This window comes from Ruegeria sp. C10, assembly GCF_056537805.1.
On record NZ_JBQFSC010000007.1, the window covers coordinates 1 to 55987 of the forward strand.

At 52.7% G+C, this 55987-nt stretch carries 58 protein-coding genes and 1 pseudogene (1 of these 59 cut by a window edge); 30 read left to right on the plus strand and 29 right to left on the minus strand.

The genetic code is table 11. The features are described from left to right. From ACR0DE_RS20130 to ACR0DE_RS20155, 6 genes and pseudogenes are all read left to right on the plus strand, one after another. A pseudogene (locus ACR0DE_RS20130) lies at window positions 1–1195 on the plus strand (ParB/RepB/Spo0J family partition protein); the annotation flags it as partial. Window positions 1196–1372: 177 nt separating this feature from the next. Continuing rightward, window positions 1373–1909 carry a hypothetical protein gene (locus tag ACR0DE_RS20135; protein WP_480437290.1) on the plus strand — a complete coding sequence of 179 codons (537 nt, stop codon included), beginning with the start codon at window positions 1373–1375 and terminating at the stop codon, window positions 1907–1909. Window positions 1910–2592: 683 nt separating this feature from the next. Then, on the plus strand, window positions 2593–2793 hold the full coding sequence (locus ACR0DE_RS20140) for a hypothetical protein (protein WP_480437288.1): 201 nt from the start codon (window positions 2593–2595) through the stop codon (window positions 2791–2793). 472 nt (window positions 2794–3265) lie between these two features. Then, a complete protein-coding gene (locus tag ACR0DE_RS20145; RefSeq protein ID WP_170684007.1) occupies window positions 3266–3685 on the plus strand; it encodes a ribbon-helix-helix protein, CopG family in 420 nt (139 codons plus the stop codon). Continuing rightward, window positions 3682–5517, plus strand: coding sequence for a relaxase/mobilization nuclease domain-containing protein (locus tag ACR0DE_RS20150; protein ID WP_480755020.1), 1836 nt, complete (start codon window positions 3682–3684; stop codon window positions 5515–5517). The genes ACR0DE_RS20145 and ACR0DE_RS20150 overlap by 4 nt, the downstream gene beginning before the upstream one ends. An 87-nt stretch (window positions 5518–5604) precedes the next feature. Next, a complete protein-coding gene (locus tag ACR0DE_RS20155; protein ID WP_480437283.1) occupies window positions 5605–6642 on the plus strand; it encodes a hypothetical protein in 1038 nt (345 codons plus the stop codon). A gap of 308 nt (window positions 6643–6950) precedes the next feature. Here ACR0DE_RS20155 and ACR0DE_RS20160 read toward each other — a convergent pair whose 3' ends face one another. Beyond that, entirely contained in the window at window positions 6951–7244 is a 294-nt protein-coding gene (locus ACR0DE_RS20160) for an antibiotic biosynthesis monooxygenase family protein (protein ID WP_480437280.1), read from the minus strand. A gap of 398 nt (window positions 7245–7642) precedes the next feature. Between ACR0DE_RS20160 and ACR0DE_RS20165 the strand changes: the two genes are divergently transcribed. Next, window positions 7643–9358: an adenylate/guanylate cyclase domain-containing protein gene (locus ACR0DE_RS20165; RefSeq protein ID WP_480755024.1), complete on the plus strand. Its 1716-nt coding sequence runs from the start codon at window positions 7643–7645 to the stop codon at window positions 9356–9358. Between the two features lie 110 nt (window positions 9359–9468). Then, window positions 9469–10269 (plus strand): class I SAM-dependent methyltransferase, encoded by an 801-nt coding sequence (locus tag ACR0DE_RS20170; RefSeq protein WP_480755026.1) that lies wholly within the window; start codon window positions 9469–9471, stop codon window positions 10267–10269. Window positions 10270–10376: 107 nt separating this feature from the next. Here ACR0DE_RS20170 and ACR0DE_RS20175 read toward each other — a convergent pair whose 3' ends face one another. From ACR0DE_RS20175 to ACR0DE_RS20185, 3 genes are all read right to left on the minus strand, one after another. After that, complete coding sequence (locus ACR0DE_RS20175) at window positions 10377–11156, minus strand: methyltransferase domain-containing protein (RefSeq protein WP_480437271.1); 780 nt, start codon at window positions 11154–11156, stop codon at window positions 10377–10379. 221 nt (window positions 11157–11377) lie between these two features. Then, window positions 11378–11950, minus strand: coding sequence for a carboxymuconolactone decarboxylase family protein (locus ACR0DE_RS20180; protein ID WP_480437268.1), 573 nt, complete (start codon window positions 11948–11950; stop codon window positions 11378–11380). 406 nt (window positions 11951–12356) lie between these two features. Then, a complete protein-coding gene (locus ACR0DE_RS20185; RefSeq protein ID WP_480437266.1) occupies window positions 12357–13223 on the minus strand; it encodes an NAD(P)-dependent oxidoreductase in 867 nt (288 codons plus the stop codon). 102 nt (window positions 13224–13325) lie between these two features. Here ACR0DE_RS20185 and ACR0DE_RS20190 point away from each other — a divergent pair, with 102 nt between their 5' ends. Both ACR0DE_RS20190 and ACR0DE_RS20195 read left to right on the plus strand, forming a co-directional pair. Continuing rightward, entirely contained in the window at window positions 13326–14243 is a 918-nt protein-coding gene (locus ACR0DE_RS20190; protein ID WP_480437264.1) for a LysR family transcriptional regulator, read from the plus strand. A gap of 227 nt (window positions 14244–14470) precedes the next feature. After that, window positions 14471–16213 (plus strand): adenylate/guanylate cyclase domain-containing protein, encoded by a 1743-nt coding sequence (locus ACR0DE_RS20195; protein ID WP_480437261.1) that lies wholly within the window; start codon window positions 14471–14473, stop codon window positions 16211–16213. A 199-nt stretch (window positions 16214–16412) separates the two neighbouring features. Here the strand turns inward: ACR0DE_RS20195 and ACR0DE_RS20200 are convergent, their stop codons facing one another. Both ACR0DE_RS20200 and ACR0DE_RS20205 read right to left on the minus strand, forming a co-directional pair. Next, complete coding sequence (locus tag ACR0DE_RS20200; protein WP_480755029.1) at window positions 16413–16856, minus strand: hypothetical protein; 444 nt, start codon at window positions 16854–16856, stop codon at window positions 16413–16415. 37 nt (window positions 16857–16893) lie between these two features. Next, a complete protein-coding gene (locus tag ACR0DE_RS20205; protein ID WP_170816173.1) occupies window positions 16894–17262 on the minus strand; it encodes an antibiotic biosynthesis monooxygenase family protein in 369 nt (122 codons plus the stop codon). A 139-nt stretch (window positions 17263–17401) separates the two neighbouring features. On the opposite strand from ACR0DE_RS20205, the gene ACR0DE_RS20210 reads away from it, so the two are divergent. From ACR0DE_RS20210 to ACR0DE_RS20225, 4 genes are all read left to right on the plus strand, one after another. Continuing rightward, a complete protein-coding gene (locus ACR0DE_RS20210) occupies window positions 17402–17854 on the plus strand; it encodes a MarR family winged helix-turn-helix transcriptional regulator (RefSeq protein WP_480755031.1) in 453 nt (150 codons plus the stop codon). A gap of 343 nt (window positions 17855–18197) precedes the next feature. Then, window positions 18198–19457 carry a TAXI family TRAP transporter solute-binding subunit gene (locus ACR0DE_RS20215; RefSeq protein WP_480437252.1) on the plus strand — a complete coding sequence of 420 codons (1260 nt, stop codon included), beginning with the start codon at window positions 18198–18200 and terminating at the stop codon, window positions 19455–19457. Between the two features lie 232 nt (window positions 19458–19689). Further along, entirely contained in the window at window positions 19690–21564 is a 1875-nt protein-coding gene (locus tag ACR0DE_RS20220; protein ID WP_480437250.1) for a DUF3604 domain-containing protein, read from the plus strand. Window positions 21565–21871: 307 nt separating this feature from the next. Next, window positions 21872–23749, plus strand: a complete 1878-nt coding sequence (locus ACR0DE_RS20225; protein ID WP_480755034.1) for an adenylate/guanylate cyclase domain-containing protein — start codon at window positions 21872–21874, stop codon at window positions 23747–23749. Between the two features lie 194 nt (window positions 23750–23943). On the opposite strand, the gene ACR0DE_RS20230 is transcribed toward ACR0DE_RS20225, so the two are convergent. From ACR0DE_RS20230 to ACR0DE_RS20250, 5 genes are all read right to left on the minus strand, one after another. Beyond that, on the minus strand, window positions 23944–24429 hold the full coding sequence (locus tag ACR0DE_RS20230; protein ID WP_480755036.1) for a GFA family protein: 486 nt from the start codon (window positions 24427–24429) through the stop codon (window positions 23944–23946). A 13-nt stretch (window positions 24430–24442) separates the two neighbouring features. Beyond that, window positions 24443–24736 carry a putative quinol monooxygenase gene (locus tag ACR0DE_RS20235; RefSeq protein WP_480437246.1) on the minus strand — a complete coding sequence of 98 codons (294 nt, stop codon included), beginning with the start codon at window positions 24734–24736 and terminating at the stop codon, window positions 24443–24445. Between the two features lie 340 nt (window positions 24737–25076). Beyond that, entirely contained in the window at window positions 25077–25427 is a 351-nt protein-coding gene (locus ACR0DE_RS20240) for an antibiotic biosynthesis monooxygenase family protein (protein ID WP_480437243.1), read from the minus strand. 12 nt (window positions 25428–25439) lie between these two features. Further along, window positions 25440–26210, minus strand: a complete 771-nt coding sequence (locus ACR0DE_RS20245; protein ID WP_480755039.1) for a nuclear transport factor 2 family protein — start codon at window positions 26208–26210, stop codon at window positions 25440–25442. A gap of 38 nt (window positions 26211–26248) precedes the next feature. After that, on the minus strand, window positions 26249–27043 hold the full coding sequence (locus ACR0DE_RS20250; RefSeq protein ID WP_480755041.1) for a VOC family protein: 795 nt from the start codon (window positions 27041–27043) through the stop codon (window positions 26249–26251). A 104-nt stretch (window positions 27044–27147) separates the two neighbouring features. Between ACR0DE_RS20250 and ACR0DE_RS20255 the strand changes: the two genes are divergently transcribed. Then, entirely contained in the window at window positions 27148–28029 is an 882-nt protein-coding gene (locus ACR0DE_RS20255) for a LysR family transcriptional regulator (RefSeq protein ID WP_480755043.1), read from the plus strand. 304 nt (window positions 28030–28333) lie between these two features. On the opposite strand, the gene ACR0DE_RS20260 is transcribed toward ACR0DE_RS20255, so the two are convergent. Continuing rightward, window positions 28334–29491, minus strand: a complete 1158-nt coding sequence (locus ACR0DE_RS20260; RefSeq protein WP_480755045.1) for an AraC family transcriptional regulator — start codon at window positions 29489–29491, stop codon at window positions 28334–28336. On the opposite strand from ACR0DE_RS20260, the gene ACR0DE_RS20265 reads away from it, so the two are divergent. Beyond that, complete coding sequence (locus ACR0DE_RS20265) at window positions 29455–30876, plus strand: DUF1254 domain-containing protein (protein WP_480755047.1); 1422 nt, start codon at window positions 29455–29457, stop codon at window positions 30874–30876. The genes ACR0DE_RS20260 and ACR0DE_RS20265 overlap by 37 nt on opposite strands. 32 nt (window positions 30877–30908) lie before the next feature. Next, window positions 30909–32402, plus strand: a complete 1494-nt coding sequence (locus ACR0DE_RS20270) for a DUF1254 domain-containing protein (protein ID WP_480755050.1) — start codon at window positions 30909–30911, stop codon at window positions 32400–32402. A gap of 460 nt (window positions 32403–32862) precedes the next feature. Here the strand turns inward: ACR0DE_RS20270 and ACR0DE_RS20275 are convergent, their stop codons facing one another. The 3 genes from ACR0DE_RS20275 to ACR0DE_RS20285 all read right to left on the minus strand — a co-directional run bounded on the left by ACR0DE_RS20275 (window position 32863) and on the right by ACR0DE_RS20285 (window position 34611). Further along, window positions 32863–33528 (minus strand): type IV secretory system conjugative DNA transfer family protein, encoded by a 666-nt coding sequence (locus ACR0DE_RS20275; RefSeq protein ID WP_480755053.1) that lies wholly within the window; start codon window positions 33526–33528, stop codon window positions 32863–32865. 40 nt (window positions 33529–33568) lie between these two features. Further along, entirely contained in the window at window positions 33569–34279 is a 711-nt protein-coding gene (locus tag ACR0DE_RS20280) for an IS6 family transposase (RefSeq protein ID WP_480437241.1), read from the minus strand. Between the two features lie 167 nt (window positions 34280–34446). Continuing rightward, window positions 34447–34611 (minus strand): hypothetical protein, encoded by a 165-nt coding sequence (locus ACR0DE_RS20285; protein WP_480437239.1) that lies wholly within the window; start codon window positions 34609–34611, stop codon window positions 34447–34449. A gap of 751 nt (window positions 34612–35362) precedes the next feature. Here ACR0DE_RS20285 and ACR0DE_RS20290 point away from each other — a divergent pair. After that, window positions 35363–36337 (plus strand): ABC transporter transmembrane domain-containing protein, encoded by a 975-nt coding sequence (locus tag ACR0DE_RS20290; protein WP_480437237.1) that lies wholly within the window; start codon window positions 35363–35365, stop codon window positions 36335–36337. 14 nt (window positions 36338–36351) lie between these two features. Here the strand turns inward: ACR0DE_RS20290 and ACR0DE_RS20295 are convergent, their stop codons facing one another. The 5 genes from ACR0DE_RS20295 to ACR0DE_RS20315 all read right to left on the minus strand — a co-directional run bounded on the left by ACR0DE_RS20295 (window position 36352) and on the right by ACR0DE_RS20315 (window position 40664). After that, a complete protein-coding gene (locus ACR0DE_RS20295) occupies window positions 36352–37629 on the minus strand; it encodes a DUF2254 domain-containing protein (protein ID WP_480755058.1) in 1278 nt (425 codons plus the stop codon). Window positions 37630–37721: 92 nt separating this feature from the next. After that, window positions 37722–38084 (minus strand): YidH family protein, encoded by a 363-nt coding sequence (locus ACR0DE_RS20300; RefSeq protein WP_480437232.1) that lies wholly within the window; start codon window positions 38082–38084, stop codon window positions 37722–37724. Window positions 38085–38228: 144 nt separating this feature from the next. Next, window positions 38229–38729 (minus strand): Dps family protein, encoded by a 501-nt coding sequence (locus tag ACR0DE_RS20305; RefSeq protein ID WP_171331894.1) that lies wholly within the window; start codon window positions 38727–38729, stop codon window positions 38229–38231. Between the two features lie 66 nt (window positions 38730–38795). Next, entirely contained in the window at window positions 38796–40424 is a 1629-nt protein-coding gene (locus tag ACR0DE_RS20310; RefSeq protein ID WP_480755061.1) for an acetolactate synthase large subunit, read from the minus strand. A gap of 78 nt (window positions 40425–40502) precedes the next feature. Then, window positions 40503–40664, minus strand: coding sequence for a DUF1328 domain-containing protein (locus ACR0DE_RS20315; RefSeq protein ID WP_171331892.1), 162 nt, complete (start codon window positions 40662–40664; stop codon window positions 40503–40505). 25 nt (window positions 40665–40689) lie between these two features. Here ACR0DE_RS20315 and ACR0DE_RS20320 point away from each other — a divergent pair, with 25 nt between their 5' ends. Further along, on the plus strand, window positions 40690–41073 hold the full coding sequence (locus ACR0DE_RS20320; protein WP_480437227.1) for a hypothetical protein: 384 nt from the start codon (window positions 40690–40692) through the stop codon (window positions 41071–41073). A gap of 157 nt (window positions 41074–41230) precedes the next feature. On the opposite strand, the gene ACR0DE_RS20325 is transcribed toward ACR0DE_RS20320, so the two are convergent. Continuing rightward, a complete protein-coding gene (locus ACR0DE_RS20325; protein ID WP_480437225.1) occupies window positions 41231–42082 on the minus strand; it encodes a formate/nitrite transporter family protein in 852 nt (283 codons plus the stop codon). 220 nt (window positions 42083–42302) lie between these two features. Here ACR0DE_RS20325 and ACR0DE_RS20330 point away from each other — a divergent pair, with 220 nt between their 5' ends. Continuing rightward, a complete protein-coding gene (locus tag ACR0DE_RS20330; protein WP_480437222.1) occupies window positions 42303–42494 on the plus strand; it encodes a PLDc N-terminal domain-containing protein in 192 nt (63 codons plus the stop codon). A 209-nt stretch (window positions 42495–42703) separates the two neighbouring features. Here ACR0DE_RS20330 and ACR0DE_RS20335 read toward each other — a convergent pair whose 3' ends face one another. Then, complete coding sequence (locus tag ACR0DE_RS20335) at window positions 42704–43060, minus strand: hypothetical protein (RefSeq protein WP_480437220.1); 357 nt, start codon at window positions 43058–43060, stop codon at window positions 42704–42706. 65 nt (window positions 43061–43125) lie between these two features. On the opposite strand from ACR0DE_RS20335, the gene ACR0DE_RS20340 reads away from it, so the two are divergent. Continuing rightward, entirely contained in the window at window positions 43126–43875 is a 750-nt protein-coding gene (locus ACR0DE_RS20340; RefSeq protein ID WP_480437217.1) for a Crp/Fnr family transcriptional regulator, read from the plus strand. Window positions 43876–43985: 110 nt separating this feature from the next. On the opposite strand, the gene ACR0DE_RS20345 is transcribed toward ACR0DE_RS20340, so the two are convergent. The 3 genes from ACR0DE_RS20345 to ACR0DE_RS20355 all read right to left on the minus strand — a co-directional run bounded on the left by ACR0DE_RS20345 (window position 43986) and on the right by ACR0DE_RS20355 (window position 45649). Beyond that, window positions 43986–44555: a PRC-barrel domain-containing protein gene (locus ACR0DE_RS20345; RefSeq protein WP_480755063.1), complete on the minus strand. Its 570-nt coding sequence runs from the start codon at window positions 44553–44555 to the stop codon at window positions 43986–43988. Between the two features lie 157 nt (window positions 44556–44712). After that, entirely contained in the window at window positions 44713–45330 is a 618-nt protein-coding gene (locus ACR0DE_RS20350; RefSeq protein ID WP_480437214.1) for a hypothetical protein, read from the minus strand. 121 nt (window positions 45331–45451) lie between these two features. Continuing rightward, the gene (locus ACR0DE_RS20355; RefSeq protein WP_171331887.1) at window positions 45452–45649 is read right to left on the minus strand and encodes a CsbD family protein; all 198 of its coding nucleotides are present in this window, start codon (window positions 45647–45649) and stop codon (window positions 45452–45454) included. Between the two features lie 310 nt (window positions 45650–45959). Here ACR0DE_RS20355 and ACR0DE_RS20360 point away from each other — a divergent pair, with 310 nt between their 5' ends. Genes ACR0DE_RS20360 through ACR0DE_RS20375 form a run of 4 tightly spaced genes read left to right on the plus strand, consistent with a single transcriptional unit; the run spans window position 45960 to window position 48649 of the window. After that, complete coding sequence (locus ACR0DE_RS20360) at window positions 45960–46469, plus strand: hypothetical protein (RefSeq protein ID WP_480437212.1); 510 nt, start codon at window positions 45960–45962, stop codon at window positions 46467–46469. Further along, a complete protein-coding gene (locus ACR0DE_RS20365; protein WP_170753605.1) occupies window positions 46462–46860 on the plus strand; it encodes a phage holin family protein in 399 nt (132 codons plus the stop codon). The genes ACR0DE_RS20360 and ACR0DE_RS20365 overlap by 8 nt, the downstream gene beginning before the upstream one ends. Then, window positions 46853–47611, plus strand: a complete 759-nt coding sequence (locus ACR0DE_RS20370; protein ID WP_480437208.1) for a hypothetical protein — start codon at window positions 46853–46855, stop codon at window positions 47609–47611. Before ACR0DE_RS20365 ends, ACR0DE_RS20370 begins: the two co-directional genes overlap by 8 nt. 54 nt (window positions 47612–47665) lie before the next feature. Next, a complete protein-coding gene (locus ACR0DE_RS20375) occupies window positions 47666–48649 on the plus strand; it encodes an AI-2E family transporter (RefSeq protein ID WP_480755068.1) in 984 nt (327 codons plus the stop codon). Here the strand turns inward: ACR0DE_RS20375 and ACR0DE_RS20380 are convergent. From ACR0DE_RS20380 to ACR0DE_RS20395, 4 genes are read right to left on the minus strand one after another with little or no spacing between them, the layout of a single operon-like run. Further along, window positions 48646–50142 (minus strand): phospholipase D family protein, encoded by a 1497-nt coding sequence (locus ACR0DE_RS20380; protein WP_480437204.1) that lies wholly within the window; start codon window positions 50140–50142, stop codon window positions 48646–48648. The two genes, ACR0DE_RS20375 and ACR0DE_RS20380, sit on opposite strands and share 4 nt — an antisense overlap. After that, window positions 50120–51880: a sensor histidine kinase gene (locus ACR0DE_RS20385; RefSeq protein WP_480755073.1), complete on the minus strand. Its 1761-nt coding sequence runs from the start codon at window positions 51878–51880 to the stop codon at window positions 50120–50122. Before ACR0DE_RS20385 ends, ACR0DE_RS20380 begins: the two co-directional genes overlap by 23 nt. A 6-nt stretch (window positions 51881–51886) precedes the next feature. Next, window positions 51887–52432, minus strand: coding sequence for an RNA polymerase sigma factor (locus ACR0DE_RS20390; RefSeq protein ID WP_480437199.1), 546 nt, complete (start codon window positions 52430–52432; stop codon window positions 51887–51889). After that, window positions 52425–52613 (minus strand): NepR family anti-sigma factor, encoded by a 189-nt coding sequence (locus ACR0DE_RS20395; RefSeq protein WP_480437197.1) that lies wholly within the window; start codon window positions 52611–52613, stop codon window positions 52425–52427. Before ACR0DE_RS20395 ends, ACR0DE_RS20390 begins: the two co-directional genes overlap by 8 nt. 94 nt (window positions 52614–52707) lie before the next feature. On the opposite strand from ACR0DE_RS20395, the gene ACR0DE_RS20400 reads away from it, so the two are divergent. The 5 genes from ACR0DE_RS20400 to ACR0DE_RS20420 form a co-directional block, all read left to right on the plus strand. Continuing rightward, window positions 52708–53523: a response regulator gene (locus ACR0DE_RS20400; protein ID WP_480437194.1), complete on the plus strand. Its 816-nt coding sequence runs from the start codon at window positions 52708–52710 to the stop codon at window positions 53521–53523. A gap of 58 nt (window positions 53524–53581) precedes the next feature. Then, window positions 53582–54517, plus strand: coding sequence for a mechanosensitive ion channel family protein (locus ACR0DE_RS20405; protein WP_480437191.1), 936 nt, complete (start codon window positions 53582–53584; stop codon window positions 54515–54517). 122 nt (window positions 54518–54639) lie between these two features. After that, the gene (locus ACR0DE_RS20410; protein WP_480437189.1) at window positions 54640–54924 is read left to right on the plus strand and encodes a sll1863 family stress response protein; all 285 of its coding nucleotides are present in this window, start codon (window positions 54640–54642) and stop codon (window positions 54922–54924) included. A gap of 238 nt (window positions 54925–55162) precedes the next feature. Continuing rightward, a complete protein-coding gene (locus tag ACR0DE_RS20415; protein WP_480437187.1) occupies window positions 55163–55360 on the plus strand; it encodes a CsbD family protein in 198 nt (65 codons plus the stop codon). 339 nt (window positions 55361–55699) lie between these two features. Then, on the plus strand, window positions 55700–55987 hold the 5' portion of the coding sequence (locus tag ACR0DE_RS20420; RefSeq protein WP_480755077.1) for a hypothetical protein. 159 nt of this gene lie beyond the right edge of the window; only the first 288 of its 447 coding nucleotides appear in the window; the start codon lies at window positions 55700–55702; its stop codon lies off the right edge, out of view.

Here is a 55987-nt window from a genome sequence, read left to right on the forward strand (position 1 = left end):
GGGTGCTTATGTTGAGGCGGGTGGCACCGTCACCGCTGATCTCTTTTCCGATGAAACTCTGTTCGACGAAGGCGATTTACTGGATCATCTGTTTGCCGAGAAGCTGGCGGCAGAGGCAGCAAAGCTGCGCGAAGCAGAGGGGTGGGAGTGGGTAGACACCCATGATGAAAGCTACATTCCCTATGGGTTTTCGGGCATCGAAGGTATGCATCGTCTGGACATGGTGAGCCGGGAGTTCACCGAAGAACAGGCCGAACGGTATGACGAACTTGCCGAACTCCATGAGGCTGAGGCCATCGATGAGGCTGGCGAAAAGGAATTAGCCGCGCTCGAAGACTATGCAGCACCCTTCTATTCCGACGCGCAGCGCAAGCTGTCCGGCGTGTTTGTCTATGTCGGCAACAGTGGCGAGATCAAAGCATCCTCGGCCTATGTCGCGGCAGAACATGTGCAGGCCGCCATTGAGGCCGGTATTCTGGCCCCGGTCGAAGAGCCAGAGATCAAGGAAGCACCAAAACCGGCCTATTCGCAGAAGTTCATCGACGACATGGTGGCAATCCGGCTCGCAGCAGTTCAAACGGCTCTGCTGGATAAGCCGGATTATGTGCTGAGCCTGTTTGCCTTCTCCACCACTCCGGCATCCGGTCTGAACAGCAACCTGTTTGGGTTTAGCTATGGCGGTGCTGAGCGGAACACGCCTGAGATTGACGACCAGTTCATCCTCGACCCGCGCCTTGGCGGGGAACGGGATGAGGCGGCAGAAGCAGCCTATGACCAGTTCCATGAGATGGCCGCACTAGGCAGTGTGGAGGCGTTCAAAGCGTTTCGCGATATGGGCAAGAAGGTCCGGAATGGAGAGATCACAGCTTTTCTGGCCCGGCGGTTCCTGACCCAACGCCAGGGATTCATGGCGGAGATCGAGGCTGAGATTGGTGCTGACATGCGCGCGATCTGGACGCCGTCGGTTGAGAACTGCTTCAAACGGTTGAAAGGCTGGCAGCTGGATGATCTCTACAAAGACCTACTGGACCTGAATGGCGACACCGACATGTTCAAAGCCTTCGCGAAATCCAAGAAAGGCGCGAAGAACAAGGCGATGCACAAGCTCTTCAACGATAAAGAGCATCAGGCGGCACTAGGTGTGACCGAGGCACAGAAAGCGAAGATCGATGCCTGGGTGCCGGATTGCTTTTGAACCTAACGGGGCAGGGCGCTTTGCGCCCTGCCTTTCAATCTCTGGCTGTGTTAACCTCAATGATGAAAACTCAAAGTGGCATTGCGCGTACACCCCGTCGCGCATAGCTATCAGAGGTCGGCCACCCGGCCTACTTTTAAAGCTGGTACTTTCGCCAAAATGGATTTGGATAGACCCATGGACACCTCATCGAACAAGCTCGAGAAAGCCGCTCGTCGCGTCTGGAAATCCGCGCAGATGTTTGTCGGGTTTCATACGGATCAGACAGGCAAGCCGCGCGAACAGCCAAAGCTCTGGCCGCCAAAGAACGGGAGTGCATCGATCCACAACGACCCCAGCGCACAGGAGGCGATTGTTGTGGTCAAAGCCGTTGATCCGGAAGCAACGCAGGACGTGCAGATCAAGCTGCATCCAAACCGTATCGTTGTGCGCCGAGACGCGGATATGTGGTGGCAGGGTATGGCCGCGGATGAGCATTCCGTGACGGTCCGCATGGCTGACAACACGATCATCGAAATCCGCCATGACGGGTCGGTGAAACGGCGCTCGACGGAAGATGAAACCCATGTTGAAGCCGATGGCAGCATCTTCAAGTTCACGGAATTTGCCGAGGCACATATGACAGGTGACGGGGTGGAAATGACCCGGCGCACAGAGGACCGGATTGCCACAATCACAGCTGACGGTGTTGTCGATCGCGCGCGCAAGCGTTAGCGTGGTTTCAATACCTCCGGACTTTCCTTTGGTTCAACTTGTGGCCCGCTTCGGTAGTCCTCTTTCTTGGGGCGGCATCGCGCGGCCTTTGTATATGCGCGGGTCCTGCCGCCAGGCGCGCGTTAGAAAGGTCGCTCGGGTCGTGGTGATGTCACTGCGAAGTCCACGCCGCCAAATTGAGTCCGGCTGATGACCTGATCCGCGCAAGCGCGGCCCAGGGCCGGACCGTCCGGCTCTTTGGCCTCCGCCAGATGGAAAGGGCGGCTTGCACGGTCAGTCCCCTCCATTCATTGCCATGACGCTCAATCCGATCCAGAAAGTCCACCCGCACCCGGAACTGAGTATTACGTTTGCGTCGGATCGAGGTGATGTTGCTGCCACTTGTCTCATCGCTTTGTTCAGATGACCCGTGCGCAGCGATCCCAAGAAGTCTTGCCTTTCACCTGGCCTGTCAGTTTCAAACCCGTTGCCGGAGATAATCCTCAGCTGCCGTGTTTCTGAAGGGATGAACATAAGCTGGCAGTCGGGGAAGACGCGCGGCGCCCGGGCCGGGCGCCGCGCTTCAACAAGGAATTTCCCCTGCGCCTGCGGCGCATTCCGCGCGGACCAAATTCCCTGCTGACGTCCCCTTGATGCCCGCTTTTCCCATGTTCATCGAAACGCGCCACAGCGAGGATCAAACAATGGCAACTCAAACTCTGAAACTGAACGTCAAGACCGGCGAAAAAGAAGGCAAGACTTTTTGGGATCGTTGCGGGGTTCTCTTCGTCAACACCGATGAGACCGGCAACATCACCTCGATCCAGGTCCGGCACAGCATGTTCCCCGGCGTCGAGATGGTGGCCTTCCCGAAGCGGAGCGATGACGAGCCGGTCACCGAATGACGAAAGGGCAGGGCGGCGCAAGCCGCCCTTTGCCTTGCTCCGGCCAAAGAGCCGGATCACACATGCGCCACACGTGACGCGCGGACCAACGGCCGGGCAGGGGCACCGTCCGGCCGCAACGCGGCAGTTCGCACCCCTGCCACACCCGCCGCGCAGGCGGCGGGAAATCGAGCGCGCTGAGGCGCGCGGAAAATGCCATACTGAACTTGAACGTACCGGAAAGTGACGGGCGCTGTTCGGGCAGCCCACGCTTTGCGTGATTGCCCTGCGCCAGTCCACCGGCACCCACGCCTGTTGGTTGGAAAAGGGGCGGAACCCTTTTCCCGGCGTGGAAATAGCCTCCAAGAGCAAAGTTGCTCCGATCATGATTGGAGAAAATACGGATTTCTCAAATCACATCGGTTTACTCTTGGAGATTGTGACAGGATAAGGTAGTTGTGTTACAAACACAAAATACAACCTTAGGTATACATTGAGCAAACCCGCTGACACCACCGTCTTTTCCGTACGTTTGCCGGTGGATGCCCTGGAGCGTTTGGAAGACGCTGTGGAGGCGCTGGGGTCTAAAAGCCGGAACCAGGTCATCCAGCGTCTGATCTATCGACTGGTTGGGTATCTCGATCCTGACCCCGCTTTAGTGGATCTCTGGCAGAAGCACTTGCGGCAGGTTCAGGGTGGATACACCAACCTCAACCAGCTCGCGAAATCGGCCAAGCGCGGCTCGGTGATCTGGACGGATGATGACCGCCGCGACGTCGAACATCTCCATCGCGCGATCATCCAGCACCGGCAAGACTTGAAAGCGATGATCACAGCAGCCCGCCGAAACCGAGAACCAGAATCCGCCATTCGCCGGATTTTGCGCGACGACGATTGGACACCTGAAGAATGAACGCCGCTGCCCACGATCTGACAGCAGGAGACTTCCTAGAGCTTGCCTTCCGCGAGGCTCAGAAGGGCGTTGATCGTTCTAAGCAGATCACTCAGCAGTTGCAGATCGCTAAGCGTATGAAGTTCATGATCTCGCGGGCCTCATCCATCAAGGCGCGGCTTGGTGCCGTGGTTGGCAAGCCTGAGGCAGTTGTGAAACACGTCCGCAAAGGTGGGGTGAAAAACGCGCATGAGCTGCGCCGCCAGATCAACTATCTGACCGTCCGCGCAGAGGGTGTGTTAGACATCCGCGACAACGGCGTGACCCCGCTTGATGCGGATCAGGTCAGTGATTTGATCGAGACTTGGGCCGAGGATTTCAACGGGAAAACCAACTACGGTTACACCCGTCACATGATCGTTTCTTTTCCCGAAGGCACCTATCCGGACGCCGCTCATGAGGCCGGTTTGGAGTTCGCAGATCGCCTATTTGGCAGCGGTGATTTTGGCGATACCTGGGACTACCTGACAGTGTTCCATAACGACACTGACAACCCCCATGTCCACATCGTTGTGAACAACCGAGGTGTCGAACATGGGCAGTGGTTGGCTATGGGTATGAGCAGCGAAATGAACATCGACGTTCAGCGCGCTATCCAGGTCGAGGTTGCTGAGGAATACGGAATTGAGCTGACCGCAACGACCCGCCTTGAGCGCGGTTTGCGGCAGGAAGTTGAGACCGACACGTGGAAAGTTCAGGCCGGAATGTCGGTTGTTGAAACCACTCCGGACGTCGAAGTTACAGCCCGCGACATGGCCGCCGATGTGATGACTCTCTCCATCGCAAGAATGTCGGATCTGTTTGATGAGCGCGCCAACGCCGTCAAAGACCGGATCGAAGAGTTTGCCATCAAGCTCGTTGAAGGAGAGGAACCTATGGTATCGAGAATGGAACACCTACTGGATCAAGCCCATCATTTTGATGATTACGGCGAGCCGGGAGACCCGTCTTATGTGTCGCCCGAAGTCATGAGCAACGTGCGGCGACACATCGAATTAGGCGGTTCTGAGGAAACAATAACGCCGGAGCTGAAGGCTCAGGTTGTTGCCCATATCAGCGAAATTCGGGACATCGAACAGAGCCATCCGTATCTGTCGGCCCTTGCTGATATTGTCGATGACAAGGAGTTCCAGGCGTCCGCTGATTATGCCCGGGCAGCACGCCGCTACGAGGTCTATATGCAGGACACTTTGGGCGAGGGGGCCTATGAGGACTTCCAGTCTCAGACCAAAGAATTGCTGCAATCAATCGACAAGATGGAAGGTCTCGCTCGTGAGGTTGACGATCCAAATCTGCGTGTCGCTATGGACCTTCAGATTGGCGAGCTGAAGGGCGACGTTGCGGATCTGCGCACTAACGATCCAGACCTTCAAGCCTTCATCATCGAGGACCGCCGCTATTCAACGATGATGGGAATGGGCACCACTGAAATGGATGTCTTGGACTATCCAGAGGCCGAACAGTGGGCGGCGATCCGCAAGGAAGTCACCGACACGGCCAGCAGCTACGGCCTCGATGGCGAGGCGTTCGTTGCCCGCTTTGGCGATCATCAGAACGTCACTTTGGGCACAACAATGGGATGGCGCAGCGACGATATTTTGACCGCAGCGGCCCACTTCCAGGCTCAAGGATTGTCGGACAGCCACGACCGGGCAGAGGCCGTTGTTGACGAGCTGCACCAGCTTGCTTCTTCCAGGATCATCGCAATCTCAGAAGAACTTTCAGACGTTCATGCCCACGCAACGCACCCGCTTTTGCAAGGGCGGGGCGACGATGACGGACACAGCCTATAAGGAGTTCACCCGGTCTGCCTGATGAGCGCGCCAACGCCGTAGGTAGATCCATCAAAGAGTTTTCCATCAACTCGCAAAGGAAAAACTATGGTTTCGCGTACAGACTATCTTTTGAACGAAGTCGAACACTTCGCACCCTATTCCCAATTCGATCAATCCGCCCCGCGCGAGGATCGCGTTTCAGAGCAGATCGACATCATCATGAAAGAGCAACGGAACCTGGGGTATGACAATGCCGCAATCGGTGGCCGACTGGATGACATCGAGGACCAGGCCAACCGCCGTGTTGACGAACATACGGCGCAACAAGATCTGGTCGAAGAATTGAAAATCGAATTGGAGGCCGCGGAGCGGTCAGGGGAGCCGGTTGATCTGAACGATATGCAGGCTTTGGTTTCTCAGCACATGACTGATGCTCGGGAATACGATCTGTATCACCCCTACTATTCGTCCCTTGCGGATCTGTCCGGCGACAAAGGTTTTCAGGATTCCGACGATTACCAGTCGCCCGGTGATCGCTATGTTCAGTATATGCAATCCGCTCTGGGGCAGGCCGGTTTCGAGAACTACGAACAGCAGACCAAGGACATTGTGAACTCCATCGAGAGCATGGAGGCTCTGGCACGAGAGGTCGAAGATCCGCATCTGCGTGCTGCAATGGACGTGCAGATCGGAGAGCTGAAGGGCGATGTTGCCGAGCTACGCCCATACGACACCGACCTGCAGGCGTACACTGTTGCTGACGACAGTTACACCACATCCATGAATGCGGCCGAGATGGACAACCTGGACCCGTCCGAGGCCGAAAAATGGCTGGCAGTGCGTGACGACATAGTTGCAACCGCCAACAGCTTCGGACTCGATGGAAACATGTTCCTGGCCCGCTACAACGATCATGACGGCATTTCAGTTGGCACCTCGGCGACCTGGCGAGACGCGGACATTTGCACCGCTGCCGCCCATTTTAACAGCCAAGGTGTTCCGGACAGCTACGAGCGCGCCGAGGCCGTTGTCGGTGAGCTGCACCAGGTTTCATCCAGCAAGATTGCCGCCGTGGTGCAAGAGATTGCCCATACCCGCGAACAGGCCACCCACGTCCATGAAGATGACGGTCACAGCCTTTGACCACGTGAGCAGCCCTTTATGACGGGTCCAACGTGATTGTTAGTGCATGATCGGCCTGTGTTCCATCGGGATGACGGAATTGAATCAATAAAGCGAATTGCGCCATGCGCGGTTGTCGAAGACCTAACTTGATCGGACAAAGACTAAGCTTCGGCTGAGCAACATGCTCGCCGAAGCACTGTACTGGTGGTGAAGAATTGCATTATCATATAAACAGTCGGAGATTCTGATACTGGTGTCATTCAGATGGCTTTCTAATCACCCGGTCGTAACAAGGGCGTCCGGACCTCTGATATCTTCGAGTGTCATTATTCTACCAGATCATAGTGTTTTATCGTCCTGGATTGGACCAATTCAGCCTCTGCCGGATCGATGTGTGGGTTGTTGTAGTCCTCGCCTACAAACGCCTTAAGCGCATCTAAGCTTTCCCAAACCATTACGAAACTGAACTCTCTGGGTGAGTCGGCTCTTGCGGCACCAGGGAGCACCTGCACGATACCTTTTGTACCTTTCATCAATGGGATCGTCGTTTTATAAAAAAATCGTCCAAACTCTTCCTCTTTACCTGGTTGGGTCACTACTTGAAAAATTCGCATGATCATTCATCCATCCTCCTTAATAAACGGCTCTTGGATGTATGACTGCCTCTTTTCCCAAGGTTATAACACGTTTTGGCACATACTCAGTTTCAGCTCAGAGACCGTGCAGAGTTATATTACCAAGCTCGTCTAAGTTCTGACGTGCCTTGGTCGTCCAAAAAACGTCGTTTCAGGCGCATTAGTAAACCTGACATGTGTAAGACATGCAGCGTAGGTCTGTTTGCGCCATTTTTGACCTTCACTGCGGTCTGGATGCTTGGCTGGTCTAACTCTGAAACACAGCTCCAAAATCAGGTTTCGTAGTTTTCAGATGCTGAGACAACCATGGACTGAAAGATGAGCGAATTACCCAAAAAGCATGCTGCCTTTTCCACGCACGGAATTTTGCGTTACCAATAGACATGAACGGAGATCGCAGACTTTCCGCAGTGCTCTCGGCCGATGTAGTCAACTACTCAGGCCAGATGAAGGCAGATGAAAATCGGACTCTCAGTGAACTTCGTGTTCTACGTCGAGAGTTATTTGATCCTTTAGTTAGCGATCATCGCGGTAATGTCGTTAAGAAGATGGGTGATGGATGGATAGTCGAGTTTAACTCGGTATCTGATGCAGTGCGATGCGCCCTTGATCTTCAAAGCCAGGTGTCAACTCAGTCCTCACTGAAACTACGAGTGGGCGTGCATCTTGGAGATGTAGTATTCGACGAAGATGACATTTTCGGCGATGGCATCAATCTATCCGCAAGGTTACAAGAGGCTTCCAACGAAGGGGCTGTGTTAATTTCAGATGTCGTCCATCGTAGCCTTGACGAGCGCCTCGCTGAGCAATTTCATCGCGCTGGAGAGCGACAGTTTAAGAACGCGCCGTCACCAATAGAAGTTTTCCAATGGTCGCCACCAGGTTCTGCCCCACCTCGAGTAACTCCGGCTAGCCATGCAAAATCTCTGCTAATCGGCGTCCTACCTTTTGATAATCTTTCTTCTGACCCCGATCAGGAGTTTTTTGCTGATGGCATTACCGAAGAGATCATCACCACTCTGTCAAAACTCCCTGACTTACTGGTCGTCGCGCGGAACTCTACATTCGTCTACAAGGGTCGCTCCGTTGACGTGAAACAGGTCGGTCTGGAACAGGGTGTCGATCTTGTCCTCGAGGGAAGTGTTCGCCAAAGCGGGAACCGGGTGAGGATCACAGCACAGCTGATAGACGCGAAATCCGGAATGCACATTTGGGCAGACCGCTATGATCGCCTAATTGAAGATGTCTTCGAGGTTCAGGATGAAATCGCTCTTAGAATAGCAACCGAGCTACAAGTCGAACTACTGGCGGGTGAAATGGCCCGTTTCAGAGGCTCTGGGACTACAAACCTGAGTGCTTGGACTGCTCAGTTACAAGCCGTAGAGGCATCGCGCAAAATAACAAAGGAAGCACAGGCCGACGCTCGTCGATTTGCACATCAGGCTATTGCGCTCGATCCGGGTTACTCGGCTCCTCATTGTACTTTGGGGTTCATTTGCACTGTCGAAGCAAGACATGGTTTTGTTGCTGACCGGCGTGCCGCGCTAGCAGAGGCTCGTGACTGCGCACAGCGGGCTCTGGAAATAGACAGCTACAACCCGGAGGCTCACGCTATTGCCGGTTTTGCTGATGCAATCGATGGCAAGCTGGTTTCGGCTATCGAGAAGTTCAACGAGGCACTAGTGCTAAATCCAAACCACGCTGATGTGGCAGCAAGATTGTCACTCACATTGGGGTTCAATGGGCAGGCAAAGGAAGCCATCCGCGTCGCACAACAGGCCATTACCCTCAACCCACACTATCCAGGTTGGTACGCTGGCGTTCTGGGTTTTGCCCTTCGGCTCGACGGTCAATACGAAGAAGCCAAGAAGGCATTCACCGAGTATGGTCAAAAGGTTGAAGGCTTCGGACACCTCGACCTTGTAATCGTCCATGTAGAGACGGAAAACCTTGATGCCGCTCGCGATGAAGCAGGGAATGTGATGAAGTTCCGTCCTCAGTTTTCGATATCGGAGTGGGCGAAAACTCAACTTTTTTCTGATCGAGAAAGACTGGAGAAAGACTGCGCATCGTTGCGTTTGGCCGGTTTACCCGAATGAACTCAACGTTTCACTGCGGGAGCTTTGTTTTTTGGTAGAAACCGCTCTTTGTTCAGGTGATGCTAGGGTTTTTAGTAGAGAATACTGAGCGTTATTGAAGGGTGGTTGGGATGGCTGATCCGTTTCAAGATGTAGATGCTGCGGGTGCGGAGTTCATTTCCGCATTTGCCGACTCGATGGACGCGCGTCAGGCCGACCCCACAATGGAAAAGATCGTTTCAAACTATCTGGCCAAACTTGAGTTTGCCAAAGATAGCCTGACGGTTGAAGTCGGGTGCGGTGCGGGAGCTGTCACGCGCCGCATTGCGGAGAAAGCCAAACCCGCGCGTGTTATTGGTTTCGAGCCGTCAGTCGGCTTTGTGACCGAAGCAAGAGCGCGGGTCGAGGGCTACGACAATTTGGAGTTTGAGGTCGCAGGTGGAGCGTCGCTGCCCCTGGATGATGGCTCAGTTGATAATTTGATAATGCACACAGTGCTTACCCATGTGGAAGATCCGGCACCCCTTTTAGCCGAAGCAGCGCGCGTCCTACGGTCGGGAGGGTGTCTCGTGGTGTGTGACGCTGACTTTTCGAAAGCGTCACTAGGAAACCTGCCAAACGATCCTCTGGACGCCTGCGCCAAGATATTTGTGAACGAGTTTGTCACCGACCCATTTGTTGTCGCCAAGCTGCGCGGCCTGGCTTCAAATGCGGGATTCACAGTTGAAGACTTCAGTCTTCAAAGCAGAAGTATTCTGGACAATGACCAAATGCTCCCCTGGGTCGAAGAAACGGGAAAAGTGCTGATGAAACGCGGTGAAATTGGAGAGGATCTGCACAATGGATTGGTCGCCGAGTATCGCCGTCGAGCAAGAGAGCGTACACTTTTTGGCTATCAGGTATTTGCAACACTGATTGCGAGGCGGCCTTAAACTCTTGGCATTCGAGTTGCGACGGTAGACAACAGCCAGCCACCAGCTTTGCTCCATAAGATGGTTTAGCGCGCACGGCCGAGGTCAAGTGGCGCATTGTAGAACGATCACCCCTTTTTTCGCGCCACGATGATAAATTGGGTCATCGAAAAGAAGAAGCGTCCAACTTTCGCAAGGCCGAGCTGCTCGTCAAACCACGATTGCGCAACTGCGGGATCAACATGGTCATTCGCGACAGCGTATTGCTTCATGAGGTGCATCATCATGATTGCGAGGCCATCAGGCTTTAGTTGGTGATCTGTCATTGTGAACGACAAGACATCTTCCACATGGTCGCCGCGAGCATTTATCAGTGCGGGCAGTCTTTCCGGGACGGAACCACTCACAAAGTGCTGGTTCCAGGATGTCAGCATCTTTTGCATTCTGTCGGGCTCGCCGCTGAACCAAATCAAGCTGCCAAAGTGTAGATCGCTGATGACAAGGCGCCCGCCGGGTTTGACGCACCGTAGCGTGTCAGCAAGCGCGCCGTCTACATCGTCGATGTATTCAAAGACCTGCACCGAGACGGCCTTGTCAGCACTCTCATCCTCAATGGGCAAGCTATTTGCGGCACCAGCACGAAACTTCACGTTTGCGTAGTCGCTGCATCGTTCTTTAGCGGCCGCTGTCATATCCTCGCTTGGGTCGATCCCGATGACATAGCCATCCGAGCCAACTGCGCGGGCCAACTCCGCTGTTAACATCCCGTTGCCACAACCGATGTCCAAAATAGTCTCACCGGGAGCAGGGCGCAGCGCATCAAATGAAGCCTGTCTTCGCCGCGTCAATTCAGCTCCCTGATAGGCGGTTTCTAGTAATCTCGTTGTTTCAGCGTCAAATTTAAGCAACTCTCCACCCTTACAAAGCCCACAAGTCTCCAAACCTTATCAGAAATTGGGTTATCTACGAAAAGCAGGATGGATCGTTGAGGCTTGAACATGGATCTACCAAAATAACTGAAGGTGCCGACTGGTATCGACAAATTGGTTAACCTCGGGAGATAAGGCCGCTTCTGCTGCGATATCGGGCCAGCTTTTTGTCGTCGTTCGAAAGTTTAAACAACATCAATTCAAGGGATGTCGATGCCGTTCTCTCGTCCGAAATCGGTATAGAAGCTGTCACTGCGGTATCGGTTCAATGTGGCTTCGTCTGCTTGTCTTGGGTCGTTGCCAGGGCTTTGAACACCTGTACCTTCTATGAAGCGGTTCACGAGATTGAAGACACCGCACACTTGGATAGCATCGAACAACGCGCTCTCTGACCAGCCTGCCGCGTAGACCGCATTTGCGTCGGCTTCTGTCATTCGGGATGGCGAGACAGTGAGCTTTTCAATGTATGCCAGCAATGGTTTGAGACGATCTTCGACTGGCGCCGTATCGCGGTCTTCCATCAGTGCCTCGATTGTCTCGACCTCAATGCCGTAGGCTTTGGCGAAAACGATGTGCGCCCCATGGCAATACGCACAAGCATTCAAGCCAGAGACATAGGCTGCAATCAATTCACGTTCAGCAACCGAGAGGTCGCTCTCGCCCCTCATCACAAGGCTTTCGTACGCACAAAGCGGAGAAAGCTTGTCTGGAAAGGCTTGATAGACACTTCCCAGTGTTGCGTTCTCGGGCAGAGATGGAAACAGGCGTTTCATTCATTTCTCTTTCAATCTTGCTTTGGATTACATCGTCTCACGTGAGGAACCAAAGGTGTTTAAGCAACCTTAACGCAATTCCGGGTTCCGCACAGAGATTCTGTGGGAATATTGCGAACGGCAGGTTTGCCTGATGCAAGGCGGCGGGTTCGGCAGTTCGTCAAAGGTGTTTTCCTGCGGTTCTCGTAAATCTCAAAGTCCGGTCAGCACCAAAGAAGACCTTCAAATCTAAGCGTAGAAACTTCCGAGATGCGGGACTTTGCAGACATCCGCAGTATTGCTCCAAAAGGACCGCAGTCAGCCCCAAACTAGACATTGGCGCCGAAACTTCGCAATCCCGTGTATGCAGCTTTGCAGCCGTTTTTTGTCCAAGTCGAACTACCATTCTGACAGAAATCGCCCGACGTTATCCGGCGTCCGCCATGTGCTCGACCAACGAGGTCAATTGTTTGTCCCCATATCCATCCGCCCACGCCGCTTTTGTGCGGTCATGCATCATTCGGATAAAGTCAGCCGGTGCATTAAGAGAAACGCAGGTCTTTAGCGCGTCCTCTTGGGCCAATGCGTAGACTTTCAACGAGGCTTCGGCGTCGTCATAGTCCTCGGTTGGAACGGTACGGACAAAGAGATCGTAGTAGTCATTTACCAGCTTGATCGTCGCAGGAAGTTGATCGGCATAGACCTGCATAGGAACACCAGCTTTCTGGCAAACCAGTGCGCCGTATATCATCCCAAACATGAACCCTTGCCGGACGGTGAAGAGACCAGCAAAAAGTGCCGCAAGAGCTGCGGGTTTCTCACCGACTTGAGCGGACTTTCCCCCAAGAGACCTTATCACTTCGCCGTAGCGATCCCAAGTTCCGGCACTGCCCACGGTAAGGATGGTGGTGTCGCTGCAACCGATGCCGGAAGGGTATGCATTGATCATGCCCAGCATGTAGTCTGCGTTTTTTTCGCTGAGAAATGAGACCAGTGAATCAGCATCGGACGTGTCGCCGGTGCTCATGTCGCAGATTGTTTTCCCCTTCAACGATACACTTAGACCGCTGATCAAATCGACGGTTTCCTTGTGGCTTTTGATACAGACGATGACGAAATCGGACGCGGCAACAGCATCTTCCGGCGATACGCAAATAACTGCACCTACCTTTGCAAACGGCTTTGTCTTTTCAGGTGTCCGATTCCAGACGCAGACGCTGTAACCTAATTTGAGCAGGCAATGCGCCAGCGCAGAACCCATGTTGCCCAATCCGAGTACCGCAAGCGTTGCCATGGTTCCCTCCTGTTCTGGTCATTGGTGTTTCACGTCAACATGCGTGAGAATTGAGAAATCGCGTAGTTGTAAATTTTTCTGTATTGTAAGATTTTCTGACTTATGGATTGGCACACGTTACCTTCGTTGACGTCTCTCAGAGCCTTTGCCGCCGCCGCAGAGTTTAGAAACTTGACCCGCGCAGCAGGGGCGCTGAATGTGACCCATTCCGCGGTCAGCCAACAAATCCGAGGACTGGAGCAGCATCTGGGAACCCAGCTTGTTACTCGGACGCGACACGGTATCGCACTGACCGCACAGGGAGAATTCTTAGCGGCAGGTCTACATGAAGCATTCGCCTCAATGGCGTCCCTGACTGAGAGCATATCAAGTGCAGAAGCGGTTCGCCCGCTGGTGGTCAGTGCGACACCGATGTTTTCAAGCGCATTCCTCATGCCGCGCCTATCGGCGTTTGTTCAGGAGTTCCCGGATATCGAGCTTCGCATCGACTCAACAATCCAGGCTGTCGACCTCAAACCAGGGGGCATTGACATAGCCATTCGATACGGCACCGGGCGCTGGTCGGGACTGGCCTCGCAAATGTTGCTACCTGGCTGTCTGACTGTGGTCGCTGCAAAAGAATTGATTGGGGAACGAGTGCTCAAAGACCCAATTGAATTGCTCGACTTTACTCTTCTTCAGGAGCAGGCTTCGGTCGAATTTGACCTGTGGTTGGAAAAGGTTGGAGTACCACCCGACGCCGATAGGAGAGTTGTTCGCCTGCCGGGCAACATGCTGCTTGATGGAATCCGCCGGGGTGATGGTGTTGGGGCGACGGTTCCGGCATTCATCTCTGATGAATTGAAGTCTGGAGATCTCGTGGCGCTATTCGATGATCCAATCCCGCAGATCGGATATCACCTCGTCACGCTGCCTGGACCAGTTCGCCCAGCGGCAAAGGTGTTTCAGAAGTGGCTTTCGAACTCAATTACCGAATATGAGAAAAGCCTTTTCAGATGGACGCCTGCTCACTTGATATAACTGTAATAGGTGTTCAACTCGAATGGATAGCAACAACCCAAACCGGCCATGACCTTTTGCAAGATGAGGTTAAAAATGCCGTTTGCGGTGTGAGCTCTTCAAGCAGACGTATCGCAGCGCTTCCCAACGCTGAAGCCGACTTCAAGCAAAGTCAGAAGTCAGTCCTGTGCACTTTGGCATGGTCTAAACACGTAGCGACCAGTATGAAAAAGAAAGGAGGAGAACACGTGGAGCGAAAGCTAGCGGCCATCCTGATTGCTGACCTTGTCGGCTTTACCGCTCGGATGGAGCGGGACGAGAAAGGCACGCTCGAAGTCCTTTCAGCGCACATTGACGATATTGCTGCTCCGCTTGTCGGTCGGTATTACGGTCGCATCGTCAAGCAGATGGGTGACGGTCTGCTCGCCAGCTTCGACAGCGCAGTTGACGCCGTTTCCTGCGCGGTTGAATGGCAAAACGCATCAGCGGCAGGTAAGGACCCTCTCCAATTTCGTATTGGCGTTACTCTTGGGGACATAATCATGCGCGACGGAGATGTTTTTGGTTCCGGTGTGAACCTTGCGTCTAGGTTGGAGCAGCTTGCCCCACCCGGCGGTGTGTTGGTGTCTGACGCTGTATATCGTGTGGTCGGGAACCGTATACCGGTCGCCTGGGAGGATGCTGGTCAGCACACGGTAAAGAACGTTGCCGAACCGGTACATGCTTGGCGCATTGGCGGGTTAAACGCAGTATGTGCTGAACCGCCTCGGCCTGAATCATCAGGGAAAGCCACTATTGCGGTCCTGCCTCTACACAACATGAGCGATGACCCCGAGCAGGCCTTTTTTAGCGACGGGATTGCGGAAGACATTATTGTGGGCTTATCGCGTTTTCGGACGCTTAAGGTTGTTTCCAGAAACGCGTCATTCAGGTTCCGAACAAAGGACACAGATCCGGCCAAAATCGCGGAGGCTCTTGGCGCAGATTACCTGGTTGAAGGCAGCGTGCGGAAGGCTGGCAGCCGCGTGAGGATCTCGGTACAGCTCGCTGACGCGGGTACGGGCACTCAACTCTGGTCGGATCGATATGACCACGAACTGGAGGACGTTCTGGCGGTACAAGACGAGGTGGCCCGAAGTATCGTCGCAGTGTTGCCAGGCAGGGTCCAGCACGATGTTGTCGACCGTTCGACACAGAAACCAACGGATCAGATGAAGGCTTATGAACTGATGCTCAAGGGCAAGGCACTACGCGACGGCTTGAACGCACGAGATACGGCCAAAGCGAGAGCGTTGTTGGAACGCGCGGTCGCGCTCGATCCGACCATCGCGCGATCTTACATGTATCTTTCGGACACATATGTCATAGACTTGTGGCTTGGTCTGGCAGACGCTGACGCACCGGCCCACACTTTGAAAATTGCCCGAAAGGGCGTGGCACTGGATAACCGGGACGTCTACATTCAAGACCAGCTTGGGTTTGCTTATCTCTGTGCCGGGCTGTGGAGCGAGGCCGAAGCGCAATTCAACAAGACACTTTCCATGATAGAAAGCGAGGCGGAGTCGATGGCTTGGTGTGGCTATGCTTTCCTACTGCTCGGCCAGCACGAAAAGGCGCGCGACGTAGTTTCGGAAGCTATGGCGCTGGACCCGCTACATCCGCCTGCCATCGACTGGATTATGGGGCAGGTCGAATTTTTCAACGGTAGCTATGAAGCAGTGCTTGGTTTTCTAATGGGAGCAGCGCGGCTTAACTCGTTGGCCACTGCATTTGTTGCCGCGTCTTACGCGCAGCTCGGACGAGAGCGAGACGCCTCCGACGCATTGCAAGAATTTGTTTCTGAACGTCACGATGAGTTCACAAGCCGAGGAATTGTGGATGAGGATGACACAGTAGATAGCCTTGCCCGCGGGTTCAGGTCTATGTGGCGGCGACCAGATGATTTTGAACGTCTTGTGGATGGGCTACGAGAGGCAGGTTTGACCGGCTGACACCGACATTAACTCGTTTGTCCAAACAGCGCGGCCTCAATGACGCGTTTCTCTGCGCTTTGTTTTTTCGGCCGATGGCAGCCCAGAACGGACATTCCAAACTGAACTTTGCAAATCCCGACAAGCGGACATAGCACTGGTTCGCTGCGTTTGCTCGATTGTCGGCAATTTCGCCAGTGGTTGGACTAGAATCGAGCTTTCAGCGTGGGCGCCGAATTTTGCCGGTCATTCGCAAGCCATCACGAATGTTCAGTCCCATCATCGTGAGATTGGTTGCCCCAGCAATCAATTCAATCACCTGTACCGTGTAAAATGTGCTGTCGAATTCGCCAGCAGCGGCTTTGCCAGCCAGAAACCAAGCGGCAGGTACGAGGATCAACAAGCCGTTCAGCGCGATGACAGGCATTCGGTTTTTCTTGGCTTTCGTAAGCGCGTCCTTGCGTTTCCGACCCATTGCCATGCCCGATCCGCCAGCAATCGCCATTGCCGGGATGAGGATGAACATGCCTTTTAGGATCAATGCCTTGACGGTCGCGACTGTTTCTTGGCTCGCAAAGAGTTCGCTGGTGGCCGTTGACGTCCAGAAGAAGAGGATCATCACAAAGCCGATGCCGCCCGCGATGGCGTGAATCTTTGTTTTCATAGTGGTTCTCTAAAATTGCCTTCTGGAAAGGATTTCGTCAGGCCGTGCAGCAATTCGGCACCGCAACCTTTTCGAACAGGTGGGGTGCTGTCACAGCGCTTGAGGGATAGTGGCTGAGCTGCTGCTGAAACTCGGGGTTGGAAAACGCAGCGCGAAAATCCGCGACAGTCTCCCAGACCGCGTAGTTCAGGTACATACTGCCGTCACCAAGGGCTTTATGCAGCTGGGTGCTGATGTAACCCGCCTGCTTTTTCATCCATTGGGCATCGCTCTTCCAAGCTTCTACTAAGGCGACTTGGTCAACGGGATCAACTGTGAAGAGATTGACGAGAACAACGGGCCCCGCGTCAATGCCCAATTGCCGATCAATGGGAAACTCTGGGTCGAGGGGTTTGAAACTGACCATTTCGGTACTCCTTGCAAGCAACTTCATTTTGGTGTCATGTTGTCATATTTAGGAAGCACCAAACACAATGACAACACGTTGTCAAATAAAATGAGGAATCGACATGCCGGATGCGCGAAGGACCGAAGAAGGAGAGGCCGTGACAGCGCTGATACTGGATGTGTTTCGGCTGAACGGTCGATTGCAGCTTGCCGGTGATCGCCTCGTATCAGAACTCGGTCTGACAAGTGCCCGATGGCAGATTCTTGGTGCCATCGCCTATTCTGATCGGCCGGAATCCGTTGCCTGGCATGCACGGACGATGGGCGTTCACCGGCAGGGCGTACAACGGATCATCAATGAATTAAGCAAAGAAGGAATAGTGGAGTTTCAGTCGAACCCACACCACAAGCGGGCGCACTTGGTTGTCATGACACGAAGGGGGCAGGAATTATATGAAGCCGCGATTGCGAAGCAAATCCCATGGGTGAATGAACTCTCGGAAGGCCTGTCGCCAGATGATATTGCGTCAGCGCAAAATGTTGTTGACCATCTCAAAACACGCCTTGAAGAAACCTCAACGCGACAAGATCAGAGTTCGACCCAAAGCTAACACTCGTACAGAGTGCAGCATCGAACGTTCTGGGTTCGGAGCAGACATTCGAAGTTCACAATAAGGAGCCAACGTCTGCCTTGCGGACATTGCCGACAAAAAAGACAAAACTAATACTCTGGTTTGCGATAGGATAAATCGTTGCGTAGACGGCCAGTTTTTGATTTCAACCTCGTTCAAGCGTTCTTGGTTTTTTGCGCTACCAACTTAATCTTCAGGGATACTTGAACCGAAGAACTCGAACTTTCGAGTGCTACCCACTGTGATCGGTTTCTCGTTGGCAAAAAGATTGCTATCAAATGAGAACGAATTATCGGTTCCGATCATCTGAATGTGAGAATAAATGCGCTTAGCTCTTTTCATTCTCTTTCCGATTATATTTATCGGTTTGCTTGTTTTTCTGATCTTTGGCTTGAAGCCGCCCAACAGTATTAAGCTGGCTGCTGGAATAAACGGCGGGGGATATTGGCAAGTTGGACAACTCTACAAAGCAGAACTTGCACGTGACGGCATTCAGGTAATTTTAGTAGAAACCGAGGGGTCCGTTGAGAACATTCAGAAACTTGTTTCTGGCGAAGTGGATGCCGCATTTATTCAAGGCGGCCTCGAACTACCTCGGGACGAAAACTTACAGTCTCTGGGCGCCATTTTTCTTGAACCCATGGTGGTGTTCCGCGGAAAGTCTAGTCCAGTCGAGGCTAACGCAGGAGAATGGGGAGACATACGCTTAGCTGCAGGATCTAAGGCGTCTGGTACTCGCGCCGCCGCTATAGCGCTAATTGAGGCCGCTGGGTTGCAAAATGTCGGCATAGACCTCGTCGATTTCGGGGGCAATGACGCGATAGAGGCGTTGTATGCCAACGAAGCGGATGCAGCGTTGTTTGTCGCTCCACTCGATGCACCTTACCTTATGGATGCGATCTTTGATCCAGAAATTATTTTTGTCCCTATGGCTTTGGTCGACGCACTTGCATTGAAACTTTCCGGAGCGAATTCGGTAACCGTACCGGCAGGATCAATCACACTCGACCCTCCGAGACCACCGCAGGACGTTAAGATCTTAGCATTACGAGCTTCACTTATCGCCGCATCCGATCTGCACCCTGCTGTAACCGATAGGTTAGTGACTGCAGCAAAGAACATTCATAGCGAACCAAATATTTTGCAAAGTGCGCGCGAGTATCCAAACACGGCTTTGCCACCTGTACCATTAAACAAAATTGCCACAGAACTCATAAACTCTGGGCCAAACTTTTTGCATGGCGTCTTGCCATATTGGATCGCAGCGCAGTTCGGCAGCGTACTGTTATTGCTGTTGCCGTTGTTGTTCTTATTGCCGTTTCTGCGGATCGTCCCATCCGGTTACGTGTGGTTTCAAAAGCGTCGCGTCTGGCGTTTTTATCAGCGCATCGCTGCGCTTGAGGAGGAACTCAGCAACGCACAGACCTCAACTGAGGTAGAAGCGGTCGCCAAAAATATCGAAGAAGTGGACACCGCTCTTGCAAATCTGAATTTGCCTCTCGCATACCGCCAGGGAGCATATGATGCACGTTTGCACATAGATCTAATTCGACAGGAGATTGCGCGTCGTCGAACTGCCTAAATTGATGGAACCACAACGTTCTCAAGCAAACCAAGGTAGAAAACCATTTTGATTTGAGACTTCGTTACAGTCGTGTGCTTTATTTATTACGTGAACAGTGCTTTGGGCTCGCAGCCATCGTTAGTAGAGTTTTCTTTAGCGGCAGCTATGCTAGGCGAATATAGTTCAAATTATGCGTCATAGTTACTTGTATTGAGCGTTGTAAGCTCTGAACAAAATATGAGGTTAGGAAATGTTCCGTTTAGCATCTATTCTGACCCTCGCGCTTACCGCTGGTGCACACGCCGAGGACATCCCAAACACTCAACCCGGCGACAGAGAATACTCCCCCTACCCACAACAAAACTTCCCTAATCAGGTCTTTTTCGGCGACACCCATTTGCATACCTCTTACTCTGCCGATGCTGGGATGATCGGGAATGTACTCGGCCCTGATGAGGCGTACAGGTTTGCCAAAGGAGAAGTCGTTACATCCAGCACCGGTGTCGAAGCGAGGTTGCGCCGACCATTGGATTTTCTGGTTATTGCCGATCACGCCGAAAACCTTGGTCTTGCGCCACTGCTCTCAGCCAAAGATGCCACGCTGCTCTCCACGGAGTTTGGCCAGCAACTGAACGCGGCTGTCGAGGCCGGTGATCCCGTTGGCGCATGGTCGATTTGGAGCCAAGCCAAGTCCACTGGCACAGACCCATTGGCGGATTATCAGGAGATTTACCAAACAGCGTGGAGCAACATTACCTCTGCCGCTGAGACACACAATCAACCGGGTTTGTTTACTGCGCTCATCGGGTTCGAGTGGACCTCAAACCCACAGCGGAACAACCTGCACAGGAATGTCATATTCAACGGTGGCAAAGAGGGCGCTGACAAGATCATCCCGTTCTCGAACTTTGATAGCTTCGACCCCGAAGACCTTTGGGCATGGATGGAACAAGCCGAAGAGACAACAGGCCAAAAGCTGCTCGCGATCCCGCACAATGGCAATTTGTCTAACGGGTTGATGTTTGACGAAGTGCGCTTGTCCGGCGAACCGTTCGATGTTGAGTATTTCAAAAAGCGTGCCAAGTGGGAACCGATCTACGAAATCACACAAATGAAAGGTGACGGCGAAGCGCATCCCATGCTGTCACCAGACGATGAATTTGCTGACTTCGAAACGTGGGACAAAGGACAACTTGGACCAGAGCCCAAGACACCGAAGATGCTTCCGCGCGAGTATGCGCGGGCAGCGTTGCGGCGGGGGCTTGGATACGAGGCGCAAACTGGGACAAACCCGTTCAAGTTTGGCGTGATCGGCTCAACTGATGCTCATACATCGCTGTCCACGGTCGGCGAGGACAATTTCTTCGGGAAAGTCGCGGCTGTTGAACCTACTGCTGACCCGATCCGAATTGAAGAGGTCGTCGGCGGTATTGGTGGTGACGAGAGTGTTGCCCAATATGCATGGCAGACTTCGGCGTCGGGTTTGGCGGCCGTTTGGGCAAGGGAAAACACCCGCGAGGCCATTTGGGATGCTTTTGCTCGGAAAGAAGTCTATGCAACCACAGGGCCGCGCATGCGTGTTCGCGTTTTTGCGGGGTACGAGTTTGATGAAACAGACCTGCCGCGCGCTGACTTTGCTGAGTATGGATATGAAAATGGCGTCCCGATGGGGGCGGAGTTGAAAGCGGACAGTGATGATCGGTCTCCGCGATTTCTCATCCGTGCGCTCCGTGACCCCGATGGAGCCAACCTCGACCGCATTCAAATCGTCAAAGGCTGGCTGAACAGTGACGGCTCAACGTCGGAACGTGTTTATGATGTTGCTTGTGGCGGGCGTGAAATTACCAGCGCTGGATGCGATGGCCCGGTTGGCAATACGGTGGATGTAGAGAACGCGTCTTGGACAAATGACATCGGCCAGGCAATTCTCGTCGGATATTGGGAAGACCCGGACTACGACCCGACGCAAAGCGCGTTCTACTACGTGAGAGTGCTTGCAATACCAACGCCGCGTTGGACGACATACGATGCAAAGGTGTTCGGAACGGAGATCCCAGACGAAGCACCGCGCTCAATACAGGAGCGGGCCTACACATCTCCAATTTGGTACACACCTCAGGGATGAGTAGTATTAGGTTAAGACTAAAAATCACTTAGTCTGCTCTGTGCTCCGAGCGGTCGTTCGCTGCGTTCCGTCTGAATGACCGCTCTGCGGACTTTGCGGACATCCGCATTTTTACCCCAAAGGACCGCAGTCAGCCCCGAAGCGGACATTTAATGAAGTACTGCACTTCGCAGTCAGGCACAGCTTCAAGGCTGATACCTTATCAAGACTTAACAATCGCTCTTTTTGGAGATGTGTGTTCGGCTAGCGCATCTGGCCTAGAAGCAATTTTGCGTTTAGCGTGGTGCCCACTGTGGGAGTTCAGTCTTTGGAAAGACGTCTAGCAGCGATACTTGCCGCCGATGTGGTTGGCTATAGCCGTCTTATTCGAAATGACGAGGCCGGCACGCTTGCAAGGGTCAAAGCCCATCGCGAGCAGTTTTTTGAACCAATTGTCGCTTCACGACATGGGCGCATCGTCAAATTGATGGGCGACAGCTTGCTTCTTGAGTTTGCAAGTGCAGTTGAGGCCGTTCGGTGTGCGTTGGACATGCAGCACTATGTAGGCGTCGCTAATGCGGACCTGCCGCAAGATTCGCAGGTGCGATACCGGATCGGTCTCAATGTTGGCGACATTATCGTCGATCAGGATGACATTCACGGGGATGGTGTAAATGTCGCCGCACGCATTGAAAGCCTGGCTGTCCCGGATGGCATTTACATGTCGGCCAGCGTTTTCGAACAGGTCCATACCAAGCTCGATCTCACCATAGAAGATTTGGGGATGCGAGAGGTCAAGAATATCTCCGACCCCGTTCACATCTACAGCCTAAAAATAGATGAAAAGGCAAAAGCCATCGTTTCTCCTATCGCGCCACTTACGAACAAGCCTACGAAAAATCGCCTGATCATGGTAAGTTGCACCGCAGCTGTCCTGGCGCTAGTAGCCGCCGCATGGCTGCAACCTTGGTCCGTGGTGCGATCCCCGGACACGGATGAACAAGCCGCGGTCCTGTCTGGCAAACCCTCCATCGCTGTCATGGCGTTCGACAATCTCAACAACGACCCGAGCCAAGACTACCTCAGCGACGGACTGAGTGAGAACATACTGACCGCCTTGTCCCGTTTTTCAGACTTCTTCGTAGTCGCTCGGAACTCCACGTTTTCATATAAGGACACTCCGGCAGATATACAGAAAGTATCAGAGGAATTGGGTGTTCGCTACATCGTTGAGGGAAGCGTTCAAATTGCCGGTGAGCGTTTGCGCGTGACGTCCCAACTCATTGATGCGACGACGGGCCAGAACATCTGGGCAGACAGCTATGACCGAGACCTACAGGAAATATTTTCAGTACAGGATGAGATAACGCGAACGATAGCTTCGCTTCTCTCCACGAATATCGATCTGGCGGAGTATAGCCGCCTCAAGCATCAGCCTACTGATAGTCTTGGCGCTTACGAATTGCGCAAACGCGCGCAGGAGGAGTGGTTTACCTTCACAAAAGAAGGAAACATCAGGGCGGAAGAGCTTAGCGCAAAAGCCATTGCTCTCGATCCGAACTATGCCGGGGCGTATGTCGAAAACGCTTGGGCACATATTAACGGATATCGTTGGGGGTGGACGAACTCTTTAACGCGCGAGGAATCACTGGAGCGCGCATTTGAGACGGCGCGGAAAGCCATTGAACTGGAACCCTTCAATTTCAAAGGTCATTGGGTCTTAGCCAATGCAACCACTCAAAGCGGTAACCTTGAGCGGGCTGCTTCGCGTTACGACAAAGCAATTGCTCTGAATCCAAATTCGGCATCCGTTCTGGCAGATTCCATCGACCCTCTCGTCTATAGCGGCAAGGCGCCCGAAGCCGTTGAGCGCATGAAACTGGCGATCCGGCTGAACCCACATCACCAAGACTGGTATCTTTGGAATCTGGGTTGGGCTCAGTACTTCGCCGAGGAGTATGAAGATGCAAAGGCTTCAGTTGAACAAATGAACGAAATACCCGATGGCTTGAAACGCACCTACGCGCCAATTCTTTTACGCCTTGGTCTTCCCAGTGATGCGCAGACTATTATCGATGAGTTTCTAGCGGCCAATCCCGAATTCACTATCCAAGAAGCGATGAATGCGCCATTCGAGAGTGAGGCGTATCTCAATCGGTGGGTAGAGGATCTGCAAAAATTGGGTGTGCCTGATACCAAAGAATGAACCATTTTTCGAGTTTCGCTTTGCGGGTGTCGCCACCAGACTCAGACACCCACAACTATCGCGACAAACTTTAATCCTGCGATTTGCGGCTGTGGCTTTGTAGTGATTTCAGCCCAAAACGGACCTCGCTCGTCGGGCTTTGCAAACGCCTATTTGCGGACAAACGCCGCCATTCAGCTTCAACGACTGATCCGTCAGGATAGAGCAGTCTCCAAACGTTCCAACGAATTCTGCGGCCACACCTCATCGAATTTGTAAAATTCCTCGAAGATAGGAATTTCCTCGCTGAGTGGCACCCAGGCCTGTTTGCTGCTCGTGAAAATCTGTGCATCCGGAGGACATTGATCCGGGTTGTCCAGTGTTCCGACGCGCACGTACCTTAGCTTTCCAAGGCGTATCATGTAGCTGCTAAAAACGGCGACGCCGCAATCCCTACAGCGCGTAATAATCTGACCTTTCCCGCTTGGAGTGGAGAGCTCATTTTCGGTGATTGGCCCTTTGCACGTCACGCGATCAGCCTCAATGATGGCGTTCAAGACGTAGGCTGCCCCGGTTTGTCGCTGACATTCGCTACAGTGGCAGCAATGCACGAACATAGGTTGTGATGTCATCTGATACGTTACGGCTCCGCAGCCGCATTTCCCTTTGATCATTATTTCCCCCGAGTTGTTTCCTAGCATTCAGCCATGGCCCTTATTGGACCAGCTCATAATGCTTGATAGAACGCGACTCGACCAATTCGGCCTCCGCCGGATCGATATGCGAGCTTTGGTAGTTTTCGCCGACAAAAGCCTTTAGTGACTCTAGGTTTTCCCACACCATGACAAAGCTGAATTCTCTTGGTGTGTCAGCACGTGCGGCACCAGGAAACACTTGAACGATGCCCTTAGTACCTCTCATCAAGGGTATAGCTGTTTCATGGAAGAACTTGCTGAACTCTTCCTCTTTGCCTGGCCTAGTCACGACCTGAAAGATGCGCATGATCATTCGTCCGACCTCCGTAAAGTACGGTTCCTGAATGTATGAGCGCCTCTGGTTCTATGACCATATCATTTTGCTACGGGTGTGTCTGCTTTGGCCTCCGACGTGGCCATTCTCCGCGGCCTGCATGAATAGCTGGTCGCAGCCCGAAGCGGACATTCACAACTAGACTTTGCAAGCTCCCAGACACATAATATGGCTGTCTTTTGTAGCGACAGCGGGCGTGTCCGGATGCGTTACTTTCTGACTATACAATGTGTTGCTGCAAACGTTTGCATTTGAACAGGTCATGATAACAAAGTGTACAGCACCCGTATTTCCTTCGGATGCTGTGGAGGTTTATTCGCTATCGCGCCAATTCATAGCGTGTCATCGACATTGAGGTTGCGTCGATCATACTCATGAACTTCTCGGCTGCTTGGGCGGAAGCAAAACTGTCCATCGACGCTTGCGCGGCCTCTGCGCTTTCCCAGTTCACCACGACAGCCCATTTGCCGTCCGCGAAGGCCGCTTGGCGTGAGATGAAGCCGGGCTGCTGGCTGACATGCTCTTCTTCGATGGCCTTATCGACCGGTTCGAATTCTTGAGCCGTGACACCTTCTGCGAGGTTCATAGTCACGATCTCAATTACACCAGCATCTTGCGCCATGGCTATACTTCCCAGCATCATCGTTAGAGTGATCAAGAACGTTTTCATGTTGCCGTCCGATCAGAACTTGCCGTTGTCATGGGCCATCTCGGATGGGATGTCTGCGATCACATCCCAGTGCTCGACGATCTTGCCGTCCTCAACGCGGAACAGGTCATAGAACGCGGTCGGTACGCCGCCCAATGTGCCCTCGGATGCGGTGAAGACAAAATTACCCTCGGCCACAACCATGTGCACATCGGAATAGATCATCTGGATGCCCTGATCCGCCATCGCCATCAAAGCGGCGCCCAGACCGTCCAGACCATCAGCGATCTGGCTGTTGTGCTGAATGTAGGTTTCGGAGGACAGGAAGTCGGTGATCCGATCAGTTTCACCACCTTTCAGGATGGTTTCAACGAAATCCGCGACCAGTGCTTTGTTCTCTGCTGTCCTGTCCAGATCAGTGATGTCGGTCGGGCCATCTGTTTGCGTGTGACCGGAAGGGTTTGGCGGGGCGAGCGGAGTCAGATTGTCCCAATGCTCTGCAACCTTTCCATCTTCCACGCGGAAGACGTCGAAGCCAACCAACATATCTGCGCCAAAAGCCTGCGCATTGTTGTAGGTCGTGTGCAAAACAACCATGTCCCCTTCGGCGATCACGCGGTGAATGTTCACTTCGATCCCACTGTCCTTCAAGCTTGGAATGAAGCCAAGTATGGGGGCTGCACCTGTCGGCACGGCGGGGTTGTGCTGGATGTAGTCCGACGCCAGCAGTTGCTGCGCTGCGGATGGGTCGAAATTTATAAAAATGGCTGCAACAGCCTCCAGTACGAGTTCTTTGGGGGTCATTGATTTTCTCCTTATTTTGAAGCGGTAGTGATAGGAATTCACGCGGCGCGGGCTTGCGTCGCGGTGATTTTGAATTCAGTTCCCCACGGGTCGATCAGGCGACCAGGGTTTAGGCTTTCAGATTCCGCCAGAAGTTCGACACTCGCGAGACCTGTGCTCCATTCTGTACGCTTCTTTGCCCCTTTGGATTGCCATTCGTTGACAGCAAGGTGATGGTGGTAGCCGCCTGACCCGAACCAACGCGCCGAGGGCAGTTGTAACGTCTGCACCATTCCAATGGCCTGAGTAACAAATCGCGCGGCCTCATCCACGTCGCCAACACGCAGATGGACATGTCCGATTACAGTGCCGCTAGGCGCGCCGTGCCACGGCGTGGCATTTTGCTTCAGCGAGTTCAGGTCAAGCGGTTGCGTTGTCATTTGCACTTGCTCGCCGTTGTGCTTCCAGGTCTCGCGCGGCAGGTCCCGGTAGATTTCGATGCCATTCCCCTCCGGATCACTCAAATAGAGAGCTTCGCTAACGCCGTGATGTGATGCGCCATCAAGTCGGAGCTCGCGTTCCTCGGCATGGATCAACCAAGCGGCGAGATCATGCTGGGTTGGCAGCAAGAACGCCGTATGAAATAGTCCGGCCTCGCGCGGGAAAGGCCTGGCATTGCGGTCCTGGCGAAGCTCGACCAGTGACCCAGCGTCGGTCCCCAGACAGGCGGTTCCGCCGTTGCGTTTGATCAGTCCAAGGCCAATAACTTCTTCATAAAACGCGGCCATGCCATCAAGGTCGCGCACAGTCAGGGCAACCTGACCAATCGAGATGGGGGCATGTGAATTTGCCATGTTCTTGTCTCCTGCGATTGAGCTTGAGAAGAACTTAGATGTGGCTTTTGCTCGCTAAAATGGCGATAATTGTGAGTATGTATCGCCATTCTGGAGATAAATGATTGGACCGGATTGATGGAATGCGAAGCTTTGTGGCAGTCGTGGAAACCGGTTCCTTCGCTGCTGCTGGACACCGCTTGGGGATTTCGAACAAATTGGTGAGCAAGCGTGTCGCCGGGCTCGAAAACCTGATTGGTATGACGCTCATTCACCGTACCACGCGCTCAATGTCTCTGTCTCACGAAGGAGAAAAGTACCTGGAAGGGGCGCGACGTGTTCTTGCCGAGCTTGAACAGCTGGAAGCCGAATTCGATACTTCAGGTGGTTTGAAAGGTGTAATTCGCGTTGCGGCACCCCTCACCTATGGCGACACCGCGGTGGCGGTAGCCGCAACTCGTTTTGTTGAAAAGCATCCGAGTGTCACGGTCGAGCTGGACCTGTCAGATCACTATGCTGATCTGGCCAAGGGTGGCTTTGACATTGCAATCAGGATTGGGAACCTTGATGATTCAAGCCTGATTGTCCGCAAGCTGGGCGAGACGCATATGAAGGTCGTGGCTGCGCCGGCCTATCTTGCAGAGCATGGCACGCCTTCACATCCTGCCGAGCTTTCCGAACACATCTGCATAAGGGATGCGAACAACCCCGACCCGAACCGCTGGCCGTTTCAGGTCGAAGGCCAAACCATACAAGTGCCCGTATCCGGGCCGTTTCTCGCCAATAGCCCTCCTGCTTGCCTCGTGCCGACACGCGCAGGGCGGGGTATCTTTATCTGCCCCGATGTATTCCTCGGGGATGACCTAGAAACAGGGCGGTTGGTCGAGCTGTTCTCTGGAATCCACTCCCGCACGCTCCCGATCCAAAGTGTCCATTTGCCATCAGTTTTTCGCAAACCGCGCGTGAAAGCCTTTGTTGAATTCATGAAGGCCGAAATCAGAGCTTAGGTTCGTCAAAGATTTCGTTCAGAGTTGTTGCACGAGTACCCACTTTTGATAGGCGAACAAAGTGACGCTAAAAAAACTTGGTCGTGCGGTTAAAGGGCGCTTTTGGATTAAACTACAAGAAGGCGCTTGATAACCTGGCGGCGATGATTGCTTAGAAGGTTGAAAAATGGGGCGGTGATGCCGCTATCTCGCTCCGCTTAAGACGTCGGGCAACGATGCTAGAAGTTGCCGTTTCCTTCTTCTTCCATCAGTGACGAGCGGCAGCCCACACAAGACCTTCTAATCGAGAACTCTGTGTCCTATTTTATTTGCGATAAAGAGTGCTTCTGAATTCGGTGGGTGAAATGCCCATTTGCCTTTTAAATGACCGGCTAAAGTTATTGGACGTTTCATATCCCAGCGCGGTAGCGATGTCGGATACCGCTTCCGTTGGTAAAGCCAAAAGTTCAGTCGCGCGTTCTATGCGGACTCTATTGATAATATTACGATAACGTCCGCCCTCCGCTTCAAGCCTACGCTGAAGGGTTCGCACTCCTACATCTAGAGAACGCGCAATTGAATCAATCGAAACCGCATCATCATGAAGTTGCTGGCGCGCGAGTTCTGCAACACGTTCAGAAAGCGTCTCAGGAGGTCCTCCCAGACGCTCCCTAGCTATGTCGACGACTGTGGTTGGATTTTCGGCGTTGGGTCGACTTGAGCGGCTGGCTTGCAAACAACACCTATCAAACTCGATCCCCAACCGCGGCGCGTCCCAAATAACCGGGCACCTAAACACATCTTCAGCTTCGTTCGCGTTCGTCACTTTGTGGAAATTCAACAGAACGGCACGCGGCGTCCAATTCGCTCCGAGATAAGCTTTAAAAATACTAAGAATGACTCCTATCGCGGAGAAGCCGACATCGGGATAGGCGCGGTGAGATTTAATACCAAAATCGTAGCAATACCTGGCGGGTGATCCAGGGCTTTCCAACCATGCCCTATCTGTGGACGAGTGAAGCGGCATCACAAAAGAAGCACGATTGAGGGCTGCACCCAAGTTCGGGGCCGAAAGAACATAGCGCCCCCATGCGCCGTACTCTGCGACAGTCAGGTGAGGAGACCAAAAAAGACCGATGTTCTGTAGCCCGGTTGACCAAGCCGCTTCGTGTATGAACGTCGCCAGCGAATGAGCCGAAATATAGCCGGAACGTGCATCCACGAATTTATACGACAGTTCGGCTGCCCTCATCGCGGCGATAAGCCTTCTCTCCCCCGCCACATCCAAGACAAACTGCGGCATTGCTCCAAGTGCTGTCGCCGAAATCATTGGGGGTAAGCTCATGCCAGATTGTCTCGCTTCTACAAGTCCGCTGTCGTGAAATGATACGCATCCCATTTGGCTTTGTGCAATAAATTCACATCCAAGCATACGTGGAGAAAGCAATGTCGAATAACGTTCCCAGAATTGGATGCCTTTCAACTTGGGCCACCGCTGCGATCCTGTTTTTACCCATCAGCGCAAGCGCCGAGATGTCAGACGCACAACGGAACCTGATCGAACGTCGCGCGTGTGAAGCTGCGATTTGGGGCATGCCGGCGGTCGGCGTTTATGACATCGAACTTGCAATCCAGCGCGATGCCGGCGCTGATCGGGGCGTTATCGCCTATATGAGCGAGCCAATGGACAGTCGCCACGGCTTTCTAACGGCCAACGATGTCACGCCCTATGTATTCGGTGGCGGAATCACTGTTGACGAGCCTGTAGTCATTGATGTGCCCCCTGCCGGTGATAAGGCGGCCTTCTTTGGAACCATCGTGAATGCCTGGCAAGTCCCGCTGGCAGACGTCGGAACGACAGGCGAAGATGCGGGGGCAGGTGGCAAATACCTCATCCTGCCGCCTGGTTACGACGGAGACGTACCGTCAGACGGGTACTACGTTCACCAGTCCAACACCTATGGCGTTCATTTTGCTTTCCGTCCAGTTGCAAAAGATGGCGGCACAAGCGCAGACCAGGCCGCATATGCCCAAACGCTCCGAGTCTATGCCTTGTCTGATGCGGACAATCCTCCGGCAACACGGTTCATCGACGTAAAAGAGAACCCCATCAACACGCTGCCTGTATACGACATGACTTTCTTCACTGATCTGAATGCGGTCATTCAGCGCGAGCCTGTTTTGGAGCAAGACAAGGTAATGATGGCGATGCTGGCGTCTCTGGGCATTGTGCGAGGCCATCCTTTTGAACCTGACGAGGAGACACAAGCGGCCATGCTGGATGGTCTCCAATGTGCCTACGATACGATGCAAGAACACTTCATAACGCGCTCTGTCGTGCCTTTGTGGGAAGATCGCCAATGGGGTGTCTGGGCATTCGCCGAAGGCCAACCGGAAGCCGGATTTCCCTATGTTACGACAGATATGGTTTTGATCGACGACCGCGCGGGCGGGTCATATTCTTGGATCACTTACCTGCCCAAAAAGCTCGGTGGAGGCACGTTCTACCTGACAGGTTTAACCGACAGTGATGGCGCCATGCTCAACGGTGAAGATACCTACAAACTGACAGTTCCATCAGACACGCCCGCCGAGGATTTTTGGTCCGTCATTGTATACAGCATGAAAACTAAGGGCTTTGTAAAAGGCAACGAGCGGGTGGGATTGGCGACGCCTGACCTCCCTGACATGCAGGTTAACGAAGATGGCTCGGCTGACGTGTATTTCGGCCCAATTGCTCCGGGTGGGCTGGAAAGCAATTGGATTCCGACCGGCGAAGACTTTTTCTTGCTTTTTCGTCTCTATGGACCAGCTGAAGGCTGGATAGAAAGCGGTTGGAAACTACCCGATCTGGAAAAAGTGAATTGAATAGTAGACTTATCCCACTAGGAGAAAACGGTATGAAAAGACTGATGTTCGCAGGTGTAGCCGCATTGTCTCTTGCGATCCCGGCCTTTGCACAGGAATACAGTGCAAACGTCCCCGACAGCATCATTGTGCCGGACACAGTGGAAACACGTTTTGGTGCGTTGGAGTATTTCGATGGACTTCCAACGCCAGAAACCGCGAAGTTGTCGTACAACGCGCTTAACTTCGTGCGGGGTATGCAGATTTTCATGGATGGTATGCCCGCCGCATCGACTTATGCGATGTGTCATGGTCTTGAAGAAGGCGCTGGGGTTGATCCGATGAAAATCGGCATCTTTGAAGATTTGTATAACGCGCGTTCGCTACTGCTGACACCCAACACGACAACAATTTATATATTGAACTGTACCGATCTCTCCGAAGGTCCGGTGGTATATGAAGTGCCCGAAGGTATGCTGGGTTTCGTGAACGACGCATACATGCGATACGTCACCGATATCGGTAATGCTGGCCCTGACGAAGGCAAAGGCGGAAAATTTCTGATCGTGCCTCCCGGATTCGAAGGGGATTTGCCGGAAGAGGGCTATTTTATCGTTCAGCCACCAAGCTATCGTAACTGGTTTTTGCTTCGTGCGTTCTACGGGGATGACGGTGTTGAAGCGGCGGTAAACCGGGTCAAAGAAACTTTGCGTGTCTATCGCTGGGAAGACAGAGAGAACCCACCAGAGCTAGAGTTCGTGAATCTAACGGACAAACAGTTCAACACAATCCACGCAAACGATTTCAGCTTTTTCGATGAAATGAAAGCCGTCGTCGATAGCGAAGCCGAAGGTGCGCTGCCGGAAGAGTTGATGGGCGCTATGTTCTCGATAGGGATTCGCAAGGGAGAGCCTTTTGAACCTGATGATGAACTGAAGTCCTTGCTGAGCGAAGCCGTGGCACTTGGCACTGCTGCCGCGAAATCTCTTAACTTTGCCCCACGATCCCGCGCACCTTTCTACTATGACGACGGATATTGGAAGACCGCGTTTGTCGGGGGTAATCACGAGTTCCAAGCCGGTGACGTCAAAATTCTAGATGCGCGGACTCTGTTCCACTACTACGCGACCGGAATCACGCCTGCGATGGTCGCTCAAAAGGTAGGGGTCGGATCGCAATACGCACTCGCGAATCGCGACAGCGATGGAAACTACTTCGACGGCGGTAAAACTTACTCGGTGACAATTCCCCCAAACCCGCCAGCAAAAGACTATTGGTCATTCGTTGTCTACGACACGCAAACCCGTTCACTTCTCGAAACGGACCAGAAACTTGCAGGGGTCGATAGCAACCAACCCACTTTGGAAGCAAACGAGGACGGCAGTTTTACGGTTTGGTTTGCGCCAGAAGCGCCAGAAGGCAAAGAGGGGAATTGGATACAGACAATGCCCGGAAAATCCTGGTCCACGGTTCTAAGACTCTACGGTCCTTTGGAGCCTTGGTTTGAAGGAACATGGCGGCCCGGTGAGATCACACTAATCGAGTAGATCCTCGCTATCTTGGAGTAGTTTCAAAACACGAAAAAGGCGACGTGTCCTGACAACGTCGCCTTCCCTCTTGCGACCGTTCTGGATCCTCTTACTCGGTTGAGTGCTTTTTGCTTCCGGATTTCACCAGTTCAAACATCAGTTTAAAGAACACCTTCAACTATGGATTATGAAAGGTTGAAGGCAAATCGCTGCATAGGTGCGGAAGTGAAATATTGGCAACGCCAAATAGGCCGATAACAAACGGACCAATCATTAGGTTCTAAACGTCGAATAGAGGAAAATTACTCAAACTTTGCAAAGTCAGCTTTCTGCGCATAGCTGACAATCCTGCCTTGTGCAGCATTTTGCAGTAGGGGCTCAACGCTATTTCGCCGCATCGCGTGCAAACGGCTGGTCAAAGCCGTGAAGCTGACATGCCCAGTTTTCTCTACTTCCGAAACACAAGGAAGTAGTCAGTTTATTGCGCCAGTTTCCCCATCGCCAGTTGCTTCGCCGACATCGCCTTGGATTTTGCCTCATCCCGATGTGAACCAAACGCGGCTTTGACTGCCTGGTCTTTTTCTGAAACCTCTCTCGCCGGGGCAGGGGCCGGTTTCGCTTCAGCCAGCGCCTTTGCCGTGTCCTTTGCCTGTTCGTCAGCGAGATCCCGATATGTCCCTTTGATCCTCGGAGCTTCACCCCCAAGGAACTGCATGAAATAAGGATCTTCGAAGTATCGGATCTTGTTTGCAATTACCGGCATTTTGCCTTCGCGGATCAGCACAACCTCATTTTCAGGCAATCGGCCAACGTGTTCCGGCCGGAGCAGGCGAATGCCTTCCTCGCGTTCCGATATGCTGCCCATTTCCATTTTGCCGAGCGCCCGCGACTTCGATTTGCTCATGACTGTTTTGTCACCGATGGACCTGGACACGTGTTCGCGTACCTCTGAATCTTCGGATGCAGCAAACATTTGCGTCCCGGCGTTCGCAAGCATCGCCCGCACACCTTCATGCCCATAAATGTCCTGCAGGCGCGACAGCGTTTGTGAAATCACGATGATCCGGCCACCGAACGATCGCATGGTGTCATACGCTTCAACGACGCGCTCAAGATGGCCGAGGCGCTGAAACGGTATTGCCAAGTTGTTTGCCAGCGGTTGCAAAGAGCTGTTGCTGGCGAGTTCAGGTGGTCAACTCGAGTGCATAGCCATTCCAAAGATCGTGCGCGTCCGATCGGGCATGACGGTATGAGATGGTAGAGAGTTGATAGCGGCGGGGTCGGAATATTGTGTTGATCTGGTCGTGAGCGGCAAGGAACCTTTGCGCCTGCCGTGGAGATTTGAAACGACCCATCAGCTTTTCACGCTTTCGAGTGGGTCTGTGTGATCCTTCGATCCGGTTGTTCAACCCTTTGTGTGCACGATGATCCGCACCCGGCGCGAGATCACGGATCGGTTTGAAATAGCTTCTCAACTTATCCGTAATCACAACACGAGGTTCGCCGAATTGCGAAATCAAACGCTTCAGAAAGCGCCGGGCTGCCTTTGCACTCCGCCGTGGTTGGACGAGGATATCAAGCGTATCTCCGTTCGCATCCACCGCCCGCCAGAGCCAGAATTTCCTACCGTTGATCGGAATGACAACTTCGTCCAAATGCCATTTGTCGGCTGCGGCTGGCCGATCTCGCCTGATGCAATTTGCGAAATAGCGGCCAAAGCGGTTGACCCATTGCCGGATCGTTTCCCGGCTTACTATCACACCGCGTTCCGCGAGCAGATCCTCAACATCGGCAGCGCTGAGCGCAAACCGGTGGTAGACCCAGACCGCATAGGTGATGATCTCACGCGGAAAACGAAAGCCCTTCAGGCGCGGCATTGCGGGCGGTATCTTCATGCGTGAGCCGTAGCCCGATCACAACCTGCAGACAAGTTGGCAATGCCGTCGCAATAGCTCTCGGTTAGCGCTTTGTGAAAACCGTATGCCGAGGCGCCGAGCGTCAGCAAACCTGCGCATGCCACAAGCCAGATTCCACCGGGGCTACTCATAGCGTTTTGCACCACTCACTTGAATCCGGAATCTCCGGAATGGCCTTGAAGAGCAGTGAGCGCCAAGACGGCGATGCCTACGTGTACGGTGCCTGTGGCCAGCATTCCGGCAAGTGAAATCAAGCCTTTGACGCTGGCACTTTGGGCTTCGAGATCGCACAGCCTGTCGATGAACTTCATCATCATGGCTGCTTGATTTCTATGTTTCAGTTTATTGCGCTACGTCCAAAAAGCACCCCGCTAGCAAGCTAGCGGGGCTGAGTATGTCCGGGGATGGACGTCGAGGAACTGAGGGCGCACTGCGAGGTAATTGGACAAGCACGCAAACCAAAGGTTTTGAGCCTTTCTGGCCCACCTCATGTTCAGATAACTGAGTTCCGACCATGATTGTTCCAGTCAAAACAAAAAGTCTTACGATTCTTCTGTTTTTTCCTGAATGGGGTTGCCAGATCACCCTCGTGTTGCCGTTTTTCTTGGTTCTGTGTCAATCAATCGGAACAAAATACTTCTCAGCACGTTAACGATGGGAAGTCGCTGATTTAACAGGGCACAACGTGCACAGGAATCTACGGAGCGATGCATTTGTCTGAAGGAAACAGATTTGTCTTAGGCCGTTGCGACCCTTGGAACGTCAGACTGTCAAGAGACCCATTCATGAAGCCATACATCAGCGCTACTTCTTTATTCCTTGGGTTTTCATGGTATGAAATGAGTGGTGGCACCGCTTTTAAAGCTCAGCCTATTATTACCATAATAGTCATTATAAGGCATAGCATTAACAAGCGGGGCACAATCTAAACTGGTTTTCGATAAACCCCTATCTTGCTGAAGAATAACGACAACAGAGAGTCACCGAACGCTCGGAAAAATGGCAACCCCACATCGTAGTGTTTGCCAGAAGTTGTTAGACCTCGACTGGAATTCAAAAACCATGAAAATCTCAGAAAAACCGTTGGACGTGAAACGAACAGGTGACGACGCGCCGGCGGCGTCTTTGCTTCGCTATGTCTGGCGCATGAGCGAGTGGCACCAGGTATTTGTATGTTTGGTCGCAGTTGTGGCTGCTCTGTTAAGCCTTGTGCCTATCGAACTTCAACGCAGGATAATAAACGAGGCCGTCGAGAGCCGCGACCTGTCCCTGTTGGCACAGCTCGGATATGCGTATGTTGCCGTAGTCCTGGCTCATCAGGTGGTGAAGTTTGGGCTTTGGATTTATCAATCGTGGCTCACCGAAAGCACTTCACTGTATACGCGCCGCCACCTGTTGGGCGTCTATGAGAAGCGCCAAGATCAAACTGGTTCTGGCAAAACAGTGTCGATTATTGGATCCGAAGTTGAAAAACTCAGCGGCTTTGTCGGAGGTGCACTTTCAGGAGCCTGCGCAAACATCGTTATGCTGTTGGGCGTTGTGATCTACATGTTTGTAGTAGAGCCAAAAATCGCGATGTTTGCACTGGCATTTCTTGTGCCTCAAATTGTTTTGACACCGTGGATCCAGAAGTATCTGAATGAACTCCTCGAAAAGCGCGTGGTTCTGTTGCGCGATCTCGGCGAAGGGATCTCCCAAGAGTCTGAGAAAGACAAAACACAGGCCATGGTCCTATTGCCAAAAATCTACTCCAACAGGATTCGGTTTTACGTCATTAAGTTTGGGTTGAAGTCGGTACTGAATCTTCTGAATGCGATCGGCCCGATGACGGTCATGCTGTTCGGTGGCTATTTGGTGATCCAGGGCGAAACTCAAGTCGGGGTGATTGTGGCATTTATTTCAGGATTTGAACGAATATCCTCTCCACTACGCGAATTGATCGGGTTTTACCGCGTTGCGGCCTTGGCCAATGTTCAACACAAAATGATTGCAAACTGGCTGTCCGACCTGGCGTTCCAAACCAAGACGAGTGGTTGATTCCGTCGAACAATTCAGGATTCGGCAGCCTGAACCTGTTGGTGTTTCGAAACCACCTGCTCAAGCTGCTCTTTTTCGGCTTCGAGTAAATTCGATCGTTTTGCATAGCGGAGCGCTCTGCAAGCGAGCGCGTTGGCGCCCGAGGCTGCTTTTTGGTTCCGTGATTCCGAAAGCTTCAAAAGTGCTTCTTGCAATTGTGTCGCCACTTCGATCATTGCCGCCCCATCGCGTGCCAGGGACTGGAAAGCCGCCTCCAACAGACACTGCTCATCCGGCAGCCTGATGAACACGTTTGGCGCGACGAGCGTATCTTCAGCTGACAATACATCGTTGTAATAATTCCAAAGCAACGATTTCATCTCTTGAAGCGTTTCGATTGCAGTTCCTGCGTCATTGATACCAGGGGAAAGGGCCTTGGCGGCAATTTCTGACAGCACCAACAGTCCAAACTCAGCATCTTGTTCATGCGTTCTCTGTTCCCCAATTGTGAACGCAGCTGCGAGCATTGCCATGGTTTTTGAATCCGGAGACCCGGAAACCTCAGCAAGCGTATCACCGGACACGACATGCGAACCCGGTCGAACCAAAACATAGACCGACCCGTTGGCGGGCAGGGCATCCTGTAGCTGCACTGTATCAATCAATTGGACATAGCCCGATTGCTCGCTCTTGAGCTGTTCGCAATCATCCGGAATAATGGTTGCATCCGTCAGCTCTGACGCGCCCAGGCTGGGTTGCTTTAAGCAGGTTTTTAATGCTTCACGCGCGCTTTGCGTTGCGCATTGCAAACTGTGGTCCACACTGCCAATTTTAGTGAGGTGATCGATCCATCGAAGCAAAGATACTACGACCAGAACAACAACCAGAATGGTCACGGACATCACATAGAAGGCGGAGTCTGCCGAATAAACGCCAGCTTGATAAAGAACGATTGACCCCAAGGAAAAGACAAACGCTCCAATGAATGTCGCAAGAACCGATTGTGTGGTCGTGTCAGCCAACAGAATGCGATGAACGCGTGGTGTGGTTGCGTTCGAAGCGGCCCTGTGCGCAGATACCATGATGTTTAGGGAAAAGGTCGACACAGCGAGCATGGAAGTGGCCAGGATGGTCAACACCGGAAGGACGGACTCGAATTGTAGATTTCCTCCAAATGGTGACTTCGTGAAGAACGAAACGACCGGACTGATTAAGGCAGCTAAAACCGAAAGCAAAGCGTAGAGCACCACGCGCAAACCCATGTTTCGATAGTAGCGGAGAAAGCGGAGGCGTAGCCAGTCTACTTGCTTCATGAAGCCCCATACTCATAGTGCGTGAGATGTTTGCCCTTATTGGCGCATTTCGGAGGCCAAACATTCTCAGTCAAGTTTGTTCCTTTCGCCCGCTATATCAGCCAGAGCACAATACAACAGACTACCGATCCGATCGATAGCGACCCGACAACAACGCATAAGTGAGTCTTTGAAGCAGGTTCTGAGCTATGTGAGTCCAGACGCGCGTAGACCCGCAGCGCGTTTCGCCAAGCGCCCCAATAGATCAACAGTGAAGTCGCGATAAACAAAGAAGAAGCGGCTTTCGCCAGCCATGTCGGTTCCACAGCCCCAAAGACAGCTTTCAAGCCAAGTGCAATCGCTACGCTTGCCATGCCAGTCCTCGTCCATCCCGCAAAAGTCCGCTCATTGGCAAGCACGGTGCGGTCCTCGGCCCAGTCGGTTCGTTCTTCGGCCAAATCTTGTTTGTCGGTCACTGAATCTCGTTCCTGTACCACCAGCGTTACGGGCGTAACTCTAAGATAAATCGGCTGGTGGCAATTTCGCCCGGAGGATGCAGTCGCCCGGCGAAATTGTCACTGTCTAACCATTACTGGTTGGTAGCGCTCTAAAGCGCATCCTTAGCTTGACTTGGCAATCGCGCGCAGCATCCAAGCGGCCTGCTCGTGGAACGCCGAACGCTCGGTCGCGAGATCTTCAGTGACAACATCTTTCCTATCACCTGCCATTTCTGTCAGGGCGTGAAGCCGGTGCGCAACACGTTCATGGTCAGCAGCAAGATCTTCTATCATTCCAGCCGCAGAGATTTCTCCTTCAAGATCTTTGATCACAGAGAGCTCCATAATTTCCGACATCTGTGACGGTGCCAGATGACCCAATGAGCGAATTCGTTCCGCAACCTCATCTGCAGCGTCGAACATGTTCTCGTACTGTTCTTCTGTCAGTTTATGGATCGAATAGAACAACGGACCTTCCACATTCCAATGATAGGCGTGCGTTTTGAACGTCAGGCGGTATGTATCGGCCAGGACGTTCGACAGGGCTTTTGCCAGTGCCGCCGTGTCTCTCACTCCGGTTGCGACAGGGTTTTCGTTTGGAATTACGTTCAGTGCGTCTGTCATAATTACTCCTTTTCGCTACTCTGGAAAACAACGTGCGATGATGAATTTGGTTCCAAAATCGGCTGTTCAATCTCTGGTCGCCGGCATTCCACCTTCTGCAGCGTAGTCTACGGATACTCGAAGCAGCGTTGGAACTGCGATATCAGTCGCGGCCTGCAAAGCCGGTCCAAGCTTTGCGAAGGTATCGATGTCGTGATAAACCCACCCAAATGCTTGGGCGAGCAATGCCCAATCTGGATTTCCAAATGCAAACTCGCGATCACCGGGTTGTTTCTCATCGATCAGGCCATACCCATTGTCCTCCCAAACGAGCACGGTGACCGGTACGCATAGCCGGGTGGCGGTTTCCATCTCCTGAACGTTCATCAGGAAGTCCCCATCACCACATACAGCGATGACCCGACCCGTTTCCAATTGGCGAGCCGCCTCAATAGCGCCGGGCAATGCAAGCCCCATTCCAGCGAGGCCATTGGGAATAATGATCTGACCCGCGCGTTTGGCTTGTACATTTCGGGCGATCCACAACTTGTGTAACCCGACACCAGATAACAAGACATCACTGTCGCGAAGTGTCTTCGATATCTCTTTGCAGATATCGGACGGCGTCGGACACTTGCCCTTGGATGTGGCAGCACCCTGCTCCAGTGTTTCGTTGATCTTCCTGCGCAGGTCTTCAAAAGCTGTTTGCAACTCGCGTTGCGCTGTTGCCTTGTGAAGTGCGCCGATACTTTGCAGCAAATCTCCGGTCAGCGCGGCTTTGACGGGCCAATTCACGTCGACCGTCGAAGCAACATCCGATATTTCGAGCACCGGTCGCATACCAGACAGCGTAACCTTCGCAGGTGGGTATTCAACAGGATCAAAACCGATGGCGATGACGAGATCGCTCAACTCAAAGGCTTTGGAAGCCAGCTCTTCGCCGGGCTGGCCAATCGTGTGAAGGCAGCGGGGATGGTCTGGGGCAAGAATGCCTTTCGCCATGAACGTAGTTAAGACCGGCGCTGAAAGTTTCTCTGACAAATCCCGAACGAGTTCCGCTGCATTTGCCCTGATGACGCCATGGCCCGCAAGAATGACGGGCTCCTTAGACTGATAAACCAAGCGAGCCGCGCGGACGACTGCATCCGTCGCAGGCCGCGTTTCCGCCGGCGGGGAGGCGACAAACGGCTCGGCGGTCGTCGGAACACCAGCAAGGTCTTCGGGAAGGGAAAGGTGCACGGCACCGGGCTTGTCGGCATTGCAGTGACGGGCGGCCTCAGCAACAACCTGCGGAATCTCGTCGTCCAAAACCAGAGTACGACTGAACTTTGTAATCGGCACGAATAGAGACTCAAGATCAATGATCTGGTGGCTTTCACGACCGAGTTGATCTCGAGCTCCCTGACCTGTTATGGCAATCATCGGCACATGGTCCAGCGTCGCGTCAGCAACGCCAGTGACCAGGTTGGTGGCACCTGGGCCGAGGGTCGCGATGCAAAGTGCTGGATTTCCGGTCAGTCGTCCGTGAACCGAGGCCATAAATGCGGCGGATTGCTCGTGTCGACAAAGAACAAAATCGATGCCAGACCGATCAATCGCGGAAACCAGTTCCGTCGTCTCCTCACCCGGTACGCCGAACGCCGCAGTCACACCATTCGCTTCCAGACACGAAATCAACAGATCAGCACATGTTTGGGTGGCTGGGGAATCCCTCATAACGCGTCAAACCTCCTTGAATAGTAACCAATGCCGCGGCGGCTAAAAGAGCGTAAGCGGCGGCTAATTTGCGGATGATCACCCACGCAAGAGCCGCATCAGCAACGAACCGATGAACAACACAAGGAAGATCACGAACAGGATTTGAGCGATGCCCGCAGAGGCCGACGCGATTCCGCCAAAACCAAAAACACCTGCGATGATCGCAAGAACGAAAAATATGACTGCCCAGGATAGCATAAGATTTCCTTTCAAAGTGGCTTAGATGAACATTCAACTCTCAAAGACGTGCTTTGGTTCCCAATCGGATCTTGGAACCAATGATCAACACTTGCGTTGTTTCAGCGAAAGGAGATCAACCATGTCACAAACAAAAGAAGCCCCAACTACCGAACCCGCCATTGAAGACAAAGAGGCAGCCAACCGAATTGAAAGTGTTATCAGTGAGGCCAAGACTGCATTGCAGGATGGTGCTTCGGCCACACGCGACAATCTGAAGACTGCGCAAGAAGAAGTGCAACAGCATCTTTCGACGGCAACTGAAAAAAGCGTTGCCTTCGTTCGCGAGAACCCCGGGCTTGCACTTGCAGGGGCACTTGGACTTGGCGTCTTGTTGGGAGTTGCACTTCGGAAAAGCGACCGCAGTTAACAGCCCAACGTGATTGGCGTTGAATTGGTCTGGCCAGCCGTCATTGGCCTGATCTTCGCGGCGCTGCTCATCTGGTTGTTCATTCGGGATCGGTAAAAGATTAGCTGTGAAACTGCCGCCGCCATATACTTCTCAAAATCCAAAACCCGAAGCATCCTCAGAGATGCTTCGGGTTTTCAATTTCCGGCCTGATCTGCGCGTAAGCCAGCATTGTAAAAACCACTGTACCCCCGATAACATTGCCCACGAGAACGGGCAGAAAGAAACCAAAAGCTGCATCGTGAGCAGGCAACATGCCCTGCAGGATAAGTAAAGCCATTTCCACCGATCCGGCCACGATATGGGTAAAATCGCCTAAGGCTATCAGCCAGGTAAAAATCACGATAAGCAGCACTTCATTGTTTTGAGCTGACGGCAACATCCAGACAATCGCTGCGATCAGAATCCCAGCTGGGATAGCGCGCACAAAGCCTTCCCAGGCCCCCATACCGGTGGCGTGGCGGCTGAGCTCATTTAGGACCGCCAGAGTCTCGCTGTTCAGAACCGGCGTGTAGAGAAAAAAAGCTGAAATGAGAAACGCCCCGACGACATTTGCCGCCAAAACAATCACCCAAAGACGAGCCGTTTTAGAAAAACAGGACCGAGATGGAGTCATCATTGTGGGTACAACTGTCGTAATTGTGTTCTCTGTAAATAACTGCATCCGCCCAAGGATGACCAAAAGAAACCCCAGCGAGTAGCCAAAGTTTTCAATGAGGTAACGCCAGCTTGTCTCGGGAAGGTGAGCACGCAACAGGGCCTCGCCCAGCACAGAGAAGCTAATTAGAACTCCCGCTGCGATCCCAGACCAAAAGAGCGCCCGAACCGGTCGCCGGAGCTCTTCTTCGCCGTTCCGGCGGATGGTCTCGAATATCAGCCTGGGGGACAGGCCAGACGCCTCTTCAACCGCTTCTTTCTCGCTTTCTTTTTCTACCAGATCTTGTCTTTTGGATTTCGTATCAGCTGCCAAGACGTGCTCCCTCGCTAAAGCCCATATGAAAACGCGCGGCAGCCCGCGTTGTTCCAAATTTCAAGATGCTTTTGATCGCTACGACGCTTGGTATTGGTAGATAGCGCCGATCACCCTTCAAAATATTCAACCCAAATGTGTCGTGGGATGGAACAATCGGGCTTTGGAAGGGTTTGAATACCGTAGTCATATGAAGACACACAACGAAAGGAACATCGCTATGGTTGAGATTTATGGCATTGGTGGTCTGATCCTGTTGGTTTTGTCAATTTGGGCCATCGTTTCGATTATCGGCTCCTCTGCGACGACAGGTTCGAAGATCCTCTGGGTACTTTTTGTCCTGATCCTGCCGCTCGTTGGATTTATTTGTTGGTTGATTTTCGGTCCAAAAGCGACAAAGCGGGTCGCATAATCCAGCACGCAGAACGCGAGTTCACGTCACCGCGTGGTCGGCAAGGAACGCACCCTGCCGACCTTCGCTGAACAGAACTACACAACACAAATTACCACATTCTACGCGTTAACGATGTAGGTCAGTATCAGCCCCGGTACTCCCCCTTAAATTTTGACGCAGTTCACGTCAGACCACCTGTTCCCATGGTCTGGCGACATAACGCCCTTTCAAAGCAACGAGACCATCGATACGAGATCCTCAGTTGAGAATGGTCGTTTAAGGACGTTTGCGGAATATTCCGCAGCGATCGCGTCAGGGGCATCGATCAATAGTAAGGTACAATCCAATGCCTGAAGTCGTGTCACGAACCCCGCAAATTCGAGGTCGGCGCGCGTGTAGCTTATGATACTCAACTGCGGGCAAAATCCGCTGTCGAGCAGGAGATGGGCAGCGTCGTTAATTTCGCGCAGATGCTGAATTCGGGTGGCCTCAAGTGGCGATAGCGCTTCGCGTATGTCGGTTGCTTCGACAAAGTTTCCTGTGACAATCAATATATCTGATAAGGTCAGGGGACGATCTTTCATTTGGTTCCACCCAGCTGTGCTTTCATGTGAAACCGTATCGAGTCGACCGGAGGGCGCAATTAACTATGACATACCCAGAGCAAAACAACCTGATTGATTGCAAGCACTGCCCGCTTCGGAAAAAGGAGGTTTTTCTGCAATTTGACGACGACGAGTTGTCTTTCATGCAACAGTTCAAAACCGGGGAGATGTTGGCAGAACCCGGTACACAGCTGTTCATTGAGGGGTCAAAAGCTGCCCAACTCTATACAGCGCTCTCCGGTATGGGCATACGCTACAAGACGCTGGAAAACGGCCGCCGCCAGGTTGTCGGTTTCATTTTTCCAGGCGACTTTATTGGGTTGCAGGCCGGTGTCATGGGCGCCATGCGACATTCAGTAGAGGCAACCACGGCAATGCGCTTGTGTGTATTTAATCGCACTCGGCTTTTCGAGCTCTATCAAAGCCAGCCTGATCGTGCATTCAGCTTGACGTTCCTGGCGGCTGTGGAAGAGCACTTTCTTGGAGATGCGTTAACAACTGTCGGGCAGCGCGGCGCGATAGAGAAAATCGCATGGAGCCTTCATAGATTTTTTATCCGGTCGCGAGCCCTGGGCCTTGTAAAAAATGATCGCTGCCCTCTACCGTTTCGTCAACAGGATCTGGCAGATGCACTGGGCCTATCCTTGGTTCACACCAACAAAACACTGCGCAAATTAAGCGACAAGCACCTTGCGAACTGGTCAAAAGGTGTCCTGCAAGTCTTTGATCAGGACAAGCTGGCTGAAATTGGGTTGGTCGAGACAACCCAAGCCGAGCCAAGACCGCTTATCTGACTATTTGAGAAAGAGTGTTTGGAATTTTCAAGAGACTCGGAGTCTGAACAGAAGCGCCGGCCGAAAAACCGGCCGGCGAATTTAGCAACGCGCATGGCGCTTTTTGACTTTTACGATTCTTCGTAGGAAGGCATTGCCTCCAGCATTTCCTTGTCCGCGTCCACGAATGCATACGTGGCCTCGCCATCGACCTCACGCATCAGCGAAACGCGAGAAAAGTCGATCAATACGTCTTTCTCGCCCACACCGAGGAAGCCTCCAACGCCGATCACCGCACCTTCCAAGGTACCATCCGAATTGATGACCACGTTGTCGATCTCACCGATCCATTCTTGCGACATGTCGTAAACACGCATCCCGGTAAGGTCTTCCGCCGTTACCGTTTCAAACGCAACAGGGGTGTAACCCTCGATATCGATGGTTGTCGGATCAACAGCATCGGCAACTTCACTGGCCTTCTCGCTCACATACTCTCCGGTTGCTTCGGCTGCCTGGTCGACATCTTCCGCCGTGTTCTTTGCTGCATCTTTGATATCTTCAGCCGTATTCGACACGGCATCGCCTGCCGCTTCGGCCGCCTCTCCAAGGTTTTCGCCCACCTTTTCCACGTTGGAGCTCTCTGCGATGGCAGGTGCTGACATCATCAGAACGATCGAAGTTGTAGTCAGGAAATGTTTCATAGTTGGCTCCTTCTGTCTGAGTTGACCGCTATTTCTTGCGGTCTCAGAAGAGAAACGAACTACGAGAGGTTTGGTTCCCTATTTCTTTCGGAAATATTTGTTTTTAAACAAAAAGACCGCGTCAATGACGCGGCCATACCCTTCTGGTTTTTTGCATCTAAACAGGGCGCACAGGATCCGTGACACTTGATACAACCAGATAGTCGCCACCGGGGATATTTCTTAAAGCCTCATAAGGAATCTGTGTCACCTCATGACCATTGTCGACCTGCAAGAATAGCATGGATTTGTCTTCAAAATCGCAGCCTATGTCCTGAAGCACACCGATCTCACCCGATGGATCGAAGACTGAAGAGCCCTGAATTTTTCTAAACCAGTAGTACTCGTCTTTGGGCGGATCAGGGTGTGGCTTGTCTTGCAGAGCCTCGTTCAGCACCGCTCCGATAACCACCGGAGCTATCGTATTCCCAAACGGACCAATGACCTGCGGAGGAAGAACCGAAAGATCCAGGCTGCTTCCCGAGCTCGGTGGATTGTTCTGACGCTTAGTACTGATCTCCTGAGCAGAAAAGACCGATACCAGATACTCTTCCTCGAAACCAAGTGTATCCGCCCGAAATATGATGGGATCAAAACCACCCGTCATGTTCAGATTGACCAAAATATACTGAAGAGGAGCGTCACCTGCCCTCACTGCCAAGTCTACGACCTCCCCGACTGTTTCGTCTCCTGTCCGGTCGCGGACCGGCATGCCGAGGAACGCAGATAACTTCATGGTTTGATATCCTTCTGACTGATATGTTGGACAATCTTGCCAAACATTCCGTCGCTTTTACGATTCTGAGAGGCCGGATCGGGGACTTGGTTCAAGGCGCTACGCCCAACCCAACACCCTTTTACATATCGTCGATCAGCCTGTTTACAGCGTCACGGACATTCTCTTTTGTGTCGCCATATTTTTGCTGGATCAGCCCTTCCAACTGTTCCCGATCACCTCGGGCCTGCTCAATTTCATCATCGGTCAATTCCCCATAGCGCTCCATAAGTTTGCCCTTGAACTCGGTCCAACGACCCATGATCTGATCCCAATTCATCCGCTTTTCCTTTCATTTCCAACTTCACTGGACACATATGTCCCACCGTTTGCAGCTGTAGGTTCGAACCACCAAGTCCGGCACCAGCGTCGAAACACTGCAGGCGGCCAAGTCGTTTGGCAGGTTCTAACCCAGCTACTCGACGTCGGGAAAACGCACGTCGTCTCTCATGGTTCCAACAACCGCAAATTTTTCTCGCCGGGAACGGCTTTCTGTCCAGGTGACAGTTGCCAAGAGTTTGTCGCCCCAAATGGAACAATCACAATGGTCGCGCGTTGGTGATGCGAGATCTGTTGAAAGGAGTTCACCAATGGCAAACCATCCCAGTAACTCAAGCAGTGCGAAGAAACACGCGAAGGACTTGGCGCAGAAAGCGAAGACTATTGTGGAATCTGAAGCTACGGCTCGCGCTCAAGACTTGCAGGATAGGGCCGCCAATGAAGTAGACAACGTGGCGCAGGCTGCTGAATCTGCTGCTGAGGCATTTGATGCCGGCTCGGTTCAGCATCAAGTGATGTCGAAAATTGCCGACAATATGGAAAACATAGCAGCACAGGTTCGCAACACCGACCTGCGCACCGTCAACCGAAGGGTGTCCGATTTTGCCCGCCAAAATCCATTGCTGTTTGTTGGCTCGGCCGCGTTGGTTGGCTTTGCCGCAACTCGGTTTCTGGGCGCTCGTAACACCCGCCAAACGACATCTGCAGAATTCGAAGCAGATCCCTGGGCGACACAGCAGCAACCCCAACGAAACACGTTGGATGATACGTCAGGCCACACAACAGTTCTGGCGAAAATGAATGAGGGCTACAATGCATAATGAGCACGACCTGCGTCAGGCCCCCAACATGTTGGCGACTGCCTTGCGCCATCTGTCCCGTCTCATTCAGGGTGAGTTGAAATTGGCGAAGGCCGAGCTTTCGCTCAACCTGTCTCGGGCAGCATATGGGCTGGTCTTCTTTTTTTTGGCCGCCCTATTGGTACTGGTCGCAATCCATCTCTTGGCAACTGCTTTGGTGGCCGCAATCGTCGCTGAGGGTATGTCAGTTGGATCTGCGTCGCTGATGGTTTCCGCGGGTCTGATCCTTTTTGCGGGCTGTCTTGCCCTCTGGGGAAAATCACGCCTGTCGCTGGCTACGGTATCTCCCGACAAAACACTTAAGAATCTGAAGTCTGATGTCGACGCAATAAAGGAATCTGCTCATGACTGATTTGACTGAACTTGAAAATCACGTTGCGTACGAACGAAATGCGTTGGCAACGTCTCTCGATAGTCTGACCGAAACACTTGCTCCGGATCGTCTGGCGCAAACCGCAAAAGACGTCGTGGAGGGGTATGGCGGCGAGATCGGCACGCAGGTCTGGATTGCCGCCCGCAAGAATCCGGCGGCGTTCACGTTGTTTGGAGCAGGTTTAGCACTTTTGATGGCCGGTCCCGGCGCACCAGCTCGAACAATGCAAAACAATCCTCGCACCAAAGCAACGCAAAACATGTCCGAAGAGTTTGATCGGCGTGTTGAAGCTGCCGATGTGCAAATCAAGAAGGAGATGACGGGAATGATGGAACAAGACTTTTCTGCCAGCCGCCTCAGTGCTGCATTGGACCGGGGGTTGGAAAAACTGTCCCCAAAAGCGCGCTCGCGTGTCCTACAAGCCCGCAAAGCCGCGATTGAGGCTCAAAGGGCCGTTGAAAAGCGCGCAAAACAAACCACCAAGGCATCCAAGTCGTTTCTTCATGAGCAACCTATCGCTGCTGGAGCCCTCGCCCTGGGCGTCGGAGTGCTGGTCGGTGCCCTGCTGCCGAACACCCGCAAGGAAGATGAACTTTTGGGGGCGCGGCGCGACGAACTGATGCGCAAAGCTCAGAATACCCTGACCGAAGAGATGGGTAAACTCTATGCTGCGACCAACGAAAAATTGGATGACGTGGCCGCAAGTGCGTCGGCTTCGTTGCGTAATTAAGGGTAGTGATCGGTCGTGTCCCAGTCATTGTTGAGTACCACGGCATTGCGCGTAATGGTTGCAGTCCTTACAGCGATTGCCGTGCTCACATCCCTTTATTTGGCTAAATCTATCCTTGCCCCGATCGCGTTCGCTCTTGTTCTCGGAGTAGTCGCCTCCCCGCTTGCAGACAAGCTCGAACGAGCGGGTTGTCCCCGGGTCGTTTCAGCGTCGGCTTTGCTGATCCTGACGTGCACTATAGTGGTTGCAGCATTTCTTCTTCTGGAACCGTTGCTTTCGACATTGGTCGAACAATTGCCGGCAATTCGGCGCGAGCTCCAATCGTGGGTTGCTGCGATGTCGGAATTCATGCGAGGCATTGAAACAATAGGGCGCGAAATAGAAGAAACAGTTGGGGCAGATGGGGAAGCTACTACCGAGACCACCCTGCCCTCCGTCATGGATGCACTGTGGTTGGCGCCGAATTTTGGGTCTCAGATTCTGATATTCATTGGAACACTTTTCTTCTTCGTGTTAACGCGGCGCGAGCTCTATGCCTCGGCCGGTGGATTCAAGTCACGTCTCTATTTGGCAGACCAGGCTGTATATCGCTATTTCGCGGCCGTGACGCTTGTGAATATCGGCTTGGGGATTGTGACGTCAGCTGTCCTGGGGATAGTGGGCATCAGTGATCCGTTGATCTGGGGATTGGCCGCCGGGCTTTTGAACTTCATTCTCTACCTCGGCCCACTTGTAATCATGACAGGTTTGCTGATCGCCGGCCTCACACAATTCGGTGGCGCGGCTGCTTTTTTACCTCCGCTCCTCTTTTTGATAATCAACGTATCAGAGGCCCAATTCGTAACGCCGGTATTTGTTGGGCAACGCCTGCAAGTAAACCCGTTGGTCGTCTTTATTGCGATCGTATTTGGATTGTGGCTCTGGGGGCCGGTGGGAGCGATCGTCGTACTGCCCATTCTCTTGTGGTTCGGCGTATTGCTAAACCCAGAAGTTATGTCTCCCGCTATTGAGAAAAACAGCAACGCACTGGATGGCTAAACGATGTCCTCGGTCACGCCTGGCAATGGCTGTCGAATTTCGCTCCCTGCCTTCGGATCATGCGGCACCAGGAAGCCTGTGCGCCCTTCAGGGCGACGCAATCCATTCGCCTGAACTTCCCGATTCCACCATTCGAACATTCGGCCCGGCTCAAGACTGTATCGCGCACAGTCTTCAAACCACCAATGGTCGACCAGGGTTCGACGCAGCAAGTTGATGCGTTCTAAGTCAGTCACACGCAATGCTGCCTCGGTATCCCAACGCAATGATCGCCCATTGAGATTAGCGGACCCGACAAGCGCGAAAGTATCGTCTACAACAAGCACCTTATTGTGCACATGAATGATTGGAGATCCCGAGAGCACTTCAATATCGTCATGTGCTCCGCTGGCTGAGGCGGGTTGTACTGGCGTCGCAAGGGACAGACGGTCTCCCAATCCCTCTTGAATGATGCTCAGGCACTTTGCCTGTAAGTCCAGACCGTAGCGTGCATCAAGACCAGTGTGTTTGCCGAACGCCACCTCTTCTGGCAACGCAGGCAATACCAACACCACCTTCAAATTCGCATTTTTGTTTGCGGCCTCCGCCAAAGCCTCTGCGAGCTGGGTTGATCTGAAATACTGGGTTTCGATATGTATGAGATCACTGGCGGCTTTGAATGCGTTGATGTGTTCATCTTCGATCTCTTGAGCAATTGTCTTCGGTGACAATCTCCAAAACCCAAACCGTCGAGGACTGGACAGGGTTCGGCGCAGGTATTTGCCTTTTAGCCGGGCGGTACCAGTGGCGATCTCATTCTCGAAACTATCAATATGCTCTGAGACTTCTTCCGCTTCAGGACCGCGCACCAGTATCTGGACGTCGGACCAAGTGTTCTTTGCCAAACGGTCATGATCTTGTGTGTCAAAGCGCCTTGCGTTCAGATCAAGCCCGCCGAGATAGCAGACCTGTCTATCGATCACCGCAATTTTTTGGTGATGAGACACCGTGTGTAGTTGAGGCAAACTATCTGAGCCCTCACCAGCCGCGTCACGTTGCGATCGCGCTCGCTCAATCAGATGCTTTTTTTGCGTCTTTTTTCTTAAAACCGCAGGTAAAAGCGCCGCCCAAGGTATAGTCCCCGCTTTGGCAGGATGCATAGATACGCGAACATTCAAGGATCGAGCCAAATCCGGACCCAGGGTCTCGGCCAACTTCTGCGCCTGTCTTTTTGAGCGCCAGCTCAGCTCATGTAGTTCGGTAGCAAATACAGGATCGAAATCACTCAGAACCAGCTCAAATGACACGCCGTTGCGGATAACATATTCAAGCAGATCAAACCATGTTTCACCGATGTTTCGGGCTGCCGCGCCAACGAGTTTAGTCTCAAAATCAAAGATCCTGAAACTTGCCTTTACCTCTTCCTTTGCCTCAAGAACTGCTTGCTCAAACGCAGGCCAGGCTTGTTCCGCTGTGATCAGAACTTGAAAGTCACTCTGCTGCTGCCCTGGCATCACCGTCTCCGTCATTGGGCAGGTTTTTTGGTATGCTTGCACCATCAACCTCGGCAATCTCGAATGTCACCTCATAGAGGTATTGAGAGGGTGTCTCAGTGACATGGTCTGATCCGTCAAGCTGGCTGACAAATGCCTGCATCAACCTCTGACCGATACCGCCGCTATGAAACGCGGCCTCTTCATCATCACTGCGTCCGCGGCTGTTGGCAATCTTCAAAACAATCGCTCCGTCAGTGGTCGCTCTCAACACCGCAGAGATCATTGGTGGGCCCTCTTCCGGTACACCAACGTACTTTATTGCGTTGGTCAACGCTTCGGCTGCGAGCATCGACAAAGTGACGGCTTGGTCCTGGCCCAATTCAATTGGTTGAATATCACAGATCACTTCGACGGGTTGACCATGGATTGGTGGGCGGTGCGCAAGCTCAGAAACCAGCCGACCAACCAGCGTCTCAGTGTTTATAGTCGTCATCTTCGAGTTCTGGTTCAGGGTTTGGTGCACCATCGCAAGGCCACGAACCCGCCGCTGAAGTTGGCCCAACAATCGACGGGCCTCGGCCGACTCTGCACTGCGCATATGCATGTTCATGATCGAAGCTATGAGCTGAAGATTGTTCTTAACTCTGTGGTGGACTTCCCGCAGCAGCAGTGTCTTCTCGACAAGGTCTTGTTCCTGCTGGTTTTCCGCCTCTCGGACAAGAACGACCATTCTGTTGAATGCGGTTTGGAGTTGCACGAACTCCTGCGGCGCATTTTTCAGACTCTCAATTTGATCACGCTCTCCCAACGCAAACCGGCGAACCGCCGATCGCAGGCTGTCGAGATGACGGATCACCAACCGGTGCAACCCCCAAAGAGCCACCCCCAAACCTGTCACCCACATCAAAATCGGAAACGCAACCGTCAACGCCTTTCCACCAGAACCAACAGAGGCAAGGGCGGCTTCACGAGGCCAGCTACCGATCACGGCGACTTCGCCTGGAACGATTGTCGCAACAGCAAAAACACGATCTTCTCCCACTGCTGTCCGCGCCGAGAAGGTCTTGCCCGAGTTGGATAGCAGAAGCCAAGACTGTTTGTTCTGCGGCAAATAATCAGTGACCAAATCGAGACCAATATTGGAAGACAGCACGTCTCCACCCTCGTCAAAAAGCGCAATTATCACATCACTTGAGAAACTGTCGCCTTCCAATGGCGTGCGAGCCAATGCATGCGGGATTGAAATGGACACGAAACCCATCAGATTTGATTGGCTTATGACCGGCTGAGTGACGATGATTACCGATTGTCCGGTTACAGCCCCCGATCTGTTCACGGAAAACGTCAGTTGGGGATTTTCTGAAATCTCCAAGAAACCAGGTGCCTCGGAGAGGTCCATGATGCCACCTGCTGTTGAACATGACATGACACCATCGGGCTGAATGAACCCAGCAAAAACGAACTCGGGCTCACTGTCGATCAGCCTTTCCATCATTGCGGAGCAGTTCGCATCCGTAATCGATGCCGAAGCCAACGAAGCGGACAAACCAGAACCAACACCCACGGCCCTTTGAAGCAGCTCGCGCTCCCGGTTAGCGGCTTCAATGGTTCGCGCCAGCACCGACTTACGCGACTTTTCATCTGCTTCTATGATCACTGCGCGCGTTTGATATACAGCGATTAGACCCAACGGTAGAAGCGCCAGCGTCACAAGCAACGCCAGATAAACGGTCAGGCTGCGGCGCCCTGCTTCCATGGGCTATCAGGCCGCCGGTTGCGTTTGTACGATTGCGACCGTAACGGCATCAGTCAACTCTACTGGCTCGCTATCAGACAGGCCCATCAACTCTGCCAACTGTGCACGCGCTCTGTTGACACGGCTTTTGATCGTACCCACAGCAACCCCGCACATTTCTGCCGCATCCTCGTAAGAAAATCCTTGCGCGCCCACCAGGATGAGAGCTTCGCGTTGTTCGTCATTCAGTTGGTCAAAAGCCACCGAAAAATCCTTGAAGGCAAGACGACCGTCATGCTCGGGTTTTTGCGCGAGCGTTTCGGCCATTGCCCCATCTACGTCTTCAACTTCACGCTTCCGCTTCCGGTGCAGAGAAAAATACGTGTTGCGCACGATCGTGAACAGCCAAGCACGCATGTTGGTTCCTTCCTCAAAGGAGTCAATCTTGCTCCAGGCTTTCACCAAAGCGTCCTGAACAATATCATCTGCAGTTGCTGGGTTCCTACACAGACTAACTGCAAAAGCACGCATCGGACCGATATGTTCGACAAGTTCGTCTCTCGGGTCAGTCATCTGTGCCTCCTGCGTCAGCGGTTTTTTTACCGCTCTCCTGGGCGCGCAGTTGACTGAGCAGATCAACAAACCGATCAGGAACGGGTTCACTGGCAAGCTGATCGAAGGCTCGCTTGAGGTTGTCGTCTATTCTTTGTTCTATTTCTCGCCGGTCGTGGCGCGATTGCTGTGGATTTGTCATGGCATCATCAAAAAAGTTTTCCTTTTCTCGGAACCATAACGCACGAGTGTGCGTTTGGTTCCAAAGATAGTGAAAAAAATAAGGATGACAAAAAATGACGCAGCTGTCCGGAGTATCTGTGGCGGATCAGATCGGCCCTGTTTTGCCTTTTCTCCGCCGGTATGCCCGAGCGTTGACCGGTTCACAATCCCGCGGTGACGCATATGCTGCCGCAACGCTGGAAGCCATAATTTCAGACACGGATCAATATAGCAGTGATCTGTCACCGAGAGTTGCACTTTTTCGCACCTTTCATGGAATCTGGGCCACGTCCGGAAATGCTCACGAAGCCGACGGCAACAGCGACGATCTGTTAACCCGTGCACATGCCCAACTGGCCTGGTTGACCCCGAACACACGAGAAGCGTTGTTGCTCCGGACCGTTGAGGAATTTTCCGTCAGTGACATTGCGACCATTATGAAAATTGAGGCATCCGAAGCCTCCAAGCTTATAGAAATTGCCTATGACGAGATGGCCAAGCATATGTCTGGCCGTGTTCTAATCATCGAAGATGAAGCGATTATCGCCATGGATCTTGAGTCGATGGTTGCTGAGCTGGGTCATCGAGTTGTTGGCGTCGCGCGCACGGAGTCAGCCGCTTTGGATCTGGCAGAACGCGAACACTTTGATTTAGTTCTTTCAGATATTCAGTTGGCCGATAAATCCAGCGGTATTGACGCAGTTAACAGGATTCTTGAGACGCACGGCGATCGTCCGGTGATCTTTATCACCGCGTTTCCTGAGCGTCTGTTGACCGGCAAGGGGCCCGAACCAGCCTTCCTGATTTCAAAACCATACACGGAAGAACAGGTGAAATCTGCCGTCAGTCAGGCAATGTTCTTTGCGTCCAGCGCGATGATCGAAGTGTAAGCATGGCGGTCTGATCAGCACTGGTGGCAATTTTAAACAGCAGAAGGTGAGGTTCAATATGGCGAATGAAATCGCTGATACAGCAGAAACCGTGAAAGAAACTGTGTGGGCTCAACTGACCCAGATATTAGACACAGAGCTCTATGACGGGAAGTCGTTGAGCGACCTGCTTACGCTCGAGGCCATTCTGGGGCTGGTTGCCAATACAATTGCAGCGCTCATCATCCTGATGCTGGGGCTCGCCGTATCTGGATATATCCGCCGAAAGATCCGAGGAATTGGCGAACAATCTGAACACCTGGACGACACACTATTCAATTTTTTGGGGAATCTGGCCCGATATACAATTCTGGCCTTCACCGGACTGTTCATTCTGAACACATTCGGCGTTCAGACAACCTCGATTATTGCTCTAATCGGTGCCGCTGGCCTTGCGATAGGTTTGGCACTCCAGGGCACGCTGTCAAACGTAGCGGCCGGAGTGATGATCATACTGTTTCGTCCGCTTAAGATTGGTGACTTCGTGGACGTCGACGGTGTGCTCGGCACGGTTAAGGACATCACGCTGAATTACACAGAAATAGCCGATATGGGTAATGTGAAGGTGATCGTTCCAAATTCGGAAGTCTGGGGCAACACGATCAAGAATTACTCCGTATACGACAGACGTCGGGCTGAGTGGGAGTTTGGCGTTGGATACGGAGTAAACCTGGCAGATGCAGAGAAAGTCATTCGCGATACGATCATGGCCGATGAACGATCGCTTTCTGAGCCGGAGCCTTTTGTTCAAGTCAATAATCTGGGCGCCAGTAGTGTGGACTTTCTGGTCCGTGTTTGGTGCAATTCATCGGAGTATTTTCAGTACCAGGCGGACATGAAACGCCGTGTGAAAGAAGCCCTGGATGAGGCGGACATCAACATCCCCTTCCCGACGCGCACATTGATGGTCGAGAATGCGTCGCCTGACATACAAGATAAAATTGCGGCTGAGTAAGTGAGACTGGCTGACGCTGCAACGGGTAGACGCGGTCCCAGTCGTTTGGGTTCAAAACTGATCGGACCACCCAGATCACCCTCTCCAAAGGCCAGTTTCCAATTCAGACAAGAGGATAGTAGATGACGCGCGTTGGGTACGAGAAGAAAGCGAAGCTGCAAATTGATACTTGGAATGCTCAAATTGATCATCTCGAAGCACAGCTAAAAACAGCTGAGGAAGATGCAAAAAGAGCCCTTCAAACACAACATATAGCGTTGTGCGCTGCACGAGCCGAGGCAGAGGCCAAGTTAGAAGAATTGCAGAAATCTGACGAAGAAGCATGGGACGACATTCGCGAAGGATATGAGGCGGCCTGGGATGACATGCAAAACGCCCTTAGCAAGGCGGCAAGTAAACTCACCTGATCATCATCAATCGATAAGACAGTTGGGGTGAAGTTCGCCTGCGATCTGGCAGGTCCTCAAAACTTAGAAAACAAGTTGGATGACTGATACACCGCAGCTTTCTGCACACTTTTCATACCCATCCGCACAGCATTGTTGCCCGCTGCAGGTGGTTCCTTAAACGGTCTCATCAAAATCCAACGGGCTTAGTAACAATCAATACCTGCGTCCAGTTTGGTAGATAAGAAAGGAAAACACTATGAGCTGGGATGATATCCAAGATCAGTGGGAAACCCTAAAAGGACGAGTTCAGGCCAAATGGGCTGAGCTATCGCATGACGAAATTGATCAGATCGCGGGAAAACGAGAAAAATTGGTCGAGATTATTCACCAAAAATATGGCAGGTCCAGAGGCGATGTCGAAAAGGAAGTGGACGAGTTTCTGTCATCAGAATAGCTAACGATCTTCCCGGTACACCAAATATCAACTTTGGCATGAGTTGGTGGAAATTGATCGGCCAACCTCAGACTTCAGTCGGCGTAGATTATTGCTTGCAATCATGTCTCTAAAGCGACCGTTTCCTCCCTGAAATCACCGCTCGTTTCCGCAGTGACTTGCTACATTTTCGGGGTCTTTGCCTGCTTCCGCACACTGTTTAACAGAAACCCGTGAATAGCAGAATTCTTCGGAACCAATTCTCTTGGAACACGTTCTTCAACTGCGCTCTTGAAAAGAATGCAAAGAAGGAGAATGACGATGAAACACTTGATCCAAAGCACAGCACAGATTTCTGTGATGGCAACCGCCGCTGCTGCTCAAACGCAGGTCTCAAAAATTGACGTGGTAGCAGATTTGTCTGCCCTTCAAACATACGAGGCCGCAAGTGCGTGGAAAAACTTGGAAACAGACCTCGAAACAGCAATCGCTGAAAGGCTCGTCTCGCAAATCGCTCCGGAAGATGTCGAAGGGGCTGAAATCGAGATCGAACTCGACGAGGTAACACTTGCGAACAACTTCGAAACTGCGATCGGTGTTGGCGAATGGAAGCTGGTGGGGGATGTGGACCTCGACATGCCGGACGCA

Coding starts and splice junctions, on each gene's coding strand:
- ACR0DE_RS20185 (WP_480437266.1), bottom strand. CDS start 13,223: ATGGCAACGCTTGCGGTACTCGGATTGGGCAACATGGGTTCTGCGCTG.
- ACR0DE_RS20345 (WP_480755063.1), bottom strand. CDS start 44,555: ATGAAACATTTCCTGACTACAACTTCGATCGTTCTGATGATGTCAGCA.
- ACR0DE_RS20160 (WP_480437280.1), bottom strand. CDS start 7,244: ATGATCATGCGAATTTTTCAAGTAGTGACCCAACCAGGTAAAGAGGAA.
- ACR0DE_RS20385 (WP_480755073.1), bottom strand. CDS start 51,880: ATGGAAGCAGGGCGCCGCAGCCTGACCGTTTATCTGGCGTTGCTTGTG.
- ACR0DE_RS20150 (WP_480755020.1), top strand. CDS start 3,682: ATGAACGCCGCTGCCCACGATCTGACAGCAGGAGACTTCCTAGAGCTT.
- ACR0DE_RS20205 (WP_170816173.1), bottom strand. CDS start 17,262: ATGGTCAGTTTCAAACCCCTCGACCCAGAGTTTCCCATTGATCGGCAA.
- ACR0DE_RS20140 (WP_480437288.1), top strand. CDS start 2,593: ATGGCAACTCAAACTCTGAAACTGAACGTCAAGACCGGCGAAAAAGAA.
- ACR0DE_RS20250 (WP_480755041.1), bottom strand. CDS start 27,043: ATGGCAAATTCACATGCCCCCATCTCGATTGGTCAGGTTGCCCTGACT.
- ACR0DE_RS20390 (WP_480437199.1), bottom strand. CDS start 52,432: ATGACTGACCCGAGAGACGAACTTGTCGAACATATCGGTCCGATGCGT.
- ACR0DE_RS20405 (WP_480437191.1), top strand. CDS start 53,582: ATGGCGAATGAAATCGCTGATACAGCAGAAACCGTGAAAGAAACTGTG.
- ACR0DE_RS20230 (WP_480755036.1), bottom strand. CDS start 24,429: ATGCTAGGAAACAACTCGGGGGAAATAATGATCAAAGGGAAATGCGGC.
- ACR0DE_RS20170 (WP_480755026.1), top strand. CDS start 9,469: ATGGCTGATCCGTTTCAAGATGTAGATGCTGCGGGTGCGGAGTTCATT.
- ACR0DE_RS20200 (WP_480755029.1), bottom strand. CDS start 16,856: ATGAAAACAAAGATTCACGCCATCGCGGGCGGCATCGGCTTTGTGATG.
- ACR0DE_RS20310 (WP_480755061.1), bottom strand. CDS start 40,424: ATGAGGGATTCCCCAGCCACCCAAACATGTGCTGATCTGTTGATTTCG.
- ACR0DE_RS20365 (WP_170753605.1), top strand. CDS start 46,462: ATGCATAATGAGCACGACCTGCGTCAGGCCCCCAACATGTTGGCGACT.
- ACR0DE_RS20340 (WP_480437217.1), top strand. CDS start 43,126: ATGACATACCCAGAGCAAAACAACCTGATTGATTGCAAGCACTGCCCG.
- ACR0DE_RS20355 (WP_171331887.1), bottom strand. CDS start 45,649: ATGAATTGGGATCAGATCATGGGTCGTTGGACCGAGTTCAAGGGCAAA.
- ACR0DE_RS20265 (WP_480755047.1), top strand. CDS start 29,455: ATGTCGAATAACGTTCCCAGAATTGGATGCCTTTCAACTTGGGCCACC.
- ACR0DE_RS20180 (WP_480437268.1), bottom strand. CDS start 11,950: ATGAAACGCCTGTTTCCATCTCTGCCCGAGAACGCAACACTGGGAAGT.
- ACR0DE_RS20315 (WP_171331892.1), bottom strand. CDS start 40,664: ATGCTATCCTGGGCAGTCATATTTTTCGTTCTTGCGATCATCGCAGGT.
- ACR0DE_RS20305 (WP_171331894.1), bottom strand. CDS start 38,729: ATGACAGACGCACTGAACGTAATTCCAAACGAAAACCCTGTCGCAACC.
- ACR0DE_RS20245 (WP_480755039.1), bottom strand. CDS start 26,210: ATGACCCCCAAAGAACTCGTACTGGAGGCTGTTGCAGCCATTTTTATA.
- ACR0DE_RS20220 (WP_480437250.1), top strand. CDS start 19,690: ATGTTCCGTTTAGCATCTATTCTGACCCTCGCGCTTACCGCTGGTGCA.
- ACR0DE_RS20395 (WP_480437197.1), bottom strand. CDS start 52,613: ATGACAAATCCACAGCAATCGCGCCACGACCGGCGAGAAATAGAACAA.
- ACR0DE_RS20240 (WP_480437243.1), bottom strand. CDS start 25,427: ATGAAAACGTTCTTGATCACTCTAACGATGATGCTGGGAAGTATAGCC.
- ACR0DE_RS20155 (WP_480437283.1), top strand. CDS start 5,605: ATGGTTTCGCGTACAGACTATCTTTTGAACGAAGTCGAACACTTCGCA.
- ACR0DE_RS20350 (WP_480437214.1), bottom strand. CDS start 45,330: ATGAAGTTATCTGCGTTCCTCGGCATGCCGGTCCGCGACCGGACAGGA.
- ACR0DE_RS20165 (WP_480755024.1), top strand. CDS start 7,643: ATGAACGGAGATCGCAGACTTTCCGCAGTGCTCTCGGCCGATGTAGTC.
- ACR0DE_RS20370 (WP_480437208.1), top strand. CDS start 46,853: ATGACTGATTTGACTGAACTTGAAAATCACGTTGCGTACGAACGAAAT.
- ACR0DE_RS20190 (WP_480437264.1), top strand. CDS start 13,326: ATGGATTGGCACACGTTACCTTCGTTGACGTCTCTCAGAGCCTTTGCC.
- ACR0DE_RS20410 (WP_480437189.1), top strand. CDS start 54,640: ATGACGCGCGTTGGGTACGAGAAGAAAGCGAAGCTGCAAATTGATACT.
- ACR0DE_RS20360 (WP_480437212.1), top strand. CDS start 45,960: ATGGCAAACCATCCCAGTAACTCAAGCAGTGCGAAGAAACACGCGAAG.
- ACR0DE_RS20285 (WP_480437239.1), bottom strand. CDS start 34,611: ATGAAGTTCATCGACAGGCTGTGCGATCTCGAAGCCCAAAGTGCCAGC.
- ACR0DE_RS20380 (WP_480437204.1), bottom strand. CDS start 50,142: ATGCCAGGGCAGCAGCAGAGTGACTTTCAAGTTCTGATCACAGCGGAA.
- ACR0DE_RS20235 (WP_480437246.1), bottom strand. CDS start 24,736: ATGATCATGCGCATCTTTCAGGTCGTGACTAGGCCAGGCAAAGAGGAA.
- ACR0DE_RS20270 (WP_480755050.1), top strand. CDS start 30,909: ATGAAAAGACTGATGTTCGCAGGTGTAGCCGCATTGTCTCTTGCGATC.
- ACR0DE_RS20375 (WP_480755068.1), top strand. CDS start 47,666: ATGGTTGCAGTCCTTACAGCGATTGCCGTGCTCACATCCCTTTATTTG.
- ACR0DE_RS20135 (WP_480437290.1), top strand. CDS start 1,373: ATGGACACCTCATCGAACAAGCTCGAGAAAGCCGCTCGTCGCGTCTGG.
- ACR0DE_RS20280 (WP_480437241.1), bottom strand. CDS start 34,279: ATGAAGATACCGCCCGCAATGCCGCGCCTGAAGGGCTTTCGTTTTCCG.
- ACR0DE_RS20215 (WP_480437252.1), top strand. CDS start 18,198: ATGCGCTTAGCTCTTTTCATTCTCTTTCCGATTATATTTATCGGTTTG.
- ACR0DE_RS20335 (WP_480437220.1), bottom strand. CDS start 43,060: ATGAAAGATCGTCCCCTGACCTTATCAGATATATTGATTGTCACAGGA.
- ACR0DE_RS20320 (WP_480437227.1), top strand. CDS start 40,690: ATGAACATTCAACTCTCAAAGACGTGCTTTGGTTCCCAATCGGATCTT.
- ACR0DE_RS20415 (WP_480437187.1), top strand. CDS start 55,163: ATGAGCTGGGATGATATCCAAGATCAGTGGGAAACCCTAAAAGGACGA.
- ACR0DE_RS20330 (WP_480437222.1), top strand. CDS start 42,303: ATGGTTGAGATTTATGGCATTGGTGGTCTGATCCTGTTGGTTTTGTCA.
- ACR0DE_RS20290 (WP_480437237.1), top strand. CDS start 35,363: ATGAAAATCTCAGAAAAACCGTTGGACGTGAAACGAACAGGTGACGAC.
- ACR0DE_RS20400 (WP_480437194.1), top strand. CDS start 52,708: ATGACGCAGCTGTCCGGAGTATCTGTGGCGGATCAGATCGGCCCTGTT.
- ACR0DE_RS20295 (WP_480755058.1), bottom strand. CDS start 37,629: ATGAAGCAAGTAGACTGGCTACGCCTCCGCTTTCTCCGCTACTATCGA.